Source organism: Alphaproteobacteria bacterium (assembly GCA_024244705.1).
GTDB lineage: Bacteria > Pseudomonadota > Alphaproteobacteria > JAAEOK01 > JAAEOK01 > JAAEOK01.
Window position 1 is genome coordinate 1 of sequence record JAAEOK010000080.1, and the last position, 57167, is coordinate 57167.

At 63.2% G+C, this 57167-nt stretch carries 57 protein-coding genes and 1 pseudogene (1 of these 58 running past the window's edge); 43 read left to right on the forward strand and 15 right to left on the reverse strand.

Features of this window, described 5'->3' with window-relative positions:
* A partial coding sequence (locus tag GY791_14430) for an IS630 family transposase (protein ID MCP4329620.1) occupies positions 1–121 on the forward strand: 121 nt, incomplete at its 5' end.
* 327 nt (positions 122–448) lie between these two features.
* Here the strand turns inward: GY791_14430 and GY791_14435 are convergent.
* Positions 449–2002: a trimethylamine methyltransferase family protein gene (locus GY791_14435; GenBank protein ID MCP4329621.1), complete on the reverse strand. Its 1554-nt coding sequence runs from the start codon at positions 2000–2002 to the stop codon at positions 449–451.
* Positions 2003–2266: 264 nt separating this feature from the next.
* Here GY791_14435 and GY791_14440 point away from each other — a divergent pair, with 264 nt between their 5' ends.
* Positions 2267–3526 (forward strand): serine hydroxymethyltransferase, encoded by a 1260-nt coding sequence (locus tag GY791_14440; protein ID MCP4329622.1) that lies wholly within the window; start codon positions 2267–2269, stop codon positions 3524–3526.
* 88 nt (positions 3527–3614) lie between these two features.
* On the opposite strand, the gene GY791_14445 is transcribed toward GY791_14440, so the two are convergent.
* On the reverse strand, positions 3615–4526 hold the full coding sequence (locus tag GY791_14445; protein MCP4329623.1) for a LysR family transcriptional regulator: 912 nt from the start codon (positions 4524–4526) through the stop codon (positions 3615–3617).
* A gap of 158 nt (positions 4527–4684) precedes the next feature.
* Between GY791_14445 and GY791_14450 the strand changes: the two genes are divergently transcribed.
* The 16 genes and pseudogenes from GY791_14450 (at position 4685) to GY791_14525 (ending at position 21592) form a co-directional block, all read left to right on the forward strand.
* Positions 4685–5149 carry a nuclear transport factor 2 family protein gene (locus GY791_14450; protein MCP4329624.1) on the forward strand — a complete coding sequence of 155 codons (465 nt, stop codon included), beginning with the start codon at positions 4685–4687 and terminating at the stop codon, positions 5147–5149.
* A 64-nt stretch (positions 5150–5213) separates the two neighbouring features.
* On the forward strand, positions 5214–5624 hold the full coding sequence (locus tag GY791_14455; protein ID MCP4329625.1) for a VOC family protein: 411 nt from the start codon (positions 5214–5216) through the stop codon (positions 5622–5624).
* A gap of 121 nt (positions 5625–5745) precedes the next feature.
* A complete protein-coding gene (locus tag GY791_14460) occupies positions 5746–7845 on the forward strand; it encodes a 2Fe-2S iron-sulfur cluster binding domain-containing protein (GenBank protein ID MCP4329626.1) in 2100 nt (699 codons plus the stop codon).
* Between the two features lie 126 nt (positions 7846–7971).
* Positions 7972–9316, forward strand: a pseudogene (locus tag GY791_14465) (NAD(P)/FAD-dependent oxidoreductase).
* 82 nt (positions 9317–9398) lie between these two features.
* On the forward strand, positions 9399–10439 hold the full coding sequence (locus tag GY791_14470) for a patatin-like phospholipase family protein (protein ID MCP4329627.1): 1041 nt from the start codon (positions 9399–9401) through the stop codon (positions 10437–10439).
* A 243-nt stretch (positions 10440–10682) separates the two neighbouring features.
* Entirely contained in the window at positions 10683–11696 is a 1014-nt protein-coding gene (locus GY791_14475; GenBank protein ID MCP4329628.1) for a TRAP transporter substrate-binding protein, read from the forward strand.
* Positions 11697–11813: 117 nt separating this feature from the next.
* The gene (locus tag GY791_14480; GenBank protein MCP4329629.1) at positions 11814–12377 is read left to right on the forward strand and encodes a TRAP transporter small permease; all 564 of its coding nucleotides are present in this window, start codon (positions 11814–11816) and stop codon (positions 12375–12377) included.
* 61 nt (positions 12378–12438) lie between these two features.
* Positions 12439–13779 carry a TRAP transporter large permease gene (locus tag GY791_14485; GenBank protein ID MCP4329630.1) on the forward strand — a complete coding sequence of 447 codons (1341 nt, stop codon included), beginning with the start codon at positions 12439–12441 and terminating at the stop codon, positions 13777–13779.
* A gap of 30 nt (positions 13780–13809) precedes the next feature.
* Positions 13810–14304, forward strand: a complete 495-nt coding sequence (locus GY791_14490; GenBank protein ID MCP4329631.1) for a universal stress protein — start codon at positions 13810–13812, stop codon at positions 14302–14304.
* Positions 14305–14330: 26 nt separating this feature from the next.
* Complete coding sequence (locus GY791_14495) at positions 14331–15317, forward strand: ABC transporter substrate-binding protein (protein MCP4329632.1); 987 nt, start codon at positions 14331–14333, stop codon at positions 15315–15317.
* A gap of 326 nt (positions 15318–15643) precedes the next feature.
* The gene (locus GY791_14500; protein ID MCP4329633.1) at positions 15644–16030 is read left to right on the forward strand and encodes a nuclear transport factor 2 family protein; all 387 of its coding nucleotides are present in this window, start codon (positions 15644–15646) and stop codon (positions 16028–16030) included.
* 43 nt (positions 16031–16073) lie between these two features.
* Positions 16074–17474 (forward strand): FAD-binding oxidoreductase, encoded by a 1401-nt coding sequence (locus GY791_14505; protein ID MCP4329634.1) that lies wholly within the window; start codon positions 16074–16076, stop codon positions 17472–17474.
* 38 nt (positions 17475–17512) lie between these two features.
* Positions 17513–19291: a sulfoacetaldehyde acetyltransferase gene (gene xsc / locus GY791_14510; protein MCP4329635.1), complete on the forward strand. Its 1779-nt coding sequence runs from the start codon at positions 17513–17515 to the stop codon at positions 19289–19291.
* 239 nt (positions 19292–19530) lie between these two features.
* Positions 19531–19902 (forward strand): cupin domain-containing protein, encoded by a 372-nt coding sequence (locus tag GY791_14515; protein MCP4329636.1) that lies wholly within the window; start codon positions 19531–19533, stop codon positions 19900–19902.
* 16 nt (positions 19903–19918) lie between these two features.
* Entirely contained in the window at positions 19919–20914 is a 996-nt protein-coding gene (gene pta, locus GY791_14520; protein MCP4329637.1) for a phosphate acetyltransferase, read from the forward strand.
* 123 nt (positions 20915–21037) lie between these two features.
* A complete protein-coding gene (locus GY791_14525; GenBank protein ID MCP4329638.1) occupies positions 21038–21592 on the forward strand; it encodes an NAD(P)H-dependent oxidoreductase in 555 nt (184 codons plus the stop codon).
* Positions 21593–21638: 46 nt separating this feature from the next.
* On the opposite strand, the gene GY791_14530 is transcribed toward GY791_14525, so the two are convergent.
* The 5 genes from GY791_14530 to hemA form a co-directional block, all read right to left on the reverse strand.
* Positions 21639–22562, reverse strand: a complete 924-nt coding sequence (locus GY791_14530; protein MCP4329639.1) for a 2-dehydropantoate 2-reductase — start codon at positions 22560–22562, stop codon at positions 21639–21641.
* 119 nt (positions 22563–22681) lie between these two features.
* On the reverse strand, positions 22682–23185 hold the full coding sequence (locus GY791_14535; GenBank protein MCP4329640.1) for a hemerythrin domain-containing protein: 504 nt from the start codon (positions 23183–23185) through the stop codon (positions 22682–22684).
* A 65-nt stretch (positions 23186–23250) separates the two neighbouring features.
* Positions 23251–24546 (reverse strand): hypothetical protein, encoded by a 1296-nt coding sequence (locus GY791_14540; GenBank protein MCP4329641.1) that lies wholly within the window; start codon positions 24544–24546, stop codon positions 23251–23253.
* Positions 24543–24797 carry a DUF2249 domain-containing protein gene (locus GY791_14545; GenBank protein MCP4329642.1) on the reverse strand — a complete coding sequence of 85 codons (255 nt, stop codon included), beginning with the start codon at positions 24795–24797 and terminating at the stop codon, positions 24543–24545. Before GY791_14545 ends, GY791_14540 begins: the two co-directional genes overlap by 4 nt.
* 85 nt (positions 24798–24882) lie before the next feature.
* Positions 24883–26094, reverse strand: a complete 1212-nt coding sequence (gene hemA, locus GY791_14550) for a 5-aminolevulinate synthase (protein ID MCP4329643.1) — start codon at positions 26092–26094, stop codon at positions 24883–24885.
* Positions 26095–26288: 194 nt separating this feature from the next.
* On the opposite strand from hemA, the gene GY791_14555 reads away from it, so the two are divergent.
* The 8 genes from GY791_14555 to GY791_14590 all read left to right on the forward strand — a co-directional run bounded on the left by GY791_14555 (position 26289) and on the right by GY791_14590 (position 33341).
* The gene (locus GY791_14555) at positions 26289–26471 is read left to right on the forward strand and encodes a hypothetical protein (GenBank protein ID MCP4329644.1); all 183 of its coding nucleotides are present in this window, start codon (positions 26289–26291) and stop codon (positions 26469–26471) included.
* Positions 26472–26800: 329 nt separating this feature from the next.
* Positions 26801–27340: a cytochrome c oxidase subunit II gene (locus GY791_14560; GenBank protein ID MCP4329645.1), complete on the forward strand. Its 540-nt coding sequence runs from the start codon at positions 26801–26803 to the stop codon at positions 27338–27340.
* 13 nt (positions 27341–27353) lie between these two features.
* Entirely contained in the window at positions 27354–29039 is a 1686-nt protein-coding gene (locus GY791_14565) for a cytochrome c oxidase subunit I (GenBank protein MCP4329646.1), read from the forward strand.
* Between the two features lie 12 nt (positions 29040–29051).
* A complete protein-coding gene (gene cyoE, locus GY791_14570) occupies positions 29052–29918 on the forward strand; it encodes a protoheme IX farnesyltransferase (protein ID MCP4329647.1) in 867 nt (288 codons plus the stop codon).
* A gap of 18 nt (positions 29919–29936) precedes the next feature.
* Positions 29937–30764 (forward strand): SCO family protein, encoded by an 828-nt coding sequence (locus GY791_14575; protein MCP4329648.1) that lies wholly within the window; start codon positions 29937–29939, stop codon positions 30762–30764.
* Between the two features lie 53 nt (positions 30765–30817).
* Positions 30818–32395, forward strand: coding sequence for a hydrogenase iron-sulfur subunit (locus GY791_14580; protein ID MCP4329649.1), 1578 nt, complete (start codon positions 30818–30820; stop codon positions 32393–32395).
* Positions 32388–32891 (forward strand): hypothetical protein, encoded by a 504-nt coding sequence (locus tag GY791_14585; GenBank protein MCP4329650.1) that lies wholly within the window; start codon positions 32388–32390, stop codon positions 32889–32891. The genes GY791_14580 and GY791_14585 overlap by 8 nt, the downstream gene beginning before the upstream one ends.
* A 39-nt stretch (positions 32892–32930) precedes the next feature.
* Positions 32931–33341 carry a bacteriohemerythrin gene (locus GY791_14590; GenBank protein ID MCP4329651.1) on the forward strand — a complete coding sequence of 137 codons (411 nt, stop codon included), beginning with the start codon at positions 32931–32933 and terminating at the stop codon, positions 33339–33341.
* A gap of 18 nt (positions 33342–33359) precedes the next feature.
* On the opposite strand, the gene GY791_14595 is transcribed toward GY791_14590, so the two are convergent.
* Positions 33360–35495 carry a regulatory protein NosR gene (locus tag GY791_14595; protein MCP4329652.1) on the reverse strand — a complete coding sequence of 712 codons (2136 nt, stop codon included), beginning with the start codon at positions 35493–35495 and terminating at the stop codon, positions 33360–33362.
* Positions 35496–35704: 209 nt separating this feature from the next.
* Between GY791_14595 and GY791_14600 the strand changes: the two genes are divergently transcribed.
* The 11 genes from GY791_14600 to GY791_14650 all read left to right on the forward strand — a co-directional run bounded on the left by GY791_14600 (position 35705) and on the right by GY791_14650 (position 45302).
* Positions 35705–37441, forward strand: a complete 1737-nt coding sequence (locus GY791_14600) for a nitrite reductase (protein MCP4329653.1) — start codon at positions 35705–35707, stop codon at positions 37439–37441.
* Between the two features lie 80 nt (positions 37442–37521).
* A complete protein-coding gene (cobA, locus tag GY791_14605; protein MCP4329654.1) occupies positions 37522–38322 on the forward strand; it encodes a uroporphyrinogen-III C-methyltransferase in 801 nt (266 codons plus the stop codon).
* Entirely contained in the window at positions 38315–38644 is a 330-nt protein-coding gene (locus GY791_14610; GenBank protein MCP4329655.1) for a cytochrome c, read from the forward strand. Before cobA ends, GY791_14610 begins: the two co-directional genes overlap by 8 nt.
* Positions 38634–39833 carry a protein nirF gene (locus GY791_14615; protein MCP4329656.1) on the forward strand — a complete coding sequence of 400 codons (1200 nt, stop codon included), beginning with the start codon at positions 38634–38636 and terminating at the stop codon, positions 39831–39833. The genes GY791_14610 and GY791_14615 overlap by 11 nt, the downstream gene beginning before the upstream one ends.
* Before the next feature lie 10 nt (positions 39834–39843).
* Positions 39844–40350 carry an Lrp/AsnC family transcriptional regulator gene (locus GY791_14620; GenBank protein MCP4329657.1) on the forward strand — a complete coding sequence of 169 codons (507 nt, stop codon included), beginning with the start codon at positions 39844–39846 and terminating at the stop codon, positions 40348–40350.
* Complete coding sequence (locus GY791_14625) at positions 40341–40859, forward strand: Lrp/AsnC family transcriptional regulator (protein MCP4329658.1); 519 nt, start codon at positions 40341–40343, stop codon at positions 40857–40859. The genes GY791_14620 and GY791_14625 overlap by 10 nt, the downstream gene beginning before the upstream one ends.
* Positions 40859–41302, forward strand: coding sequence for an Lrp/AsnC family transcriptional regulator (locus tag GY791_14630; GenBank protein ID MCP4329659.1), 444 nt, complete (start codon positions 40859–40861; stop codon positions 41300–41302). Before GY791_14625 ends, GY791_14630 begins: the two co-directional genes overlap by 1 nt.
* A complete protein-coding gene (locus tag GY791_14635) occupies positions 41299–41805 on the forward strand; it encodes an Lrp/AsnC family transcriptional regulator (protein ID MCP4329660.1) in 507 nt (168 codons plus the stop codon). The genes GY791_14630 and GY791_14635 overlap by 4 nt, the downstream gene beginning before the upstream one ends.
* Before the next feature lie 15 nt (positions 41806–41820).
* Positions 41821–43017 (forward strand): heme d1 biosynthesis radical SAM protein NirJ, encoded by a 1197-nt coding sequence (nirJ, locus tag GY791_14640; GenBank protein MCP4329661.1) that lies wholly within the window; start codon positions 41821–41823, stop codon positions 43015–43017.
* Complete coding sequence (locus tag GY791_14645) at positions 43001–44578, forward strand: cytochrome C oxidase Cbb3 (protein MCP4329662.1); 1578 nt, start codon at positions 43001–43003, stop codon at positions 44576–44578. Before nirJ ends, GY791_14645 begins: the two co-directional genes overlap by 17 nt.
* Positions 44535–45302: a hypothetical protein gene (locus tag GY791_14650; GenBank protein MCP4329663.1), complete on the forward strand. Its 768-nt coding sequence runs from the start codon at positions 44535–44537 to the stop codon at positions 45300–45302. The genes GY791_14645 and GY791_14650 overlap by 44 nt, the downstream gene beginning before the upstream one ends.
* Positions 45303–45327: 25 nt before the next feature.
* Here the strand turns inward: GY791_14650 and GY791_14655 are convergent, their stop codons facing one another.
* A complete protein-coding gene (locus GY791_14655; protein ID MCP4329664.1) occupies positions 45328–46263 on the reverse strand; it encodes an AraC family transcriptional regulator in 936 nt (311 codons plus the stop codon).
* A gap of 100 nt (positions 46264–46363) precedes the next feature.
* Here GY791_14655 and GY791_14660 point away from each other — a divergent pair, with 100 nt between their 5' ends.
* A complete protein-coding gene (locus GY791_14660; GenBank protein MCP4329665.1) occupies positions 46364–46969 on the forward strand; it encodes a LysE family translocator in 606 nt (201 codons plus the stop codon).
* Positions 46970–47048: 79 nt separating this feature from the next.
* Here the strand turns inward: GY791_14660 and GY791_14665 are convergent, their stop codons facing one another.
* Together GY791_14665 and GY791_14670 are read right to left on the reverse strand one after the other, a co-directional pair.
* Positions 47049–47408, reverse strand: a complete 360-nt coding sequence (locus tag GY791_14665; protein MCP4329666.1) for a VOC family protein — start codon at positions 47406–47408, stop codon at positions 47049–47051.
* A 112-nt stretch (positions 47409–47520) separates the two neighbouring features.
* The gene (locus tag GY791_14670; protein MCP4329667.1) at positions 47521–48588 is read right to left on the reverse strand and encodes a glycosyl transferase family protein; all 1068 of its coding nucleotides are present in this window, start codon (positions 48586–48588) and stop codon (positions 47521–47523) included.
* A gap of 178 nt (positions 48589–48766) precedes the next feature.
* On the opposite strand from GY791_14670, the gene GY791_14675 reads away from it, so the two are divergent.
* Entirely contained in the window at positions 48767–49153 is a 387-nt protein-coding gene (locus GY791_14675) for a cytochrome c family protein (GenBank protein MCP4329668.1), read from the forward strand.
* A 39-nt stretch (positions 49154–49192) separates the two neighbouring features.
* Here the strand turns inward: GY791_14675 and GY791_14680 are convergent, their stop codons facing one another.
* Genes GY791_14680 through GY791_14695 form a run of 4 tightly spaced genes read right to left on the reverse strand, consistent with a single transcriptional unit; the run spans position 49193 to position 52696 of the window.
* Positions 49193–49591, reverse strand: a complete 399-nt coding sequence (locus GY791_14680; protein MCP4329669.1) for a RidA family protein — start codon at positions 49589–49591, stop codon at positions 49193–49195.
* 9 nt (positions 49592–49600) lie between these two features.
* Complete coding sequence (locus GY791_14685) at positions 49601–50131, reverse strand: ferritin family protein (GenBank protein ID MCP4329670.1); 531 nt, start codon at positions 50129–50131, stop codon at positions 49601–49603.
* Positions 50128–50964, reverse strand: coding sequence for a 2-oxoacid:ferredoxin oxidoreductase subunit beta (locus GY791_14690; GenBank protein ID MCP4329671.1), 837 nt, complete (start codon positions 50962–50964; stop codon positions 50128–50130). The genes GY791_14685 and GY791_14690 overlap by 4 nt, the downstream gene beginning before the upstream one ends.
* A gap of 1 nt (position 50965) precedes the next feature.
* A complete protein-coding gene (locus GY791_14695; protein ID MCP4329672.1) occupies positions 50966–52696 on the reverse strand; it encodes a 2-oxoacid:acceptor oxidoreductase subunit alpha in 1731 nt (576 codons plus the stop codon).
* Positions 52697–53005: 309 nt separating this feature from the next.
* On the opposite strand from GY791_14695, the gene had reads away from it, so the two are divergent.
* The 4 genes in view from had to bcrC are tightly spaced (at most 36 nt apart) and all read left to right on the forward strand, a layout consistent with a single transcriptional unit that may run on beyond the window.
* Positions 53006–54082: a 6-hydroxycyclohex-1-ene-1-carbonyl-CoA dehydrogenase gene (gene had / locus GY791_14700; protein ID MCP4329673.1), complete on the forward strand. Its 1077-nt coding sequence runs from the start codon at positions 53006–53008 to the stop codon at positions 54080–54082.
* A gap of 36 nt (positions 54083–54118) precedes the next feature.
* Positions 54119–55264, forward strand: coding sequence for a 6-oxocyclohex-1-ene-1-carbonyl-CoA hydratase (gene oah, locus GY791_14705; protein MCP4329674.1), 1146 nt, complete (start codon positions 54119–54121; stop codon positions 55262–55264).
* Complete coding sequence (locus GY791_14710) at positions 55261–56028, forward strand: cyclohexa-1,5-dienecarbonyl-CoA hydratase (GenBank protein MCP4329675.1); 768 nt, start codon at positions 55261–55263, stop codon at positions 56026–56028. Before oah ends, GY791_14710 begins: the two co-directional genes overlap by 4 nt.
* A gap of 2 nt (positions 56029–56030) precedes the next feature.
* Positions 56031–57167, forward strand: the 5' portion of a protein-coding gene (gene bcrC, locus GY791_14715) for a benzoyl-CoA reductase subunit C (GenBank protein ID MCP4329676.1). 33 nt of this gene lie beyond the right edge of the window; the window shows 1137 of its 1170 coding nt (coding positions 1–1137); it begins with the start codon at positions 56031–56033; the stop codon falls past the right edge of the window.

Below are 57167 nucleotides of genomic sequence, written 5' to 3' on the forward strand. Positions count from 1 at the left end.
CCGCGTCTTCAACTCATACGACGACATCGTCGACCACTGCTGTGACGCCTGGAACAAGCTCATCGATCAGCCCTGGAAAATCATGTCGATCGGACACAGGCAATGGGCACATAGGTCATGATCAACGGGATTTGGTATTATATGTAGCCGGGACGAAAGAATGGCGAGATAAGCAGAATCAGATAAGCCGATATTAACAAGCATGTTGTCCGGTAGCACTGAGATGTCGAGAAACTGGAAGAAACGATGCTTTGAAGTTTCTACAGTTGAAATGAACCGCGGCAATCCCGCGATTGCCTTACGCAGTTCACTTCTTGGTTTTCCGTGAAGCCACCATTTATCCGCGTATTCTGTAGCGTCGCGTGTCTTGTCGCGTCTTGCCTCACGTTGGGGTCTTACGCGTTCGACCAAGTATTGGTAGATCGACGGGAAACGATCGCGAACGTCTTTAATGCCAGATATCCGGCATGGTTTCCTTCTTCTTCGCCATATAGGCACCAAGGTGTTCGTCAATCGATGGGTCGAGCGGCGGCGCTTCATACGCCGCCAGCATTTGCTTCCATTTCGCATTCGCGCGCATAACCGAGTCGTGCCCGCCGCCATCGCGCCAGTTCTCAAATGACTGGGTATCGGAAAGGTCGCTTTCGTAGAACGCGCGCTCGTAGTTCGCCAACGTATGGGCGCAGCCGAAGAAATGATTGCCGGGCCCGACCTCGTGAAACGCATCCATGGCGAAAGCGTTCTCATCCATCGCCAGACCCTTGAGGAATATGTGGAGACCGCCGAGATAGTCGGCGTCGAGAACGAGTTTCTCATAGCTCAGGGTCAACGCTCCCTCGAGCCAACCGGCCGCGTGAAGCACGAAGTTGGCACCGCAAAGTACGGCGGTATTGAGGGAGTTCACCGTTTCCTGCATGGCCTGGGCGTCGGGCAGCTTGGAGCTTGTGAAGCCGCCGCTACAACGGATCGGCAGTCCGATACGACGCGCGAGTTGTGCCGCCATGTACGATCCGAGGGCCGGCTCCGGCGTGCCGAATGTTGGCGACCCGGAGCGCAGGTCGACGGAGGTCACGAAATTGCCGAAGATCGCCGGTGAGCCGGGGCGCTCGAGTTGGCCGAGGGCGCAGCCGACCAGGACTTCGGCATAGGCCTGCGCGACGGCCGCGGTCATGGTGACCGGCGCCGTCGCGCCGCCGAGCACGAACGGGACAATGACCGGACACTGGTTTGCGCGCGCATAGGCCCGGAGGGAGCCCGACATCGCCTGGTCGTATATGAGCGGCGAGTTCATATTGATATTGCCCATGATCACGCAGTCGCGGTCGACGACATCGTCTCCGAATACGATGCGGGCCATGTCTATCGAATCCTCGGCCCGCTCGGGGGCGGTTACCGATCCCATGAACGGCTTGTCGGACCAGCGAAGGTGGGCATAGACCATGTCGAGATGGCGCTTGTTGACCGGCAAGTCGACCGGTTCGCAAACGGTGCCGCCCGAATGATGGAGCCACGGCGAGACATAGGCCAGCTTGACGATGTTTTCGAAGTCCGCGATCGAGCCGTAGCGGCGTCCGCGGTCAAGATCACGAACGAACGGCATGCCGTAGGCGGGGGCGAAGACGACATTGTTGTCGCCGATCAAGACCGAACGGGACGGATTGCGGGCGTGTTGAATAAAGTGCTTGGGTGCGGTCGCCAAGATGATCTCACGCACCATCCCCTTGTCGAACCGGACCCTCTCTCCGCGCACGTCGGCGCCGGCGTTTCGCCACAGTGCCAGGGCATCTCGATCGCCGCGAAACTCGACCCCGATCTCCTGGAGAATTTCGTTAGACTTTTCTTCGACGCGTTCGAGACCCTCATCGCTGGTCAGGACATAAGGTGGAATTTCCCGGCACACGCCGGCGACGATCTGTGGCGCCTGAACATCGGTACGCTCGCCGCGCCGCGATATGCGACCGCGACGGGCCGATTTTACTCCCTTCGCCTGAACGCTCGGCATATGAACCGCTCCGTTGAGACCACTCCGTCCGAGGTCAACTCCGCGCCCTATTGATCATACTTCGGTTCGATTTCTTGTCCGGTCAATCGAAAAGCGAGCCGGCCCGGTTCAAGACTCGAACGGCAAATCTGATTTGCCAATCACAGACCCTTCTGGTTCTTTGATTTGTCGCCGGAGAGGGATTCGAATACAGAACGTGAATCGCTGCCGATCCGACATCGATGGCCCGGTGCGACACCCATGACCGCAACAGGAGACAAGACAATGTCCGCGCAGTTCGAGGTACGTTTGGCGGAATCCGACCCTCTGATCGCGGGTGCGCTGGCCGACGAGAAATCACGTCAACAGACGCAGATCGAGCTGATCGCTTCAGAGAACATCGTCAGCAAGGCGGTGCTGGAGGCGCTCGGCCACGAAATGACGAATAAGACGCTTGAAGGCTATCCGGGTAAGCGATTTCATGGCGGCGGCCAATTCGTCGACATCGTCGAACAAGCGGCCATCGACCGGGCCAAAGAGCTTTTCGGTGCCGTCTACGCCAATGTCCAGCCCCATTCGGGCGTGCAAGCCAATCAGGCGGTATTCTTTACCTTGGTCCGCCCGGGTGACCGGATCCTGAGCCTTGATTTGGCCGCCGGAGGACACCTGAGCCACGGCGCCAAGCCAAATCTATCGGGTCGCTGGTTTGAAGCCCACCACTACACGGTCGATCGCTCGACGGGTTTGATGGACTACGACCAGATCGCAGCCCAAGCCGAGGATGTGAAGCCACACTTGCTCATTGCCGGTGGGTCGGCCTATCCGCGTGAGATCGACTTCGCCAGGATGGCCGATATTGCCGAAAAGGTCGGTGCACGTTTCTTGGTGGACATGGCTCATGTCGCGGGACTGGTTGCCGCCGGCGTCTACCCGTCGCCAATCCCCCACGCCGATATCGTGACCTGCACGACGACCAAGACCCTTCGCGGGCCGCGCGGCGGGGTCATTCTTTCGCGTTCCGATGAGTTCGCCAAGAAGCTCCAATCGGCGATCTTCCCCGGTGTTCAAGGGAGCCTCCACTCCAACGTTCTCGCGGCGAAGGCAGTTTGCCTCGGCGAGGCCCTGCAGCCGGCGTTCAAGGATTACGGCCGGCAGGTGGTCGCGAATGCCCGAACGTTGGCCGACGTGCTTGGCGGAAGAGGGATTAGAATTGTCGGTGGGGGTACGGATACGCACATGGTTCTCTTGGATCTATCGTCGGTTGGGATCAGGGGGCAGGAGGCGGAAAACGCCCTGGCCGCGGCGAACATTACGTCCAACAAAAACCCGGTCCCCTTCGATGTGCCACGGCCATCCGATTGGGTCGGCCTAAGGCTTGGCGTTTCGGCTGCCACCACTCGCGGTCTCGGCGAGATGGAGATGATCGAATTGGGGACTAGTGTCGCCGACCTCATCATTGCCGCTTCGGAGGGACGCCTCGATCACGCTGCGCCAAATGCGAGGACGATTGTCGCAAGGCTTTGCGTAGCGTTTCCGGTCGTCTGAATAGCGCGGACATTGATCGGAACCCAATTTGCGCAGTACGGGCGCCGCAACCGATTCGGATCGAATTTGCGGTTTCGCACGCGGTCGGTCAATCGGCGCGGGGTTGCAGCGCCGGATTTCTCTTGAGGCGCTCAACCAAATGATCGACCACGGCGCGGACGCGCGCCGACGTATGCCCGGGTTCCTTGTGGACGACATGCACTGGCACGGCCGGCGGTTCGTAGTCTGCGAGCACGATTTCGAGCGCGCCCCGTTTGACGTCGGCGTCGATCATATATGAAAGCACGCGGGTGATGCCGCGATCGGCACGCGCGGCATCGATTGCGGAGTCGGCCATGTTCACTTTCATGTTTGACGAGGGTCTGAAGCCGCGGGGCTTGCCGTTTTTCTGTAACGCCCATTCGCCACCCGGCGTCATATTGACGAAGTCGACAATGTCGTGGTCCGACAGGTCGGCTGGCGTACGAGGCAGCCCACGGGACGCAAGGTAGCGAGGTGATGCACACAAGACGCGTCTGACGGCGCCGACGCGTGTCGCGGTCAGCGACGAATCGGGCAGTTCCGCGATGCGAACGGCGACATCGATCCCCTCGTCAATGAGGTGAACGACGCGATCGATGAACAATGCCGAGACCGATATCTCAGGGTAGCGGTCCAGAAGGTCGAGCAGGATCGGTGTCAGCACAGTACGACCAAACATGACCGATCCCGACACCGAGACCATACCGCGCGGCGCGGCATGAATTCCGGCGGCATGCCTGTCCGCCTCCTCGATCTCCAAAAGAATGCGACGACAATCAGCGAGGTAACGTTGCCCGGCATCGGTCAAGCGGACCGAGCGCGTTGTTCGGTGCAGTAGCCTACAGCCGAGCCGGGTCTCGATCTCGGACACCGCCCGCGTAATTGATGGGGGCGACAAGTTGAGGCGCCGAGCGGCGGCGGCAAAGCCGCCTTCGTCCGCGACACGGACGAAAACGGCCATGGACTGAAGCCTATCCATAATTATTCCACATTCTAAAATAATCCATTCCAAATTATCCCTATTCTCTCTTTGAACGGAAGGGCGCAAATTGCCGGTCATGGAAACGGTTGCAGGTCCGCACGACGAAAACCCGTACCATCGCGACCGAGACCATACCGAAACAAGGGAGTTCGCCGATGACCCGCCCGCCGTTGCCACCCTTTACCGCCGAGACCGCAGCAGAAAAAGCGCGGCTCGCCGAGGACGCTTGGAATAGCCGAGACCCGGCCCGCGTCGCGCAGGCCTACACGGTGGACAGCACTTGGCGAAATCGCGCCGAATTCATCCTCGGCCGCGAGCAAATCGAAGCCTTCCTCGCCCGCAAATGGGCGCGCGAACTGGACTATCGGCTGATCAAGGAGGTGTGGACCTATCGCGACAATCGTATCGCCGTCCGCTTCGCCTATGAGTCCCGCGACGACAGCGGACATTGGTTTCGGTCCTATGGGAACGAAAACTGGGAGTTCGACGAGCACGGCCTGATGCGCCGCCGCATTGCCAGTATCAACGATCTTCCGATCGGAACGGACGACCGCAAGTTCCACTGGCCCTTGGGCCGACGGCCCGACGATCATCCTGGGCTGTCCGACCTGGGATTATAGGGCCGATGTGATTGGATTTGCGAAAACCCCCAGATTGAAATCGATTTATCAAAGGAGCGAGGCAATGTCAGAGAATGCAGTGACCCAAGGCGCCCATCACATAGGCTTGACGGTCCCCGACTTGGCCAGCACGCGTGCGTTTTTCGTCGACACCCTGGGCTATGAGCAATTGGGCGAGGTGCCGGACTATCCCGCCGTTTTCCTCAGCGACGGCACGACCATGATCACCCTGTGGCAGGCTGTCGATCCGGCGACCGCCGTACCCTTCGACCGCAAGAATATCATCGGAATGCATCACTTTGCGCTGAAGGTCGAGAACGCGGACGTCCTCGAAACGTTGCACGACAAGCTAGCCAAGACCGATGGCGTCGAGATCGAATTTGCGCCGGAGTCGCTGGGTGGTGGGGCGACGCAGCACATGATGTGCTTCATCCCCGGCGGTATCCGCATGGAATTTATCGCACCCGCCGCATGAGGCGATCCGTAAGCCGTCGTCTGCAGCCGGCGAAGGCAACGACACCGATTTCCCGAAGAGTCGCCGCCGGCCATCGCCGCAACCAAAAGTGGGCGCCGGCGGTTAGTGAGGAGTGAGATCAATGCCTGATGGCTGGCCTTACGGCGATTCCCCTTTCCATAAGGGGGAGCAGCAAGTCCAGGAACGGCTCGGCGTCCGCGACCGGATAGAATCTTTCGCCCGACGCGTGGTCCGCGACGCGATGCCGGACCAGCACAGGCAGTTCTACGCCGAGCTGCCCTTCGTGATGCTCGGTACGGTCGATGACCGAGGACGGCCTTGGGCCTCCCTGGTTCCGGGCCGGCCGGGCTTCATGACCAGCCCGGACGCGGGCGCGCTTGAAGTCGCCGCCGGCCCCCTGTTCGGCGACCCGCTTCATGGGACGTTGAAGCCGGGCGCCGATGTCGGTGTCCTTGGGATTCAGTTCGAGACCCGGCGGAGAAACCGAATGGTCGGGACGATCAGCTCCGTCGAGCCCGGCCGCTTCGCCATCACGGTCGCCCAGGCTTTCGGCAACTGCCCGCAATACATCCAAACCCGAGCGCTGGAGATGCTGCCGGAAATTGACGAGGGCGCGCGAAAGCGCCCGGTCGGCCGTGCGGATCGATTCGACCGGCGGACCCGCGCCCTGATCGAGCGCGCCGATACCCTGTTCATCGCGACCGCCTATTCGAAACACAGCGATACCGCCTCGCAAGGCGCCGACGTCTCGCACCGCGGCGGCAGCCCCGGTTTCGTCCGCGTAGAAGACGACCGCACCTTTGTTTTTCCCGACTTCTCGGGCAACAACCACTTCAACACGGTCGGAAACATCGTGGTCAATCCCAAGGCCGGCTTCCTGTTCGTCGACTTTGAGGCCGGAGATCTCGTCTACATGACCGGTGAGGCCGAGATCGTCTGGGAAGGGGAGGAAGTCGATGCCTTCGCAGGGGCCGAGCGGTTGATTCGCTTTCGCGCCGAAGAGGTGGTCCGGGTCGAAGACAGCCTGCCGCTGCGCTTCGACTTCGGTGAATATTCGCCCATGCTGGAGCACACCGGGAGTTGGGCGCAGGCGGCCCAGACGATCGCCGCCGAAAACGAGCGTAACGTCTACCTGCCCTACGAGATCTGCGACATCCAGCCAGAGAGCGAGGTGATTACCTCTTTCTATCTGCGCCGCGCCGACGGCAAGACGCCGGCCCGACACGAACCCGGGCAGTTCCTCCCCATACGACTGACCATCCCGGGACAAGACGATCCGCTGATCCGCACCTACACGCTGTCGGACGCATCCAATGCGAACCACTACCGTCTATCGATCAAACGCGAAGGCGGCGATGCGTTGGTTTCGAACCATTTCCACGATCACCTGAAGAAAGGCGATCGTCTCGAGGCCATGGCGCCGCGGGGGAAATTCGTCCTCGACGGGTCGAGCAACCGCCCGGTGGTCTTGGTATCGGCCGGGGTCGGCCTCACGCCAATGATCGCGATGACCAACCATCTCATCAACGAGGGCCTGCGGACGCGGAATTTTCGCCGCACCTACTTCATCCATGGCGCCCGGAACGGCCGGGCGCTCGCATTCGGCGACCATGTTCGCGGTCTCGCCGCCGAACATGACAGCCTGACCGTACATCTCCGTCTCAGCCGACCGGAGGAAACCGATCGGCTCGGTGAGACGTACCATAGCGAAGGCCACGTCGACGTCGAATTGATGAAATCGCTGTTGCCTTTCGACGATTATGATTTCTATCTCTGCGGCCCGCAGCCTTTCATGCAGGAGCTGTATGACGGGTTGACCGCACTCGGGGTCCGCGACGACCGAATCCACTATGAATCTTTCGGGCCGGCCACTGTCCTCAAACATGACGGCGGGCCGAAGCGGGCCTCGCCATTGGGCACGCCCGTCGAAGGTCCCGTCTCGGTTTGCTTTGCCGATTCTGACGTTGAGGCCAAATGGTCGCCCGACAAAGGCACGCTTCTGGAACTGGCGGAAGCCGCCGGGCTCAATCCCGCCTTCTCCTGCCGTTCTGGTGTATGCGGCACCTGTGTCACTCGGCTCAGGTGCGGCAAAGTCGATTATATAGAGGAACCGGTCGCACCGCATGGCGACCATGACGTGCTGATCTGTTGCGCGACGCCCAGGTCGAGTGCCGGTGACGCGACCTGCGGTGAGGACCAGGGCGTCGTGCTTGAACTCTAGGGGGGCGTAACCCGTAGCATGCATTGCCGTTTGCTTTCCGGCGACAGCACGGCGATGACGGCACCTACGCGAATCGAGAACGCGGTATCAATTCACGCCGGAGCTTGATCTGAAGGAACGAGGAAAATGACCAATCGATACGACATCGTGATAATCGGCGGCGGCAATGCGGGATTCGGCGTCTCTTCAGTTGCGGCTGAAGCCGGCCGGCGGATCGCCTTCGTCGAGGAGTGGGATTTCGGCGGTACCTGCCCGAACCGTGGCTGTACGCAAAGAAGGTTCTGGTCGCTGCGGCTCACGCCCTGCACGAAATCGAGATCGCCAAGATTCATGGCATCGACGTCGGCGAACCAGACTGGACTGGGCCAGGTTGATCGATCGGGAAAAAGCGATGGTCGCGTCGGTGCCCGAGGGGATGGCCAACCTGGCCCAAAAGCGAGGCGATGTCTTTCGCGGCCATGCCCGCTTCGTCGGGACGAACGCCGTCGCCGTCGATGACACAATCCTCGAGGCCGACCACATCGTGATTGCCACCGGTTCGAAGCCGCGGCCCTTGCCGATTCCGGGCGCGGAGCACCTGATCACCTCGGACGACGTCTTAAGCGAGCGCGAGCTGCCGCGAGAGGTGGTGTTCATCGGTGGCGGCGTGATCGCCATGGAGTTCAGTCACGTCTACGCCCGGGCCGGCGCCGACGTGACGATCCTGGAGGCCTTGCCACGGCTGCTCCCGCGGCAGGACGCCGATGCGGTCGCCGAGATTCAGAAAGAGAGCGAGATGATCGGCGTCACGGTGAAGACCGGTGTCGAGGTGAACGAGGTCGCGTCGGTAAACGACAGGTTTCGTGTGCGCCATGTCCACGATGGCCGCGAAGCGGAGATCGACGCCGACCGCGTGGTCAACGGCACCGGCCGTGTCGCCAATGTCGATACTCTCGAACTCGAAGCCGGCGACATCCGTCATGACGGCATCCGAATCGAGGTGGATGCTTCCCTGCGGTCGACCTCGAACCCATCGGTATGGGTCTGCGGCGATGCCCTGGTATCGTCCGCTCAACTCTCGCCCCTCGCGACCTATGAGGGTCAAGTCGTGGGTCGAAACATCGTCACCGGCGCCAGCGAGGCGCCCGACTATCGGGCCGTGCCGAATTGCGTCTATACGGTGCCGGCGCTGGCCAGCGTCGGCCTTACGGAAACGGAGGCCGAGGACAAGGAGTTGAAGGTTACCGCGACGACATCCGATATGAGAGATTGGTTCTCGGGCAAGACCTACGGCGAAACCGTCGCCTGGGCCAAGGTGCTGGTCGAGGAAGGGAGTGGTAATATCGTGGGCGCGCAAATTGTCGGCCACAGCGGTGAAGAATTGATCCATCTCTTCGCGCTCGCGATGAAACACGGAATCACGGCGGCTCAGATCAAGAGCGATGTCTTCAGCTTCCCGACGTTCTCGTCCGACGTAAAGAATTTGGTATAGCGTTTGCGATGACACCTGAGTCTTGGATGGCGGCCTCTATTGTCGGGGCCATTTTGTCAATCGACGCCGGACGGACATCACAATGAACGCCAAAGAAGCCACGGGAAGATCGCCCAAGATGGTCAATGCCGCCCTGCAGGGTGGTGGTGCGCATGGCGCCTTTACCTGGGGCGTGCTCGACCGCCTTCTGGAAGACGGCCGAACCGGGTTTGAAGCCATCAGCGGGACGAGCGCCGGGGCCATGAACGCGGTCGTCGTGGCCGACGGCATCATGAAAGGCGGGCCAGTCGGTGCGCGCCAGGCGTTGGAGGACTTCTGGCAAGCCGTCAGTCGGGAGGCCGCCAAGAGCCCGATCCAGCGGTCGCTCGTCAACATGTTCATGGGCGACTGGAGCCTCGACACCTCGCCTGGCTACCTGTTCTTCGATCACCTGACGCGGCTGGTATCTCCCTACCAATTGAATCCGCTCAACCACAACCCGCTCAGGGACCTCCTCGAGGCCCAGATCGATTTCGATCGGGTCGCTGCCTGTGACAGGATGAAACTGTTCGTCTCCGCGACCAACGTTCACACCGGCCGCGTAAGGGTCTTCACTTGTAATGAGATTACGGTGGACGTGATCATGGCCTCGGCCTGCCTGCCATTGATGTTTCAGGCCGTTGAAATCGACGGCGTACCGTATTGGGACGGCGGCTATATGGGAAATCCGGCTCTGTTCCCCTTCTTCGACTCCTGCGCTTCCAACGATGTGATTCTGGTGCAGATCAATCCGATCGAGCGAAAAACAACGCCGCGGACCGCGCGCGAGATTCTCAACCGCATGAACGAGATTGCATTCAACAGTTCGCTCCTAAAGGAACTGCGCGCGATCGAGTTCGTCACCCGGCTAATCGATGAAGGCAAGTTGGATCGGTCGCACTACAAGGAAGTCCTTTTGCACCGAGTAGACGGCGGCGAGGAAATGTCGGCGCTCTCCGCCTCCAGCAAACTCAACGCCGAATGGACATTTCTAGTCCATTTGCGCGACCTTGGCCGCGGAGCCGCGACCCGTTGGCTCGACGAGAGCTTCGACCGGGTCGGCAAGGAGTCCAGTACGGATATCCGAACACTCTTCGAGGGATAATCGATCGTGGTGCCACCCCGATTGCCGCCGACAGGTGGGCCCGGTTCCGTCCAACTGAGTCTGCGCGAACTTTGGTTTAATTTGTTAAAATATGGTAGTTTTTTTTCGCCCCGTCGCGGCGGCGCGTGCTATTGGCGCTATAGGTCGTCGAAAGCTGGACCTATGTGGTGAAGGGCGCTCGACGCTATAAGCCAAGGTCACGCGAAGCAATTTCCAATGCACAGAAATGAACAGGAGGCATTGATGAGACTCGGAAATAATGTTGCGAAGCTGGTCGGCTTTGCGGCCGTGTTGCTGCTTTGGGCCAGCCCGGACGCTTACGCCAAGTCCTTCAAGATGGCCGTCGGCGACTCCGCCGGCAGCGCCCAACATGAGCTTGGTAAGAAGTTCGTCGAGGAATTGGAGGCAAAGACGAACGGCGAACACACCGCCGATCTATTCATGAACGGGCAGTTGGGCAGCGAGCAGGATACCGTCAACGAGGCGGCGATGGGCACGCTCGACTTCTCAATCCTGGCGATCAACAACGTGACCCCGTTTTCGCCGACCGTGGGCGTCTTTTCCTTGCCCTACGTCATTTTGAGCCTGGATGACGCGGTCACGCTGACCCAGGGCGAGGTCGGTCAGGAACTCATCGAGAACACGATCCGCGATGCCGGCGTCCGCATCATCGGCTGGACCTATACCGGTTTCCGCGTGTTGACCAACTCCAAGAAGCCGGTCAAGACGCTCGAGGACTTGGACGGCTTGGTGATCCGCGTGCCCAAGAACGAGATCATGATCGACTCGTACAATTCCTGGGGCATCAACCCGACGCCGATGGCGTGGTCCGAGACCTTCACCGCGCTCCAGCAGAAGGTGGTCGACGGTCAGGACAATCCGTATCTGACGGTTCACTCGATGAAGTTCTACGAGGTCCAGAAGTACATCACCGAGATCCGTTACATCTTCTCGATCGAGCCCCTGATCATCAGCGAAGCGGTATTCCAGGAGCAGTCTCCGGAAGTCCAGCAGGCGATCCTCGATGCGGGCAAGGCGGCGACTTTACATTCGGCCGAGCACCTGCGGACCAGCGAGGCGGCGATCAAGGAAGACCTGGTCGCCAAGGGTATGCAGATCGACTTGCCGGAAAATGAGGAGAAGGAGTGGATCGAGGCCGCGACGACCGCGGTGTGGCCGAAGTTCTACGACAGCATCGGCGGCAAGGAAAAACTCAACAACGTGATGCGCATCCTTGGCCGTCCGGAAGTGCAATAGCCCGTCCAGACGCTGAACGATCGTTTATCAGGACGGAACTTACCGCGCCATGAGGGATAAGCTCGCTCTTGCCGTTGCTTGAGCGCGCTTATCCCGGGCGTGAGGGAGGCGGGGGCCATGGCACTGGCCATCTTTAGATTTCTGAACAGTATCGAAAGCTATATTTGCCGGACATTGCTGGCGGTCTTTGTCTGCCTGCTGTTCGCCCAGATTATATCGCGCGAAGTTTTCGGTTACTCGATCGCCTGGAGCGAGGAGCTGGCGACTTACATGTTCGTGTGGTTCGCCTATTTCGGCGCCAGCTATGCGGCCAAGCTTTCGGCTCACAATCGGGTCACTTTCCAGTTCGGGAAATTGCCGCGCCGGGTGGTCAACTACATCGAGGGCATCGCCGACCTCTTTTGGATCTTCTTCAATTGCTACTTCATCTACCTGAGCATCGACTTCGTGTTCTTCAAGATGAACCTGTTCTGGAAGTCCCAGACCCTGGGCGTTCCCATGAAGTACATCTACATGGTTCTGCCGGTCGCCTTTGCGCTGATGACCTTCCGGGTGATCCAGGCCAACTACCTGCGCATCGTCAAGGGTATCGACGTGCGCGATCCGGAGCAGATGGAAGTCGAAAAAATGATGAAAGAGGGCGACGGGGAGAACCCCGAGGGCGCCAAGACGGGCCAATAACGGACTACCGATTCCAGGGCACAAGGCCGCGGACAAGGCCTGCAGCTGGGGGAGCATTTAAATGGAAGCCACAATCGTTCTGATTCTATTCGGCTCCTTCCTGGGCCTCTTGGCCTTGGGGGCGCCGATCACCGTGTCGCTCGGCGTGGCAGGCCTGGTGTCCTTCCTCTATCTCGGGGAAAACCCCATCAAATTCGTGCAGATCGCCTTCACGTCGGTGGGCTCGTTCCCGCTGATGGCGTTGCCGGCCTTTATCCTCGCCGGTGCCCTAATGGAGGCGGCGGGTATTTCGCGGCGGCTGGTTAACGTCGCGGAAAGCTTTGCCGGACCCTTCACCGGCGGCATCTCGGCGGCGACGGTTTTCGGCTGCCTGTTCTTCGGCGCCATTTCCGGCTCCGGCCCGGCGACGACGGCCGCGGTCGGCATGCTGATGATCCCGGCGATGATCGATCGCGGCTACGACAGGGGCGTCGCCTCGGCGATCACCGCCTCCTCGGGCAGTCTCGGCATCATCATCCCGCCTTCGATCCCGATGGTGATCTTCGGTATCGCCGCGCTCGGCCTGCAGCCGCCGCCCGACGCGGTTGAGAAATTCGGCGTCTTCCAGACCGTCTCGATCCCCAAGCTCTTCATTGCCGGCGTGATCCCCGGGCTGGTGATTTCGCTCAGCCTGCTGATCATGAACTACATCATCTGCAAGCGGCGCGGCTACCGGGGCACCTCCGAGGGCTTCTCGGCCCGCAACATCCTCTGCTCGCTCTACAAGGCCTTCTGGGCGCTGATGGCGCCGTTGGTCATCCTGGGCGGTATCTATTCGGGCTTCTTCACGCCGACCGAGGCGGCGATCATCGCGATTTTCTATACCCTGGTGGTCGGTTTCTTCATTTACCGGGAGCTCGATTGGCGGGCTGTCATGCGCTCGCTCGAGACCACCACCTGGCTGACCGGGCGCGTGCTCCTGATCCTGTTCACGGCGACGGTGTTCGGCCGGCTGCTGGTGGAAAATCAGATCCCGGCGATCATCGCCGACGCGATGCTGAGCGCGACCGACAACATCTACCTGATCTGGGCCATGCTGATCGTATTCCTATTGTTCGTCGGCATGTTCATGGAGACGCTCGCCACGATCCTGATTCTGACGCCGGTGCTGTTGCCGATCGCCTACAACCTGGGCATCGACCCGATTCACTTCGGCGTCGTCCTGGTCTGCGCCCTGGGCATCGGCTTCCAGACTCCGCCGCTCGGCGACAACCTCTTCATCGCCTCGGGCATCGCCAAGATCTCGATCGAAGAAATTTCGATCAAGGCTCTGCCCTTCGCCGCGATCAACACGGTGGCGATCTTCATTATCGCCTTTTTCCCGGAAATCGTGCTCTGGCTGCCCCGTGTATTCGGCTATTGATCGCCGGATCCGCCGACGAGGATCAAAGGAATGCAACACGACATCAAGAACCTGCTCTACGCCACGGACCTGTCGCAGAACTCCCTCTACGCGTTCAGCTATGCGGCCTATCTGGCCAGATTGACCGGCGCCGATATCCACCTGCTGCATGTTCTCGAGCCGCTATCCGAGGATGCCACCTTTGCCGTCCAGGTCTATATCCAGGACGACACCAAACGGCACGACATGCTCGAACTCAGGGTCGAGCGGGCGCGCAAGGCTTTGGAGGACAGGCAGGAAAAGTTTTGGGCGGCCCAGACCGGCGACGATCGCAAGATTCGTGCTCAGATCAAGTCGGTCACAGTCTGCGAGTCTTTCCCCGCCGAGGAGATCCTCAAATCCGCCAAGGAGCACAATTGCGACCTGATCGTCATGGGCTCCCACGAGCGGGGAATGCTTCACACCTTTCTCGGTTCGGTGGCGAAGAGCGTGCTGCGCCGCGCCCAGGTCCCGACTCTGGTCGTGCCCCTGGGGGCTCTCGATTGACGAATTGTTCGCGCGGAGGACTGGAGATGATGAGATTAATCGCCGCGATACTGCTTTTGGCCGGTAGCCTTGCCGCGGAATCGGCCCTCGCGGCGATGCCCGACAAGGTCACCGTCGCCTACTTCCGCGAATGGCCGACCGCGAATCAGGTGGCTCAAGCCGAGAAGTGGTACGACGAGGAACTCGGGGTGGAGGTCGAATGGCGCGCCTTCCCGACCGGGGTGGCGATGGCCGAGGCCATGGTCGCCGGCGAAGTCGACATCTCCTACTCCATGGGTGTGGTGCCGTTCGCCCTCGCGGTGACCGCCGGCGCTCCGATCAGGGCGGTCGGCGTCGCGGTTTCCTATGCCGCCAACGACAACTGCGTCATCTACAAGAAGGAGGCCATCGACCGGGCCAATGCGCACGAACTCGAAGGCCGCAAGGTCGGCGTACCGCTCAACACGGTGACCCACTACAAGATGCTGCGCACTTTTGACATTCTCGGTGTGGACGTCGACAAGGTCGACGTAATCGATATGTCGCCGCAGGAAATCGGCGCCGCCTTCATTCGCGGCGACTTGGCGATGGGCTGCTCCTGGGGCGGGCCGCTGCGGCGGATGAAGGGCCACGGTTGGGAACTGCTGTCCGCCTACGAACAGGAACGCCTCGGCATCCGATCCTTCGACATCATCGCCGTTACCGACGACTTCGCCACCAACTATCCAGAGCTAGTGACGAAATTTCTGGCGGTGACCGACCGGTCGACCGAATACCTCGACGACAACCCGGAGGAGGCCCAGCCCTTGATCGCCGGAGCCGCCGGGCTGGACCTGAAGGAGTCGAACATCGTTCTGTCCTTGTTCGACTTTTTTCCGCGATCCGATCAGTTGACCGAGGTCTGGATGCTGGGCGGCGTGCAGACCTTCGTCAAAGAGGTTGCGGACTTCTTCCGGCAACAGGGCAAGATCGACAACGCACTCGACGATTACAACGCCAGCGTGGACGCCAGCTTTTACGAAAAGGTCCAGTAATCGGAACGCGATTGGTGTCCCGTTAGCTGGTTGCGACGGGATGAGATTCTCAGATGCGCCGTATTCCGGGCGAATTATGCTTGGCAAGCGGTTGTGGCTCACCAAACCAAGATCCCGCTCCACGCGCCTATTAGTCCGGGGCGGGCGGTGGGCCGAGGTCCGCGGACCTCTAGGGTACTGATGGTAGATTTGGTCTTGCGTATCGCCCCGGCCGGTTTGGCCGGGAGGGGCCTGGATACCGAATTGCTTCGGTTCGGCCACCGTTCGCGACCGATATTTTGAATGCCGATTGACGGCGCCGCCGCATCGGAGAAACGGAGAACGAAATGTCCAACACGCTGACCGCCGAGGATCTTGCCGCGACGTTCGATGCGTTCAATCGTCACGACGTTCAGGGTGTTATGAAGTGCTTCGCCGACGATTGCGTGTTCTACACCGTCGGCGGCCCCGAGGTTTGCGGCAATAGGATCGAGGGCGCGGCGGCGGTCGCCGAGGCGTTTGCCGCGGTGTGGACGGCAATGGCCGATGCCCATTGGGACCATCACAGCCATTACGTATGCGGCGACCGTGCAGTCTCAGAGTGGACCTTCATCGGCACCAATTCGGACGGCAAGCGGATCGAGACCGAGGGCGCCGATCTCTTCACCGTTCGGGACGGCCGCATCGTCGTGAAGCAGGCATTCCGCAAGGGCAGGCCTTTGCAAGGTTCTTGACCCGACATTGGTCGCGTCCGCTGGCGCGCATGAGGAATGGAAGATGCCTGATCAACTCAGACCGAAAAACTGGCCCAGGGCTAGCTACGATCCCCGTTACGATCCGCTGGTCGATGCCGGCCCGGGTCACAACCGGGACTACGCGCCGACCTACTGGATCGGCACCGCAGGCCCGGTGCCGGACGATGACGGCCCGATCCCCGGCGACGTCGATGTCGACGTGGTCGTCGTGGGCTCGGGCTATACCGGCCTATCCTGCGCCATTCATCTGGCCAAGGAACACGGCATCAAGGCCACCGTTCTTGAGGCCAATACCGTCGCTTGGGGCTGCTCCACGCGGAACGGGGGCCAGGCGCAAATATCGTCGGGACGGCTGAAGCGGTCGCAGTGGATCCAACGCTGGGGTGTCGACGTCGCCAAGAGGATGCACGCCGAGGTATGCGATGCGTTTGACCTATTCCGCGATTTGATCGGGTCCGGAGAGTTCGACTGTGATCCGCAGCCGGGGGGACATTACTACATCGCGCACAAACCGGGCGTGATGCCGAAGCTGGAGAAGGAATCGAAACTCCTCAACGAGGTGTTCGGCTATGGCTCGCGAATCATGGGCCGCGACGAGTTGCACGAGCATCACGTCAAGGACCAGGAGGCGGCCGGCGCCATGCACGAACCGGACGGCACCTGCATTCATGCCGCAAAACTCGCCTTCGGGTACCAGAACCTGGCCCGCAAGCTGGGCGCGAAGGTTCACCCCGCGAGCCCGGTCATGGGCTGGCAAATCAAGGACGGCGTTCATCATTTGACCACGCCCGGCGGTACGGTGCGGGCGCGCGCGGTCGCACTGGCGACCGCCGGTTATACGCCCCCGGGGCTGAGCAACAGGACCAAGAACCGTTTGATGCCGATCCTCTCGAATTCGATCGTCACCCGTCCGCTGAGCGACGAGGAGAAGGAGGTCTGCGGGTTCAAGACCTGTTCGCCGCTGACCGACACCCGCACGCTGCGCCATTACTATCGATTCCTGCCGGACGGCCGCGTGCAGATCGGCAGCCGCAGCGCGATCACCGGGCAAGACGCCGAAAACCCTAAGCATCTCGAACTGCTGCAGAAGGGGCTCTACCGCAAATTCCCGGCGCTGCAAGGGATCGACCTCGACTTTTCCTGGTGGGGCTGGGTCGATGTCAGCCATGACATGATGCCGCGCATCTTCCAGCCCGATCCCGACCAGTCGATCTACTACGCCATGGGATACGGCGGTAACGGCGTGATGTACTCGGCTCAGGCGGGCCGGCGCATGGCGCAGATGGTGGCCGGCAAAGGCCACGGGCTCGACCTGCCGATCTTTACTTCGCCGCTCCCGAGCCACGGCATCCTCACACCGTTCCGACGGCTGGGTCAGCGGGTCATGTACCACTGGTACTACCTCAACGACGAACTGTTTTGACCCGATCAAACCCAATTCTAGAATTAGGAGACGCAGACATGAAAATGACCACCGAAGAGGCCTTCATCAAAGTCCTCCAGATGCACGGGATCGAGCACGCCTTTGGCATTATCGGTTCGGCGATGATGCCGATCTCGGATCTGTTTCCAGCCGCCGGAATCACGTTTTGGGACTGCGCCCACGAGTGCAACGCCGGCATGAGCGCCGACGGCTACACCCGGGCGACTGGCAAGATGTGCATGGCGATCGCGCAGAACGGTCCCGGCATCACGAACTTCGTGACGCCGATCAAGACCGCTTACTGGAACCACACGCCGATGCTTCTGGTGACGCCCCAGGCGGCGAACAAGACCATCGGGCAGGGCGGCTTCCAGGAGATCAAGCAGATGGCGCTGTTCGAGGAAATGGTTTGCTATCAGGAGGAGGTGCGCGACCCCGCTCGCATCGCCGAGGTGCTGAACCGGGTGATCGAGAAAGCCTGGCGTGGTTGCGGTCCGGCTCAGATCAACGTGCCGCGCGACTACTGGACCCAGGTGATCGATATCGATTTGCCGCAGATCGTTCGCCTCGAGCGTCCGCGCGGCGGCGAGGAGGCGATTGCGGCGGCGGCCAGGCTCTTGTCGGAGGCGAAGTTCCCGGTGATCCTCAACGGTGCCGGTGTCGTCATCAGCGGTGCCATCGAGGCGTCCAAAAATCTGGCGGAACGGCTCGACGCGCCGGTCTGTTGCAACTACCAGCACAATGATGCCTTTCCGGGTTCGCATCCGCTGTCGGTTGGGCCGCTCGGCTATAACGGCTCGAAGGCGGCGATGGAGCTGATCTCCAAGGCCGACGTCGTGCTGGCCTTGGGCACACGGCTCAATCCGTTCTCGACCTTGCCGGGATACGGAATCAATTACTGGCCGACGGACGCCAAACTGATCCAGGTCGAAATCAATGCCGACCGGATCGGATTGACCAAGAAGGTCACCGAAGCCATCCAGGGCGACGCCAAGCGTGTCGCCGAGCAAATTCTCGAGCAGCTCTCGCCAACCGCAGGTGAAACCGACCGGCAGAAACGCAAGGATCTTGTCGCGGAAACCAAGTCGCGTTGGCTGCAAGAACTCTCGTCGATGGACCACGAGGGGGACGACCCGGGCATCACTTGGAACGAGCGAGCCCGCGAACGCGATCCCGACCGCATGAGCCCGCGTCAGGCGTGGCGTGCGATCCAGGCAGCGCTGCCCAAGGAAGCGATCATTTCGACCGATATCGGCAACAATTGCGCCATCGGCAACGCCTATCCGACCTTCGAAGAGGGACGCAAATACATGTCGCCGGGCCTGTTCGGGCCATGCGGCTATGGTTTTCCCGCGATCCTGGGCGCAAAGATCGGCTGCCCGGACGTGCCGTGCGTCGGCTTTGCCGGTGACGGCGCCTTCGGCATTTCGATGAACGAGATGACTGCCTGCGGGCGCAATGACTGGCCGCCAATCACCATGGTGATCTTCCGCAACTACCAGTGGGGTGCGGAGAAGCGCAACACGACCCTGTGGTACGACGATAATTTCGTCGGCACCGAGCTGAATGTCGGCGTCGAATACGCCAAGATTGCCGATGCTTGCGGGGTCAAGGGCGTGAAAGCCGACACCATGGATGGGCTGACCGAGGCGCTCAGGACGGCGATCAAGGAGCAAATGGAGGACGGCGTCACGACCTTCATCGAGGCCGTGCTCAACCAGGAGTTGGGCGATCCCTTCCGCCGCGACGCGATGAAGGCGCCGGTCCAGGTCGCCGGCATCGACCTCAGCGACATGAGGCCGCAACAGCCGAATTGAGCGACCGGTGCCATGGATGTGGAAGCGGGCGCAAGCGCCCGCCGTTCCATGGTCTCACGTGCCGAGCGCGGTTGAAGGTGATTGCGGCGGTCGGTACGGAGACTTCGCTGCCATGCCCTCGACGAGGCCCGACGGCGATTACCCCAACCTTCGCCGAAATGCTTTTTCATGGCCGTTTTCATCCTGGCTCGCGTCAGGGACCTCGGTCGATCGCAGAACCGCAACGGAGAACCCGTGCCATGTCAGACACCGCCGTCGTCGACTTTTCCGCCGAACCACTCGGCGTCACCGAACGCCGGCTCAGCGATCTGCCCGAGCGGGTGATCGCCGGCGACCCGCGCCACGTCACGCAGACCAGGTTCGAAAGCCCCGATGGCAATGTGATCGCGGGAACCTGGACCAGCACGCCTGGAAAATGGCGCGCGTTTACTGACCGCGATGAATTCTGCGTTATCCTCTCCGGTCACGCGCGTCTGATCGACGAGGCGGGTAGGGAGCAAAGTTTCAAGACCGGCGACGCCTTCCTTATCCCGAACGGATTCCGTGGCTATTGGGACGTGATCGAGACCACGACCAAGCATTTCGTCATCCGCCAGCACGCGCCGGCTTGACTGTGAGGGGAACCGGATGAAGCCGCTCGAAGACATCCTGGCCGCCGCGCGCGCGGCTCCGAAACGCATCGTCCTGGCGGAAGGCGAGGACCCGCGGATCGCCGAGGGGGCGGTGCGTGCGGTGCAGGACGGAATCGCCCACCCCGTTCTCATCGGCAGACCGTCGGTCGTCGGCGACAGGTTGTCGGCGATCGGCGCCAACCCGGCCGATTTCGAGATTGTCGATCCGGCGGCGGCGCCGGCGGTCGAGAACTACGCCGCCGCCTATCACGCGTTGCGCCGCCACAAGGGGGTCGATATCGATGCGGCGCGGGAGGCGGTTCGCAACCCGCTTGTCTTCGCCAATTTGATGGTGCGCGAGGGCGATGCCGACGGCAGCATCGGCGGCGCCGTCGCAACCACCTCCGAAACCGTGCGCGCCGCGCTTCAGATCATTGGCCGCGCGCCGGGCGTGACGACGGTCTCCAGCTTCTTTCTGATGATACTTTGCGAAGACCACCACCCCAAGAAAGGGGTTCTGGTGTTCGCGGATTGCGGGCTGATCGTCGAGCCCACGGTTGAAGAACTGGCACAGATCGCGATCTCCTCGGCCCACTCCTTCGACGCGCTGGTGCGCCAAACACCGCGCGTCGCCATGCTGTCCTTCTCGACCGGCGGGAGCGCGCAGCACGACCGTGTCTCGCGCGTGGTCGACGCCACGGCGATCGTCAAATCGACGCGGCCCGACCTCATCGTCGACGGCGAGATCCAATTCGACGCTGCCTTCGTGCATGCGGTCGGCGCCGCCAAGGCGCCGAACTCGACCCTCAAGGGTGACGCGAACGTGATGGTGTTCCCCACCCTCGACGCCGCCAATATCGGCTACAAAATCGCCCAGCGGATCGGCGGGGCGCAGGCGATCGGGCCCATCCTCCAGGGCCTTACCCATCCCGCCAACGACCTGTCGCGGGGCTGCAGTGTCGAGGACGTCTATCACCTGATCGCGGTCACCGGCGTCCAGGCGGCGGCTTGATGAAGGACCACGGAAGCCTACTTTAGTCGACGAGCGTTGGAGCCGACCGGCCGCGCCGTTGCGGCCCCGCCCAGCGGTGCGTTTTCAGGCCGTTTCCCGGTCATTATCAAGACGGAGCCCGCAATGAAGATCGTCGCCATTTCCGGAAGCCTGCGCGAGGCATCGTTCAACACTTCGTTGTTGAAGGCCGCCCAGCAACTGGCGCCAGACGATATGGATATCGACATCGAGGATATTTCCCAAATTCCGCCCTACAACGCCGACCTCCACGCCGACGGCTTCCCGGCACCGGTCCTGCGCCTGGCCGAGCGAATCCGCGAGGCGGATGCGGTGCTGATCGCGACGCCCGAGTACAATTATTCCATTCCCGGCGTGCTCAAGAATGCCATCGATTGGGTCAGCCGGACCGAGAACCAACCCTTCGACGGCAAGGCGATCGCGATCATGGGGGCGAGCATGGGCAATCTCGGCACCGCTCGGGCGCAGTACCATCTGCGCCAGGTCTTCGTGTTCTTGAACGGGTTGGTCATGAACCGGCCCGAGGTCTTCGTCGGTGCCGCCCATGACAAGCATGACGGCGACGGCAATCTCGTACACGAAGATACCCGGGCGTTCCTTGTCGGCTATTTGGAAGCGGTGAGGGATTGGGTGGAAAAGGTCCGCCGTCTGCACGGTTAGCCCGGATCGAATTCGGTCGATCGGGTCATCGGTATCGGATGTCCGCTCACGGCCGGCGCTCATCGGTCTCTGACCCTTCTGCATGGTGTTTCAGCGCGGTTCTGATAAAGCCGTTGACCGGCGTCGGGACGTCGAGTTCCCGGCCCATTCTTACGACCGCGCCGGCAAGCCATTCCAGCTCGAGGCGATTGCCGCGGATCAAATCCTGGGCCATCGATGAGGTCATGTCGTCGGGGAACCCGTCGACGACGGCGACCAGCCGTTCGACGATCCCGGCGCCGAGATCGGTGCCGCGCGCCGCTGCGACCGCCGCATTTTCCCGCATCAACTCGGTCAGCAGGGTGCGCGTATCGGGGTCCGACCGGAGCGATCCGATGGGCAGGCGGGTGAGGCTGGTAAGCGCGCTGAAGGCCGCCAGCAGCACGAACTTCTGCCAGATGGCCTTGACGATGTCGTCGGCCAGGGTGCTATCCACCCCGGCGCCTACCAACGCATCGAGAAGCCGCTCGGCGCGCGCCGTGCGGGCGTTGTCGAGTTCGCCGAAATCGACCCCCGCCATCTCGCCGGTGTGTCGAATGACGCCCGGCGCCGCGATGACCGCGGCGATCCGCGCCACCCCTCCCATGACGTGGTCGGGGCCGAGGATCGCACACAGCGTCTCCTCCGGGTCGATGCCGTTCTGCAGCGAAATGACGGCCGTTTCGGGGCCGATCAAGGGCCTGATCGCTTCGCCGGCACGTTCCGTGTCCCACAGCTTGACGCTGAACAGAACATAGTCGACGGGGCCGATCTCGGCGGGGTCTTCGGTCGCCTTGGCAGGGTGAATGTGGAGGTCGCCAAGCCGGCTCTCGACCTTGAGGCCGCCGCCGCGGATCGCCTCCAGATGCAATCCTCGGGCGATGAACGTGACGTCTTCACCATTGGCGGCGAGTCGGGCGCCAAAATAGCCGCCGACGCCGCCGGACCCCATAATCGCAATCTTCACCTAGCCGCCTCCGCCGTCCTTGGGGCCGATGATAGCCGCCGGCGGGGCCGAACGGTAGCGCGCTGCCCGATGATTTCGAACCTCAGGCGGCAGACGGCTGCTTGTCAGCGCCCGGCCAGGTAGGTCATGGCGAGGTCGCGGTCGGTGTCGTCGTCGAGCATGTCGTCGATCGCCGGCAACAGGCCCATCTCCTCTTTTTGGATGTGCGACATCAGGCGTTCGACGAGTTCCCCGCCGAGGCGGTGGAACTCCTGCCAGCCGTCCGGCGTGAAGCCGTCCTTGGTGGCGGCCGCGGCCAACTCGGCCACGCGCTCGCCGAGCGGCAGGATGGTGCGATGCTCGTCGGTCAGGAAATCGCCGATATCGCCATCGCCGAATTCGGCGAGGCGGGGAAACATCTCTGCCTCCTCGAATGCGAAATGATGGGAGACCTCGCTGCCGATGGCGGCCGAGAGCTCGTTCAGCGTCGGCCCGATGCCCGCCTCGTCGCGCGACGGCGCCTTGCGCGGCCCGCTTCGCGCCAACAGATCGTCGAGTTTGTTGAGCAGGGTCAAGCTGGCGACGTGCTCGTCGTGGAGTATGCGGGTGATCTGATGGGTCGGTTCCATGGGCCGTATCCGTAGTCGTTCGGCCCGAGCTTAGGTCCCGCAGTGGACCCCGTATTTGACCGCCATCAAGATCCGGCCTCGCGGACCGCGTTTCGGGTGCCGCCGCGCAACCGCATGAAGAGGAGCAGCGCGAACAGGGCGAACGCGAGGGCGCCGCACAGTCCGAGCAGGGCGCCGGCGAGGACCAGCGTGACGCTGTCGATGGCAATGCCCGCGGTGACCAGAACCAGCGCCCCGAGGTGGCAGGCGGCGTGAACCTTCAACGGAATTTCCGCCGTCAATTCGGATACCAGGGGTGCCTTGCCGCCGCGCCGCGACCCATGCATCGATGCGAGAAAGGGAAGGATTCTCTGCAGTACGCCGAGCAGAAAGGTCAGCAACCAGCCGAAGATCAAGACGAAGCCGAACAAGGCGGGCCCGCGCGGTCCGGCCGAATCGAGCACATTTGCGGCACCGAGCAGGAGGCTCAACGGCAGCAGGGCCCAGGCGACGCGGATCAGAAAGAACGAGAGCCCGAGCCGCTTGCGCATGCGCGTCGCCAGAACTTGGCTCATGGTCAGGAGATGGAGGACGACCGCCGCCAACGCGACGGCCGAAGCGATCAGGACGAGGTTCTCGAAGCCGAAGACCAACCCGCCAGTGGCCAGCAGCAAGGCCAATACGGCGGCGCAAAATCCCGACCAGCTCAAGCGCGGGGAGGGCGCCGGGGAGAGGGCGAACATCGGCATCAGAACATGGCTGAAGCCAAGCGCCAGCATGCCCATGAAGCCGTAAGCGGCGACCACCACATGGGCGTGGGCGAGGGCCAGCCGGTCGCCGAGGAAACCCCGGTCGGAATCCAAGATCAGAACCATGCCGAGCACGGCCGCAACGATCAGCGATACCGCCGCGGCCCAGCCATAACCGGTGACAACGGGAAGCGACTTCGCCCGCCGCAGGTTATCGGCGAACACGACCACGAACACCGCCAGGGCGAGCACGATAGCCGTGCCGCCAATGACGAGCGGCGTCGGTGCGGCGGCCGCCATGCCGTGGCTCATCAAAGCGACCCCCGGCACCATCAGCCAAAAAATCAGCCGTGGCGGCCACAGCGCCGGCAGCGATTGGCGTGTGGCGACGGGCAGCAGCTGCAGCGCGGCGCCGGTCGCCGTCATGACTAGGACGCCCAGGGTGATCAGGTGCAACGACGACAGCGGCGCGCCCAATCCGCCGACGAAACCAGCCACGTCGGGCGCCGCCGCGACCAGCGCGGCCCAGCCGGCGACGTGGAAGACGACGGCGGCAGCGAAGAAGCTGAACGGGATCGAGGCCGGCAGCAACCGGCTCCGTGCGCCGCCGAGAAAAGTCGCCGCCAGGGTCATGCAGTGGCCCGCGACAGGCGGAGGCGCACCTCGCCGGACGGGGCGGCCAGATGTTCATGATCCCAACCGCGCTCGGCGAGTTCGGGGTAGAGCATGATTGGATCGCGGTCGTGGTGGACGATGACCGGGCCGCCGGTCTCAGGCTCCTCGATCAATTCGATAATCGCGAGCAAGGGTTGCGGCGGGTCGAGCCCACGAACGTCGATGTGAACGGTGCCTTCCGCTTCCCAGACCCGTGCGCCGTGTCCCATTGGCCCCTCCGCGTCGCGGTCTCCCGACCTTTTTCGCGTCTTCGCGATGTCGGTGTCGGACCGCGCCTGGCGTCGTCGCGGTGCCCTAGGCGGCTAATTTCTGGCCCATATCGCGCCAGATCGTCGTCAGCGCCGCGAGCAGCCGCTCCATGTCGTCGTCGCCGTGCAAGGGTGAGGGCGTGAGGCGAAGCCGTTCGGTCCCCCGCGGCACCGTCGGATAGTTGATCGGCTGGACATAGATGCGCCAGTCCGCCAGCAGGCGGTCGGTGATCGCCTTGCACAGCACGGGATCGCCGACGAGGACCGGCACGATATGACTCGCCGATTCCATGACCGGCAGGCCGGCCCGCTTGAGGCGCCGTTTCAGCGTCGCGGCGCGTTCCTGATGCGCCCGCCGTTCGGCGGTGCTGGATTTCAGGTGGCGAACGCTGGCCAGCGCACCGGCCGCTACCGCAGGCGGCAGGGCGGTGGTGAAGATGAACCCCGAGGCGAAGCTGCGAACGAAATCGACGACGGCGGCGGATGCCGCGATGTAGCCGCCGAGGACCCCGAACGCCTTGGCGAGTGTCCCCTCGACGACCGTCAGCCGGCCAGTCAGCCCGTCGCGTTCGGCGATGCCGCCGCCGCGCGGCCCGTAGAGGCCGACCGCGTGGACCTCGTCGAGATAGGTCATCGCGTTGTGGGCGTCCGCGACATCGCAGATTTCCGCGATCGGGGCCACATCGCCATCCATGGAATAGACCGATTCGAAGGCGACGATCTTCGCCCGATCACGGTCGATTCTCGCCAGCCGGCGGTCGAGATCATCGGGGTCGCTATGCTTGAAAATTTGTTTCTCGGCGCGACTGTGGCGAATTCCTTCGATCATCGAAGCGTGGTTGAGTTCATCGGAAAGCACGACACAATCGGGAAGCCCGGAAGCCAAAGTGGCCAACGACGCCATGTTGGAGACATAGCCCGAGGTGAACAGCAGCGCTGCCTCGGTGCGGTGCAGGTCGGCCAATTCGCGTTCGAGCAGGACGTGGTAATGATTGGTGCCGGAGATGTTTCGCGTTCCACCGGCGCCGGCGCCGCAGCGGTCGAGCGCTTCGTGCATCGCGGCCAGGACGGCGGCGTGCTGGCCCATGCCGAGATAGTCGTTGGAGCACCACACCGTCACGTCGCCGGCCTCGCCGGGACCACGGCAGGCGGCCTTGGGAAAGGCCCCCGCGCACCGTTCGAGATCGGCGAATACGCGGTAGCGGCCTTCGTCACGGAGGCCCTCGATGCGCGTCGTAAAGAAATCCTGGTAATCCATCGCGTGTTCTCTCTGCCGCTGCCAACACGGCTGCTGTCGGGCCGTGGAATGGGCCAAATGCTATGGGCCGCACCGATGGCGAACATTGATCTCCGTCAATCCGATGAAGAGAGTATCTTGGTCATACTGGTCTCGGATCAACGGTATCGGTCCGGCGACCGTCCGACCCGCTCCAATATTAGGCAGTCGAGACTATGGAATTTCTATTCTTCATCGTCGTCGCCATCGGGCTCTATTTCCTTTCCGATTGGGTCCTGCGCCGAATCGAAACCTATATCGGACGGCAGTTCGAATATCGAACGATCTATTTCTTTGTCATCCTCTTCGTCTCCGCGCTGATCGCCTTCGACGTCATCAGCCGTCTGCTTGCCGATTGAAAATCGTCCGGTCGACGGAAGTTGGCCATGGATTGACCCAGATCAAGGACGGCGATCCCACCCGCCCCTTTACTTGTCGGCACGATGCGGTGCGCCGTCCGCGGCGCATGATTTTCCGCACACCGGAAGCGACAAAGGGGAATTCCCGATGAGCGACACCGATAACACGACGGACGGGGACGACGGTCCGGTGCCGATGATGCAGCGGATTCTCGACAATCCCTTTCTCCTGCTTTTCCTCGGCGTGACCATCCCGACGGTGTTCTATATCATTTGGGGGGTGATGGAGGTCGCCAACATCCCCCTGGCCAAGTAACGGAGGGCGCGAAATGGCGATTAGCCCTCCGGAAAGACGGCTTTGGTGGAAAGAGCCGATCGGCCGCGCCGAGGTGATCTGGATTGCGGTCGCCTTCGTCTGGGGCCTGGTGATGTTCTCGGCGATGATCTATTGGCACATCGTCGGCGAGCAGAATCTATCGAACGAGGCCTACCGCGTGGACCCCGAGGTCTTCGCCGCCAGGGCCGAGGAATTGGCGGACAAATACAAAGTCCGCGAGGACGAGGTCACCGGTTACCCGATCGTTCACCCGCCGCCCGGCAGCGACATCTATTTGATCGCTCGGCTGTGGGAGTGGTGGCCGATCTTCGAGCTCGAAGAGGGACAGAACTACCGTCTTCACCTGTCATCCCTGGACTGGCAGCACGGCTTCTCCCTGCAGCCCGAGAACATCAACATCCAGGTCCATCCGAACTACGATCTGGTGCTCACCGTGACGCCGTCCGAGGCGGGCGAATACAGCATCGTGTGCAACGAATTTTGCGGCATCGGCCACCACATCATGGTCGGCAAGCTGCTTGTCGTCGAATAGAGCGAGCGGGAAAATGGCCAAAGCACCGACCTTTCGTACCTGTCCCGATACCGGCCTCAAGATCCATTCGCAAGCCGAGGCACTGATCAAGGCCAATGCGGTTGTGGCCGTGGTTTACCTGCTTGTCGGCGGGTTGCTCGGTCTCGGTGTCGCGTTGACCCGGTGGCCGGCGGTCCATCTTCTGGATGCGGAGACGTTCTATGCCGTCTTGACCGCGCACGGCATCGACGTGCTGCTGTTCTGGATCATCTTCTTCGAGATGGCGATCCTCTACTTCGCGTCGGCCATACTGCTGAACAGCCGGCTCGCCGCGCCGTGGTTGGCCTGGGTCGGCTTCGCGATGATGCTGGTCGGCTCCGTGATCGTCAATTATGCGGTCCTGCAGGGCGAATCGAGCGTCATGTTCACGTCCTATGTGCCGATGCAGGCGGCTCCCGAATTCTATCTCGGCATCATCCTGTTCGCGGTCGGGGCGCTGATCGGCTGCATGGTATTCTTCGCAACGCTGGTCGTGGCGAAGGAAGAGAAGACCTATGAGGGTTCAGTCCCTCTGGTCACGTTCGGCGCGGTGGTGGCCGCGATCATCGCCGTCTTCACCATTGCCTCGGGTGCGATCATCCTCATCCCAACGTTCCTGTGGTCGGTCGGCATCATCAGCGAGATCGATTCCGTCGTCTATAAGATCGTGTGGTGGGGAATGGGGCATGCTTCGCAGCAGATCAATGTCTCCGCCCATGTCGCCGTATGGTACCTGATCGCCGCCATCGTCCTGGGCGCACGGCCGATCTCGGAGAAGGTCAGCCGATTCGCGTTCCTACTGTACATCCTGTTTCTGCAACTGGCCTCGGCGCACCACCTTCTCGCCGAGCCGGGCATCAGCTCGGAGTACAAGGTGTTCAACACCAGCTACGCGCTCTACCTGGCGGTGCTGGGCAGCATGATCCACGGCATGAGCATCCCCGGCGCGGTCGAGGCGGCGCAGCGCGCCAAGGGCTTCACCCACGGTATCTTCCAGTGGTTGCGGCGGGCGCCGTGGGGTAATCCGGCGTTCTCCGGCATGGCCCTGTCGCTTGTCATGTTCGGGTTCCTCGGCGGCATTTCCGGGGTCATCCTTGGCACCGAGCAGATCAATCTCATCATGCACAACACGCTCTATGTGCCGGGGCATTTCCATGCCACGGTAGTGGCCGGGACGACGCTCGCCTTCATGGCGGTCACCTACCTGGTGGTGCCGCTGATCTTCCGCCGCGAGCTGATTTGGCCCGGCTTGCTCAAATGGCAGCCCTACATCTTCGCCGTCGGCGTCGCCGGGATCTCGGTGTTCATGATGGGGGCCGGGACCCTCGGCGTGGCGCGGCGCCACTGGGACATCACCTTCAGCGACTCGATATTCAGCTTCGACTATCCGCCGGCGGCGTTCCTGATGATGGGTCTGAACGGGATTTCCGCGATTCTGGCCGCCCTCGGCGGGGTGATATTCATCCTCGTCGTCGTCGGCTCGATCCTGTTCGGCAAACGCCGCGAAGAAGCGGCGGCGCGCGAGGCGCCGATGCTGACCCCGGCGGCGATGACCTATGGCACGGCGGGCACCTGGCACCTGCCGGGGACCTATATCCTGGTCGGCGTCTTCTTCACCGCCTTCGTCCTCTACTACTTCATCAATTGGAAGTTCCTTTCCGAAGTGTGGCCTCTGAGCTAGCTGGGAACCAGGATGGGAAGCCTATTGAGAGAGGTGGGGTCGGTCTTCAAACTGCGGATCGGCCTCGCCATCACTTTCAGCGCGATGGCCGGGCTCGCCGTGACACCGGGCGATCTGCCGCCGGCCTGGAAGATCGCCGTGCTCGCACTCGCCGTCCTGCTGTCGTCGGCTGCCGCGGGAGCCTTCAACCAGTATGTCGAGCGCGACCTCGACGCGCGCATGGAACGGACCCGCAGGCGCCCCTTTGTCACCGGCGCCTTCCGTGTCGGTGCCTTATGGCCGACGATCATTCTCTTGGTGCTCGCGGTCGCCGTCGCGATGGCGGTTTGGGCGCTGAATGTCTTCGTCGCCCTCTATTTATTCCTCGGCGCCTTCTTCTACGGTGTCGTCTATACGGTCTGGCTCAAACAACGCAGCAGCCTCAATATCGTACTCGGCGGGCTGTCGGGAAGCTTTGCGGTGCTTGCCGGCGCGGCCGCGGTGAACCCCGATTTGGCGCCGGCGCCGGTCATTCTCGCGATTGTCCTGTTCCTGTGGACACCACCCCATTTCTGGAGCCTGGCCACGGTTCTCCATCGGCAATATGCGGAAGCCGGGGTGCCGATGCTGCCGGTGGTGATCGGCGATGCCGCGGCGGCACGGGTGACGCTCTATCACACTGTCGCATTGGTCACGCTGTCGTTGGTTCCGTTCTATTTCGGGCTCGGTTGGATCTATTTGGCCGGCGCCGTTCTTGGCGGCGTCTATTTCGTGACCAAAAGCATAGCCTTGGTCCGCGATCCTGGCCCCGCCGCGGCGGCCTCGAATTTCCGCGCCTCGCTCATCCAGCTGTCGTTGCTGCAACTCGGCGCCGTCGTGGACCGGCTCGCTCTCGGCTAGGCGGCTGGGACCCCGGCGATGCGCATTGTAGCGGCCGCGGCCCTGATCGTGGCGTCGTGGATCACCGCCGCGGTCGCCGATGCCAGGGATCAAGCACCTTCAATCTTCGATCGCGATGCCGCGATCTCCTACAGCCAAGCGGCCATCGGCCGATCCTTGAGCGACTATGCCTTTCTCGATCGGGACCGCAAGCCGAGAAGGCTAGCCGACTTTCGCGGTAAGCCCCTGGTCGTCAACATGGTCTATACCGGGTGTATCTATTCGTGCCCCGTCGTCGTCCAGTCGCTCTATGATGCCATCGATGTCGCCGGCGAGGCGATCGGCAACGACGCGTTCCGAGTCGTCACCATCGGGTTCGATGCTCAGACGGACACGCCGGAACGGATGCGGGCCTATGCCGACAGCCACGGAATCGATGCAGCGAACTGGGAGTTTCTCAGCACCGATGCCGATACCGCGCGGCAGTTGGCGGACGAGTTGGGATTCGTGTTCGCGGAATCGCCGGTCGGATTCGAGCATATCGCGCAGACTTCCGTGGTCGACACCGACGGCCGCGTCTACCAGCACGTCTATGGCGCGAATTTCGAACCGCCGGCGCTTGTCGAACCACTCAAGGCCCTGTTTCTATCCCAGCCGACCGCGCGACCGTCCATCGAAAGCCTGGTTGAGCGGATCCGCCTATTCTGCACCAACTATGACCCGTCAAGCGGCCGTTATCAGTTTGACTACTCGATCTTTTTCATGCTGGTAATCGGTGGCGCGAGCCTACTTGGCATGCTCGCCGTCGCGGCGCGGGCCGGTTGGCGAACGTATCGGGCTCCGCTGCCGCCCCATCGAAAGGCATAAACGATGGCTGCAGGTCGCACATCCCGGTCGTTCAGACAGGCTGGATGGAGTCGGTGATTCTTGTCCAGACACCGCTCCGCGCCGGATTTGAGGTTGCGGAACGACTGCTCGACCGTTTCTTCGGGGCGGCGTGGAACCCGTTATACAACTTGGGGGCGCTGGGCTTTTTCTATTTCTGGATCGTCGTGGTCAGCGGCATTTACGTCTATATCTTCTTCGACACCGGCACCACCCGGGCCTACGATTCGCTCGAGTACCTGACCCGCGACCAATGGTATCTCGGCGGGGTCATGCGCAGCCTCCACCGATACGCGTCCGACGGCCTGATTTTGATGATGGCCGTACATATGTTGCGCGAATTCTCATTGGACCGCTATCGAGGGACACGCTGGTTTACCTGGTTTACCGGCGTGCCGATCTTCTGGCTCGTCGTTATCTCGGGTATCACCGGCTATTGGCTGGTGTGGGACAAACTCGCCCAGTACGTCGCCATCGCGACGACCGAGCTGTTCGACGTGCTACCGATCTTCGGCGAGCCAATCGCCCGCAACTTTCTCACTCCGCTTAGCCTCGACAGCCGGTTCTTCACGCTGATGATGTTCATGCACATCGCGGTGCCGCTGACATTGCTGCTCATTCTCTGGATACATCTGCAACGCGTGAGCCGCCCGAGAATAAACCCGCCACGCGGGCTCGCCGTCGGAACCTTCGCGATGTTACTCGTGTTGTCGTTCGTCCACCCGGCGGTGAGCCAAGCGCCGGCCGATCTCTCCGTGATTCCGGCGACGATCGGGCTAGATTGGTTCTACCTTTTCGGCTATCCGCTGATCGACATGTGGTCGGGGTGGGCGGTCTGGGCGTTCGCCATTACGGTGTCGTTGATGTTGGCAATATTGCCGTGGATGCCGCCGATGCGGCGCGCCTCGGCCGCGGTCGTGCATCTAGAGAGTTGCAACGGTTGCAGCCGGTGCGAGGCCGATTGTCCGTTCAATGCCATCACCATGGTGCCGCGCTCGGATGGTCTCGCGTTTGAGGAAGAAGCCGTCGTCAACCCGGCGCTTTGCGTCGGCTGCGGCATCTGTGCCGGCGCCTGTCCAACCGCCATGCCCTTCCGTCGCCGAGGCGAGCTGATCCCTGGAATCGAGCTCGCGGAACGTCCAGTCGCCGGACTTCGGCGCGAAGTGGAAGCCGCTGCCGAAGGATTGAGCGGCGATCACCGCGTTCTGGTGGTCGGCTGCGACCACGGCGTCGCGATCGGTGGCCTCAGGCTGGCAAACGTCGCCGCCGTCCGCCTGCCGTGCATCGGGGCGCTGCCGCCGTCCTTCATCGATTTCGTGCTCACCCGCGATCTGTTCGATGGCGTTCTGTTGGCCGGCTGCGCAGATGGCGAATGCTACAACCGCTTCGGAATAAGTTGGACCAAGCAGCGAATCGCCCGCCAGCGGGACCCCTATCTTCGCGGCCGGGTCGCGCGTGACCGGATCGGGTTCTGCTGGGCGGCGCCGAGGGAGGAGAAGAAATTGGCGCGTGAAGCCAAGAACTTCGCGGATAACCTGCCGACGGAATCCGGACCGCTGAACAAACCGGGGACCACGAGCCCGCCGCCGCGAGAGGCGACCATCGATGCCTAAGATCCTTCGATATGCCGGTCAGGCCGCCGTCTATCTGCTGATCGCCGTTTTGTTTGGCTATTTTTCATCGGCGCCGTCTTATGTCCATTTCGATCCCGAGGCGGCGATGGTGAAGATCAGCTTCGCCCATGGCGCGAAGACGAAGGGCGAATGCCACCGCCGCACCGCCGACGAAATCGCCGAGCTTGCACCGAACATGCGCCGACCCTTCGACTGCCCGCGCGAACGCCTGCCTGTGGTCATCGAGATCGAGCTCGATGGCGAATTGATGCTGAGCGAGACATTGCCGCCGACCGGACTGTCCGGCGACGGGCCGTCGCGGTTGTATCGAACGCTTGCCGTCGCGCCCGGCGCGCATCATGTGGTCGCCAGGTTGCGCGACAGCGACCGGGCCGACGGGTTCGACTACGAGCGCGAAGTGACAATAGAACTCGACCCGCGGCAAATTTTCGTGATCGATTTCAAGTCCAGTGCCGGCGGGTTCGTCTTCATATGAAAGATGGCGTACGAGGCGGAATGAAAGCGGCGTATTTGAATGGCAATTGATGCGATGGTGCTGATCGAGTGGAGGGATGAGTTCAAGACGGGGATCGCCGCCGTCGACTATGAGCACGAATCCATGATCGGGCTGCTCAACGACCTCTACGCGGGCCTCGGGACGGAGGCATCAGCCGAGGAAATCGAAGACTTTCTCGGCGAGGTTTATGCGCGGATTCAGGCCCACTTCGCGCTCGAGGAAAAGATGATGCGCGCAGCGGGCTATGACCAGTACGCCGATCACAAATCCGACCACGACCACCTTCTCGATGAGATTCGCGACATCATGGACCGCCACCACGATGGCGGCTACGAGAACTACGACGAAGATCTGGCGAGCCAGCTAAAGAGCTGGTTTGTCGATCATTTCCGCTACCGCGACTCCCGGCTCCACAAGGTCCTCGGCTAAGTCGGCAAATCCACGACGTCAATCGCCGGCGGCGGCCAGGCGCTGGCTGAGTTTGCGTTGGCGGAGCAGGGGTGGGCATACCTCTTCGTCGTAGTAGTAGGCTTGGCAGTGCAGGCAGTGGATGCATTCGGCGGGATTGATCGCGCCGCGCGGCTGGATCGCCTGAACCGGGCAGGTCACCGCGCATTGCTGACATGGATTGCCGCATTCGGAACGGCGCCGGAGCCAACGGAACATATGCAGGCGGGCGGGAAGCGCCAGCGCGGCGCCGAGCGGGCATAGGTAACGGCAGAAGACCCGCGGGACGAATAGGCCGGCGCCGAGGATCGTCACCGCATACAGCACGAACGGCCAGTTCCGGTCGAATTTGAGGATGATCGCCGTCTTGAAGGGCTCGATCTCGGCGGCGCTTTGGGCCAGCGGAGTGGCACCCAGCGATAAGCCGAAGATGACCAGGAAGATCACGTATTTGAGCGCGACCAGCCGTTCGTGAACCGCCGCCGGAATTTGCAATTGAGGAACCTTGAGCCAAGCCGCCAGCCGGTTGGTCAACTCTTGTAGGGCTCCAAACGGGCACAGCCAGCCGCAGAACACGCCGCGCGCCCAGAACAACATGGTCACGGCGACAAGACCCCACAGGATAAATATCAGCGGTTCGAGCAGGAAGGTATCCCAGGTAAAGCCGGTCCGCACCGCTTCGAGAAAGGTCAGGACGTTGAGCACCGACAATTGCGCGCCCATGATCCAACCGAGCCAGACCAGGGTGAAAACGAGAAACCCGACGCGAAACCAAGTGTACAACCGCTGCCTACGGACGACCCAGTCCTGGAACAGCAGCGCCAGCAACAATACGGTCAGGGCGACCGCCAGGACCGCGATCTCGGTCTGCCGGCCCGACCACAAGACCTGCCACAGCGGAGCGCTGTCAGCAAAGTCCGGCGGCACGTCCGACCGCCGGTAGCGGTCGGGAAGCGAATACGCGCCGGCAAAGACCGCACGGATATCGGTTTCACTGGGTTCGCCGGCGGGAACCAAGAGCTCCAGGCGCCACGGCATTCCGGGGTCGAACCCGCGCCCGCCCTCGACACGGAACAGAGCGAGGTCACGAAGTACGGGCGCGCCTCCGACAGCGAGATCGGCGATGCGCCGGTAGTCCTCGCGGTGCAGGGGGAAGCTGCGGTCGCCCTGGACGATCTGGACCCGGTCGAAGACCCCGCTGCGGATGTAAGCCGTTCCCTTGAACGACATCGCGCCGCTGCCGCCGACAAATATCAGGTGGTCGCCGGCGGCGAGATCCGCCGTTTCGCGGTTGTACGCCTTTTGGCCGAGCAGGTTTTGACCGACGCGGGCCGGTGTGGCGAGGCCGAACGCGATTTCGATGAGCGCCGTTTCCGCCGGCGGGGCCGTCACCCCCTCAGGGAATAGGCGGCCGCCCTGCTCGGCGAGCCGCTTCTGCGCCTCGCCAACGGAAACCCGGAGTGGGACCAGGGAACCGTCCGCGAAGAGGGCGTCCCAGTCCGCGGCACTGTACTCTTCGAGCACCAGGCCTTGCGCGCCCAAGAGGCCGCGGCTCATCGCGACAGCGCGCGCGGCGCGGAGGATCGTGTCGTTGATGACGATCGAGGAAACGGTGGCGCCGGTGACGGCGTCGATGGCAGGTGCCGTCGCCCCACTTACCTCGATCACCGACACCGGCGATCGAATGTCGAGGCCGATATATTGCTCGACGAAGGCGGTGAGATCGGCGTCGGAAACGCCGATTACCAGGATCGGCTCGTGGTGTTCCAGGATGCGAACGCCGCGGATGATGCCGTCGGTATCGACTGCGACGAGGATGTCCATCGGTTTGCCCGAAAACCCCTTCGACCGAACGACGTTCTGCGTCGACAGAATATACCCGGCAACCTCGCCGTCCGGCCGGGTGACCTTGCGGGTCGGCGGGCTGCCGTCGCTGGGCCCGACCCATGCGGCCCCGGGGAACGCGCTCTCGAGCCAGGCGGCGTCGATTTCCGCATCGGCCGCCGCGCGCCCCGGTGCGATGTCGACGACGAGCAGAATCACGGCGACGAAAAGACCGCGCAATAGGGTCATCCCCCACTGACCGAAATCGGGGCCGGCCTTCGCCCATTTCGCCGCCAAATTACGCAATGCCAACCACACATCTTTACTGCCTCGACGGCGGGCATTCTGACGATCGGTTCAGGCGCGCACTTTGACATAGCTCAAGCGTCCGGCCCGAGTCCATCGGCCGGGGATCAGCGCCAGCGGCCGGGCGATTGACGCAGATCAAGGACGTTTCGAGGGCCGCATCATAGGGTCCTGCGACCTAGCTTGGAGGGAGTACGATGAGAAAGCAGTTGTGGATGCGTGCTGCGCCATTGGCCGGCGTTGTCGCGATGGCGATGGTGATTGCGGATCCGAGTTTGGCGCAAGCGCCAAAACCGGAGGACATCGAGAAACACGACACCTCGCCGGGTGGGCAGTACCAGCCCTCGCTCGATGTGCTTGAAGGCGAAGCGATGGAGCAGGCCGGCGCCAAGCCGGGCGTTCCGACCCTGACCGACGAAGAATTCAATATCGCCAAGACGATCTACTTCCAGCGTTGCGCCGGCTGTCATGGCGTGTTGCGCAACGGCGCCACTGGCAAGGCGCTGACCACCGATATCACTCGGGAACTCGGCGACGAATACCTCAAGGCTTACATCACCTATGGCTCTCCGGCCGGCATGCCGAACTGGGGAACGTCGGGCGACATGACCGAGGAAGAGATCGACATCATGACGCGGTATCTCCTCAACGAGCCGCCGCAGCCGCCGGAATTCGGCCTGCCCGAGGTCACGGCGTCTTGGGTCGTTCATGTGCCCGTCGACCAGCGTCCGACGAAAAAAATGAACGATCTCGATATCGACAACATTTTCTCCGTGACCCTGCGCGACAGCGGTGAGGTGGCGTTGATCGACGGCGGCAGCAAGGAGATCGTCGAGATCCTACCATCGGGTTACGCGGTCCATATCTCGCGGATGTCCGCCTCCGGGCGTTACATCTATACGATCGGCCGCGACGCCAAGATCACCATGGTCGACATGTGGATGGATCCGCCGACGACGGTCGCCGAAATCAAGGTCGGCCTCGAAGCGCGGTCCGTCGAGACCTCGAAATACAAGGGCTTCGAAGATAAGTACGCGATCGCCGGGTCCTACTGGCCGCCGCAATACGTAATCATGGACGGCCTCACCCTCGAACCGCTCAAGATCGTCTCGACCCGAGGCATGATTTACGATACCCAAGAATTCCATCCCGAGCCACGTGTCGCCGCCATCGTCGCCTCACATTTCCACCCGGAATTCATCGTCAATATTAAGGAGACCGGCCACATCCTGATGGTCAACTACGAGGACATCAAGAACCTCAAGGTGACCGCGATCGAGGCCGAGCGCTTCCTTCACGACGGCGGTTTCGATTCGACCGGACGGTATTTCATCGTCGCCGCCAACGCGCGCGGCAAGGTCGCGGTGGTCGACACCAAAGAGAACAAGCTGGTCGCCTTGATCGAGACCCAGGGCGGCACGCCCCATCCCGGTCGCGGCGCCAACTTCGTGGTTCCCGGAATCGGGCCGGTGTGGGCGACCAGCCACCTTGGCGACGAGGTCATTTCTTTGATCGGCACCGATCCCGAGGGCCATCCCGACCAGGCTTGGAAAGTGGCGAAGATGCTCGAGGGCCAAGGCGGCGGTTCGTTGTTCATCAAGACCCATCCGAACTCGAAAAACCTGTGGGTCGATACGCCGCTGAATCCGGAGCCCGAGATCGCGTCCTCCGTCGCCGTCTTCGACATCGAGAATCTGGATGCCGGCTATGAGGTAATCCCCGTCGCCGAGTGGTCCGGTATCGCCGAAGGCGTGCGCCGCGTCGTCCAGGGCGAATACAACAAGGACGGCTCGGAGATCTGGTTCTCGGTGTGGAACAGCAAGGATGAACCCTCCGCGATCGTCGTCATCGATGACAAGACGCGCAAGCTCAAGAAGGTCATCGACGACCCACGGATCATCACGCCGACCGGAAAGTTCAACGTCTACAACACCAGGAAAGACGTCTACTAGAGAATCGGGGCGGGCCTTCGGGCCTGCCCCTCTTCCCCGGTACTGCTGTTGACGGGCCAGCTCGGCAGGAGGGTAAGGAGATGCCAAAGTCCGACCGTCCGGTCGTCTATCTGGTAGGCGCAGGTCCCGGCGACCCCGACCTGCTTACGGTCAAAGCTCAGCGACTACTGCAATCGGCACAGGTTGTCATTTACGACCGGCTGGTCGCCGTTGAAATCCTTGACCTCGTTCCCGCCGGTGCGATCCGAATCTTCGCCGGCAAGGCGCAGGGCCGCCATTCCATGTGTCAGGAAGACATCAACGCGACGTTGGCGCGCCTCGCCCGCCACGACCGCATCGTCGTCCGACTCAAGGGCGGCGACCCGCTGATCTTCGGCCGCGGTAGCGAGGAGGCCGAGTATCTGGTCCGCCGCGGCATCGCGGTCGAAGTTGTCCCCGGTATCACGGCCGCCTCGGGGTGCGCCGCCGGTGTCGGCATTCCGCTCACCCACCGCGGTTATGCGACCGGCGTGCGATTCGTCACCGGCCACTGCCGCGACGACCGCGACCTCGACCTGAACTGGCGGAGCCTGGCCGACCCCGAGACGACATTGGTCGTCTATATGGGACTCTCCAATGCCAAGCAAATCTCGGGCGGGCTGATCGCGGAAGGCATGCCGGGCGATATTCCGGCGGCGGCGATCGCCAATGGAACAACCCCGCAGGAGCAGGTCGTCGTATCCACCCTGGAGCACCTGGCCGCCGATATCGAGAGCGCGGGAATCGCGGCACCGGCATTGCTGGTCATCGGCCACGTCGTCGCCTTCGCCCGAAATTCGGACCTTGCCGCCACATGGCTGCCGTTGCCCGACATGCTGATGGCCGAGGCCGGCCGTGCTTAGAGCGGTCGCCGCGGTTGCGCTCGGTCTGGTGTCCGTCGCCGCCAGCCTGGCGCTGGCCGATCCCGGCTCCGAACGCAAAGTCGAGCTGCTCTATCGGCTCCGCCACGATTGCGGATCGTGCCACGGCATGACCCTGAAGGGCGGCCTCGGCCCGCCGTTGCTGCCGGCAGCGCTGGCCGGGCGGCCCGACGACGCGCTGATCGATGTGATTCTTCACGGCATCCCGGACAGTCCGATGCCGCCTTGGGCGTTTGAAATCGATCGCGACGAGGTCGCCTGGCTTGTCACCAACCTCAAAAAAGGACTCCCCGATGCAGAGTGACTACGTACGCCGATTGGCGGTCATTTCTCTTGCCGTGCTGGGATGGCTCCTTCTGGGCGCGGCCGATCTCGCGGCTCCGCTGCGCGGTACCGGCGACCTCGGCGTCGTCGTCGAGCGTGGGGCGGGCCGTATCCAAATCATCGAGACGACGACCGGGACTTCGCTCAGTACCGTCGAGGGCCTGGGTGATCTGTCCCACGCTTCGGTCGTCTATTCCCGCGACGGCCGATACGCGTTCGTCTTCGGCCGCGACGGCGGCCTGAGCAAGGTCGATCTGTTGACCGGCACCGTCGCCAAACGGGTCGTGCAGGCCGGCAACAGTATCGGTGGGGCGATTTCCCAAGACGGACGCTTGGTCGCGGTATCCAACTATGAGCCCGGCGGGGTCCGGGTCTTCGATTCCGAGACCCTCGATCTCGTCGCCGACATTCCCGCCACCCATGGCGATAACGGCGCGACCTCGAAGGTGGTCGGCCTGGTCGATGCGCCCGGTCAACGCTTCGTCTTCAGCCTATTCGACGGTGGTGAAATCTGGACCGTCGATTTTTCCGATCCGGGAGATCCGAAGGTCGACAAGTATCCGAACATTGGCCGCCAGCCCTATGATGGGCTGATCACTCCCGACGGGCGCTATTACTTGGCCGGGCTGTTTGGCGAGGACGGAATCGCCTTGTTGGATCTGTGGCACCCGGAACGGGGTGTGAGCCGGATTCTGGACGGTTATGGCCGCGGCGAGGAGAAGCTCCCGGTTTACAAGATGCCCCACCTCGAGGGCTGGGCGAGTGCCGGCGACCGCATCTTCCTGCCGGCCGTCGGGCGCCACGAGCTGCTCGTGGTCGATCCCCGAACCTGGGCCGAGATCGGCCGGGTCGCCGTTCACGGCCAACCGATCTTCGCCGTCGCCAGACCCGATGGCCGCCAGGTCTGGGTCAATTTCGCCCATCCCCTGAACGATGTGGTGCAGGTCATCGATACCGAGACCCTCGAAATCATCGACACGCTCGAGCCCGGCAAGGCGGCGCTCCATCTCGAGTTCACGCCCCGCGGCGAGAAGGTCTGGATATCGGTGCGCGACGAGGATCGGGTCGATGTCTATGACACCGCGACGCGGGCGCGCATCGGCCACCTGAAGATGGACAAGCCGAGCGGGATTTTTCTCGCTGCGCGGGCCCATCGGACCGGCCTTTAGGAGGCGGCGGATGGGCGATATCGACGATCGCGGCGGCGTCGTCTCCGGCGAATCCAGGGCGCTCGAACTCGACCGCTTCGGGCGTGACCTGCTCGACGGGTTCCAGCGCGATTTACCACTGACACCGCGTCCGTTCGCCGAAATCGCGGATCGGCTCGGCGTGGCCGAAGACGATGTCTTGGATGGGCTCCGGCGGCTGACCGAGGCGGGCGCGGTTTCGCGGGTCGGCGCCGTGGTCGCGCCGCACAGCGTCGGGTGGAGTACCCTCGCGGCGATGGCGGTTCCGGCCGAGCGCCTCGAAGACGTCGCCGCCTCGGTGTCGGCAATCCCCGAGGTCAATCACAATTACCAGCGCGAGCATCGGTTCAATCTGTGGTTCGTCGTGACCGGGTGCGATCGTGACCATGTCGCCGCCGTATTGGACGGCATCGAGGCGCGCAGCGGCTGCCAGGTTCTCGATTTGCCGCTGCTCGAGTCCTACCACATCGATTTGGGGTTCGATCTGCGATGGAACTGACCGACCGGGATCGCGACCTGCTCGCGGCTCTCCAAGAGGGCCTGCCGCTCGTCGAACGTCCCTATAGAGAGATCGCAGACCGGCTCGGATGTCGGGAGGACGAGGTCATTGCCCGCCTCGCCGGCTTGATCGACACCGGGATCATCAAGCGCCTCGGTGTCGTCGTGCGGCACCACGAGCTCGGCTATCGCGCCAACGCCATGGTCGTGTGGGATGTCCCCGACCGGGATGTCGAGGATGCCGGCCGGCGTCTCGCGGCGCTGCCCTATGTCACCTTGTGCTATCGCCGTCCGCGACGCCTGCCAGAGTGGCCCTACAACTTGTTCTGCATGATCCATGGCCGGAACCGGGAGGCGGTGGAAGGGCTGATCGCCGAAGCCGCCAGCGCATGCCGGCTCGGCGCGATACCGCGGGAAACGCTTTTCAGCACGCGGCGGTTCAAGCAACGGGGCGCCCGCTACGATGCGGCCGAGCCGGGCGCCGCCGCGGTCGCCGCGGAGATGGCCTGATGGACGCGCTCGACCGCCGTATCATCAACAATCTGCAGGGCGGGTTCCCGATTGCGGAGCGGCCCTTTGCCGCGGCGGCCGGGGCCCTGTCGATCGATGAAGATGAGCTCCTCGGTCGGCTGGACAAGCTCGTCGCCGATGGGACGCTGAGTCGCTTCGGCCCGCTCTACAACGCCGAGGCCATGGGCGGTGGCCTGACGCTGGCCGCCATGGCGGTCCCCGCCGGCCGGTTCGAGGAGGTCGCCGAGATCGTCAATGGCTTCCCCGAGGTCGCCCACAATTACGAACGCGATCACCCGCTGAACATGTGGTTCGTGGTCGCCACCGAGCATACTGCCCGGGTCCAGGACGTGCTCGCGGAAATCGCGGCGGCGACGGGGATCGAGGTTCTCGACATGCCGAAGCTGGAAGAATTCTTTCTCGAATTGAGGTTGGTCCTATGACCGCGGCGGCGCTCAAGGTGGCCGCCGGGATCGACCCGGTCGACCGCCGCATCATTGCCGCCACCCAGGGCGGCCTGCCGCTCTGCCCGCGCCCGTTCCATGCCGTCGCCGCGCAACTGGGTCTCGACCCATCGGAGGTGATGCGCCGGTTCGACGCGATGATAGCCGCCGGCATCATCCGCCGCGTCGGCGCCGTGCCCAACCACTATGCGCTCGGCTTCACCGCCAACGCGATGTCGGTGTGGGACGTCGACGACACCGAGGTCGGGCGCATTGGCCACCGCGCCGGCGAACTCGATTTCGTTACCCACTGCTACCGCAGACCGCGTCATCCGCCCCTCTGGCCCTATAACCTTTTCGCCATGGTGCACGGTCGAGACCGTGAGGAAGTGGACGAAAAGGTGGGGCGGATCGCAGCCCTCATGGGCGCGGCTTGCCGCGCCCATGAGGTGCTCTATAGCAAGCGAATCCTGAAGAAAACCGGCCTGCGACTGGCCGGATAGGGGGAGGACGCCACCATGTTTCGCCTCAGCCAATTCATGCGTGAGCTCTATGCGCCGACACCGGTCATCCGCCACCGCCCGTCGGGGCCGGTGGTCATCTGGAACCTGATTCGCCGCTGCAACCTCAACTGCAAGCACTGCTACGCGCTGTCGGCCGACGTCGATTTCCCCGGCGAGTTGGCAACCGCGGAGGTGTTCGGCGTGATGGACGACCTCCGCGCGTTTGGCGTGCCGGTGCTAATCCTGTCCGGCGGCGAGCCGCTGCTGCGCCCGGACATTTTCGATATCGCCGCGCGGGCCAAGGACATGGGCTTCTATATCGGGCTGTCGACCAACGGCGCGTTGATCGACCGTCCGATGGCGGCGCGGATCGGCGAGATCGATTTCAACTATGTCGGCGTCAGCCTCGACGGTATCGGCCCGGTCCACGACGCTTTTCGGCGCCAGGAGGGCGCTTACCAGGCCTCGTTGGGCGGCATCCGGTTGTGCCGGGAGATCGGCGTCAAGGTCGGCATCCGCTACACCATGACCGAGCAGAACATCGAATCTCTGGAGCCCTTGCTCGACCTCATGGAGACCGAGGATATCGACAAGTTCTACCTCTCCCATCTGGTCTATGCCGGGCGCGGCAATCGTTACCGCGAAGGCGACGCCCGTCATCGCACCACGCGCGACGCCCTCGACGTCGTTTTTGAGCGCTGCCTCGATCATGCGCGTCGCGGGGTCGACAAGGAGTTCGTCACCGGCAACAACGACGCCGACGGGGTTTACTTCCTGTTCTGGGTGCGCGAGCGATTTCCGGACATGGCCGACCACATCGAGGCCAAGCTCGAGGCCTGGGGCGGCAACGCGTCCGGCGTCAACGTCGCCAATATCGATAATCTCGGCAACGTCCATCCGGACACGTTCTGGTGGCACTACGCGCTCGGCAATGTCAAGGAACGGCCGTTTTCGGAGATCTGGACCGACCTCAGCGATCCCATCCTCGCCGGGCTGAAAGCCAGCCCGCGGCGGATCAAGGGCCGCTGCGGCGCCTGCCGTCATTTCGCCATATGCGGCGGCAACACGCGGGTCCGTGCCTTTCAGCTCAGCGGCGATCCGTGGCAGGAAGACCCGGCCTGCTATCTCACCAACCGGGAGATCGGCGTCGCGGGCGACCCGCGCCTGGCCCTGACACCCTATCGGAGCCGACGGCATGCCGCGACTGCGTAACGCAGCGGTCGGCGCCGCCGTCGCTATCGTCGCGGCGCTTGCTTGGGCCACGCCGGCCCCGGCCGACGATGGCGCCGCGCTCTACGCCGGCCATTGCGCCAGTTGCCACGGCGCCGACCGATTGGGGTCGATCGGCCCCGCGTTATTGCCCGAGAACCTCAAACGCCTGCGCAAGGCCAAGGCGATCGAGGTCGTCAAGCACGGGCAGGCCGCGACCCAAATGCCGGCCTTTGGCGACACGCTCTCCGGGATCCAGATCGACGACTTGGTCGAGCTGATCTATACGCCGTTGGACGCGGTGCCGACCTGGGGCATGGCGGAAATCGTGGCCAGCCGCGAAATCCACCATCCCCTCGCCGACCTGCCCGCCACGCCGCTCCATGACGCCGACCCGCTCAACCTCTTCGTCGTCGTCGAAAGCGGCGATCATCATGTCACCGTGCTCGACGGCGATCGCTTCGAGCCCATCGTGCGCTTTCCCAGCCGCTTTGCCTTGCACGGCGGCCCCAAATTCTCGCCCGATGGCCGCTACGTCTATTTCGCCTCGCGCGACGGTTGGGTGACCAAGTACGACCTTTATGGGCTCCGCGTGGTGGCCGAGGTACGGGCCGGGATCAACACACGGAATTTGGCCCTCTCCCATGACGGCAAGGTCGTCGCGGTCGCCAACTATTTGCCGCACACGCTGGTCCTGCTCGACGCCGCCGAGCTTGCCCCGCTCGAAGTCGTCGCAGTGACCGACTATCGCGGCGAGACATCCTCCCGTGTCAGCGCCGTCTACCAGGCGGCGCCACGGAACAGCTTCGTCGTCGCGCTCAAGGATGTGCCCGAATTGTGGGAAGTGTCGTACGCCGCGGATCCGCCGCCGGTTTTCACCGGCCTCGTCCACAGCTACGAGAAAGGCATGGTCGAGGCCATCGCCGCCCAAACCGGACGATTCCCCGTCCGCCGGATCCAGCTCAGCGAACCCCTCGACGATTTTTTCTTCGCCCAGAACTACCGCACCCTGGTCGGCTCGGCGCGCGACGGCGGCCGCGGAGTCGTCGTCCATCTCGACGTCGGCCGCGAGATCGCCGAACTGCCGCTGCCCGGCCTGCCCCATCTCGGCTCGGGCATCAGCTGGAACCGCGATGGGCACCGGGTAATGGCCACCCCCCATCTCAAGGAAGGGCGGGTCAGCTTCATCGATATGGCGGACTGGAAAGTGCTCGGCACCGTGGACACCCTCGGCCCCGGATTCTTCATGCGTAGCCACGAGAACACGCCTTACGCCTGGGTCGATGTCTTTTTCGGACCCAACAAGGACGCCATCCATATCATCGACAAGGAACGCCTCGAAATCGCCGCCACGCTGCGGCCGGAACCGGGCAGCACCGCAGCTCATGTCGAGTTTACCCGCGACGGCCGGTACGCGCTGGTCAGCATTTGGGAAATGGACGGCGCGATCGTCGTCTACGACGCGGAAACGCTTCAGGAGGTGAAACGCCTACCCATGGTCAAACCGTCGGGAAAGTATAATGTTTTCAACAAGATCACGCTCTCGGAAGGGACCAGCCACTAATCCCGAATGGCGCCGGTCGGCGCTCGTCCTCTGCGCCCACGGCGTTGACGGGCGGGTCGGATCTGCCGCCGCGCACGCGGCGCGGCTTCGCGTCCGCAACCTCTTCGCCTCTGTCGATGCCTGTTGTCTCATCGGCACGCCGTCGCTGGCCAAGGTCGTCGCGACCGTGGCCGCCCGGCGGATCTATGTAGTGCCGTTTTTGATGAGCGAAGGCTACACGGCGCGGGTCGTTCTACCGGGGCAGATCGCGGGTCTCGATCTCGGTGGCCGCGACGTTGTCCTGTGCCGCCCGGTGGGTACCAGCGCGAAGCTCGCCCAGGTGGTCGAGAATCGGGTCCGGGCGGCGTGCCGCGAATCGGGGTGGTCGTTGCGGGACTCGGTGCTGGCGATCGCCGGTCACGGCACGCCGCGGCATCCGGCTTCCGGCGATACCGCCAATCAGATGGCCAAGCGTTTGCTCCGCCGGGATATTTTCAGGGGCGTGGAGGCCGGCTTTCTGGAGCAGGAGCCGAGCGTGTCCTCGGTCATCGACCGCCACCGAGAGCAGCGCGTCGTCGCCGTCGGCCTGTTCGCCGACGAAGGCCCGCACGGCCGCGCCGACATGGAACGGCTCCTCGCCCCGGGCGGAGCGAATGTCATCTATGGCGGCCCGATCGGACCGGCACCGGAAATGGACGCCGTCATTCTGGATCGTGTGCGCCATGGCGAAAGCCCGGAAGCGTAGTACCCGTGGCATCGCATCGCCGAAGTTACTTAGGCCCGCGCCGGAAGGCGCCCGGCCCTTGTCCGAACTCGGCCTTGAATCGCCTGGTGAAAGACGGCAGCGACCGGTAGCCGCAGCGCAGGGCGATTTCGTCGATTGGCAGGTTGGTGTCGGACAGCAAGGTGCGCGCGCGCGAAAGCCGCCAGTTCGCGACATATTTCATTGGGGTGTCGCCGACGAGTTGGGAAAACTTCGCCGCGAATTGGGTTCGTGACATACCGGCCTCGCGGGCGAGAGCGGTCGAGGTCCACGGCGACTCCGGGTGACGGTGGATGGCGCGCAGCGCTCTCGACAGATTCTTGTCGGCGAGAGCGGGCAGGAAGCGGATCTGGGTGGCGTCGTTCGCCGCGTCGGTCCGCCGGACGGCTTGCACGAACACGATCTCGAGCAACCGGCAGACAATGGCGTTCATCCCTTGCCCGCCACGGTTGGCCTCACTGTCGAGGAGTGAAATCGCCAGACGGATTCCCGGGTGAGTATCGAGTTCGGCGTCCTTCAGCACGATCCGGTCGGGCAGGTTGGCGATCAGCGGATGGCGAATGCCCTCATCGAACGAACAGAATCCACACAACAGATCCAATCGTTCACCGTCGCCGCCATAGCGCAGAAGGCCGGCCGCCTCGAGTGCGCCCGACCGCAAAATCTCCGCGAGTGTCACCACCTCGGTGTCCTGCCGGTCGGCGAGGATGTGGGACCTGCCGTTGGGCAGAATCACCAAATCGCCTTCGGCCAAGGAGACACCGGGTCCGGCGCCGCGGTCACCGAGCCAACACCGCCCATGGCGCACCAAATGAAACCGGACGACACGATTTTCATGTGGAATTTCAATGGCATACGGCGCGGTCAGCGAGGCCGCGAAATAGAGCTCGGTGCGCAGCCGCATGGTCTGGAATACGTCGCTGAGAATATCCGGTGGCGACATCCAACTTACCGATCGGGACAGACTGATAAGAAATCGAGACGAAGCGTCAAATACATCCCGCGCCGGATTTGTCAAATTGCGCCAGGCACGAGGGCGGGAAATGACATTTCAAACACTATTGGCACTGGTCGGTTTCGCCTTTGTCATGTCGATTACGCCGGGACCCGGGAACTTCCTCCTGTTGGCCTCCGGCGCCAATTTCGGGATTCTGCGCACCGTTCCGCTGATCCTTGGAATCAGCTTCGGCTTCCTGTCGATGGTCCTTGCCGTCGGCTTGGGGTTGGGTCAGATCCTACGGCAATACGAGATCGTCTATGCGCTCTTGCGCTTCGTGTGTCTAGCCTATGTGATCTGGCTGGCGTGGAAGATTGCCCATATCCGTTCCGTCGGGGTCGATGATACGGGGGCCGGTTCCAACCCCATTTCCTTCCTCCAGGCAGCCGCCTTCCAGTTGGTCAATCCCAAGGCCTGGGCCGTCGCGCTGATCGTTACGGTTTCCTATACGAGCGCCGAAGATTACTACCTCAGCCTGGTCTCGATGATCGCGGTGTTCGCGATCGTCAACCTTCCAGCGATCTCCGCCTGGGCCATTTTCGGCGTCGGGCTGCGCAGGCTTCTGAGCGACGAACGCCGATTGCGGGCGTTCAACATCGGCATGGCCAGCCTCCTCGTGGTGTCGATGGTTCCGGTGGTCTTGGGCGCGTAGGGGCCGTTGGGGGTTGCCCCCGGACTTGGAACGCCAACGGCCTCGGTCTGCGCAACCCCCCACGGGGCCCCAACGTCGTTTAGCTCTCGGTCCACACCGCGAGCTCGTAGCCGTCGGGGTCGGTGAAATGGAAGCGGCGGCCGCCGGGAAACTCGAAGATCGGCTTGACGATCTCGCCGCCGGCGGCTTCGACACGGCCCGCGAGTTCGGCCAAATCGGAGCCGTAGAGAACCACCAACGGCCCGCCGAGCGTCACCGGGCCGCTGGCGTCGAACCCGCCCTTCATGTGGCCGTCCGAAAATTCGCAATAGGTCGGGCCATAGTCGGTGAAGGTCCAGCCGAATGCCGAGCCGTAGAAGTCTTTCGATCGCGCGATATCCGCGACATTGAGCTCGATGTAGTCGATACAGCGATCGTGATGCGTGTCTTGAGCGGTCATGGGCGTTCCTTGTTCGAATGTAGGGCGGCAACCTATCTGGTTACGCCAGGTTTCGTGGCAGTGACACAAGGTAGTCGCCGCCTGTCGCTTTTGAAGACCTCTTGTCGGCGCGTTATCGGCCGGCCGGTTGGCCGTACTTGGTCTTGGGCCGGTCGCGCCACAGCATTTCCGCTTTCGCCAGCGCCGACTGCTGATCGCACGCTGGATCGAGCAAACGGAGCGCGATTGCCGCGGTGCCGATGATGGCCGCCTCGGGCCCCGCGCTGTGCCGGGTGCCGCGCCACAGCTCGACGACGGCGCCGGGGTCCAAATCCTCGTCGCGCCAGCGATGGGGCCGATCCGCGGTCATCGCCGGCCATTCCTCCTCGCCCAGGATGTCGCCGTCGACCCGTCCGACGCGGCAGGTCTTCTCCGGGTTGCGTTGCGCTTCGCCGCCGCCGCCCTTGAAGATCGCCGCCCGCGGCTGGCCGAGCAGCCGCACGGTGTCCTGGTGGGTCGGGATATAGGTGGGATGGAAGACGCCCTGGATCTGGGCTGCCGCGGCCAGCGGATTGAGGTCGCGGGCAAAGGTGTTGGCGGGCGAGCGCACGCCGAGCACCGGGCGCAACGTAAACAGGCCGGCCAGCGGCGGATGAAGGTGCTCGATCGGAAGATAGGCGAAGCAATCCCGGTCGAGGGCTCGGGCGGCATCGGTCAGGTTCGCCGACGGCGCGATACCGAGCGCCGACAAGACCGCCGGTGTGGTCGCCGTGCCGACGCTCGCGATCCCGTGCATGGCGACGCGGACGCCAGATTCGGCGAGCAGCAAAGCCGCCAGCACGAAATAGGGGAGCTGTTTGTGGCGGTCGGCATAGGACGGCCAATCGAGGTCGGCGGTAAGGCCGGCCCGGTCGGGCAGCGTGCTGCGGGCGGCGCGGACGAACCCGGCGAGTTCGGCAGGGGTTTCGGCGCGGAACCGCAACAGCAGGAATAGGGCACCGATTTGCGCCGGCTCGACGGCACCGGCGAGTATCAGCGCCATGGCCTGCTCGGCCTCGTCTTCGGTCAGCGGCCGCGAGAGCTTCGGCCCGCGACCGATCGTGCGCAGGAAACCCGCGAAGGGGTGATCGGTGGTTGCGGTAGCCTCGGTGGTAATGACCGCATTTTCATTCGCTATCGCCGCAATGCCGCCCTTGGTCATGCCCGTTTTGTCCATTGACGCTTACATTACACGGGAATGTCAGCATTGAACCGGAAATCCGGGCATTGATGGCCGTCAATTGACAGCTTGATCCATGTCAAGGCAAGGCGCTAGGGTCGCAGGATAATCGATGCCGCACCGAAGGCCGCCATAACGGCGCCGAACAGGGAGTCCCATAATGCGATTTAGAAATCTCGTATCTTTGGCCATCGCCGCCGCTTTCACCGTCACCGCTGGCCAGGCGCTGGCCGAAGGCGATGCGGTAAAGGGCAAGAAGGTCTTCAACAAGTGCAAGACGTGCCACGGCTTCGACCCGACGAAAAAGAAGCTGGGTCCCCATATGCAGGGCATCATCGACCGCACCGCGGGCACGGTCGAGGGCTTCAAGTATTCGGATGCGATGAAGGATTCCGGGATCGTCTGGACCGAAGAGACAATCGACGCCTACATCGCCGACCCCAAGGACTATGTTCCCGGCAACAAGATGGCGCTGGCTAAGATCAAGAAGCCAGAGGACCGCGCCAACGTCATCGCCTATATCATCGAGCAGCAGACCGCCGAATAAGGGGCTGCCCCGCGCGGACGCGCATATTGCGCGACGCGCCTAGAACGGCACCACGGCGGTCGCCTCGAGCTCGATGAGGCCGGGACTGTCGAGCAGATCGGCAACGAAGATCATGCTCATCGCCGGATAGTGCCGGCCCATATGCTTGGCCCAAATGGGGCCGAGTTCGGGTCGGGCGGCGAGGTAGGCCGGCTTGTCGATGCAGAACGCAGTCATGCGGCAGATATGTTCGGGTCCGCCGCCGGCCTCCCGCAGGATGGTCAGCACATTGGCGAGCGCCTGGTCGAATTGCGGCGCCAGCGCCTGGCTTTCGAATATCTGATCGGCGTTCCAGCCGACTTGGCCGGCGATGAAGACCATGCGTCCGGCCGGCGCGGCAATCCCGTTGGCATAGCCGATCGGTGCCTTCCAGCCTTCGGGCATCAGCACATCCATCACGTTTCCCTCCTATTCCTGCAGCACCGGGGGGTCCATATCCTCGTCCCAGTCGGAATCAGGCTCCGGGTGCCGGGCCAGAAGCTCGCGAACGAGATTGACATGGGCGCGCTCCTCTTCGGCGAATTCCGCGGCCAGGTTCTTGACGTCCTCGTTGTCGGCGGTTTCGACCAGCCGCTCGAAGAACCGGGCGGCGCGCTCCTCGGCGGCGAGCGCCATGCGGAGCGCGTGATGGGGCGTCATCAGATAATGAAGCGACGTCATGTCGATCGATTCGGGGCTGTCGGCGTCGTCCCATCGATAGTCCCAGGGCGCGATCTCCGGCAGGTCGAGGCCCGCTGCCCGCTGTTCGATCTGGCGCGCGTGCCGTCCCTCGATTTCCGAAAGCTTGCGGAACAAAGTGGCCAATTGGGGATTGTTGTGGACCTCCATCTGGTCGGCGAGGAGGGCGTATCTTTCCTCGGCCTCGACCTCGATCGCCAGCGCATGGGCGAGCAGTTCCGGCAGGGTTGCGATGCCGGTCGCCGTTGCGGTCGCGTTCACAGCGCGAACTCCCGCTCGAGCGCGTCCGTGTCGACCGGTTGCCGGGTCGTCTCGGCGGTATAGGGCCGGCGATTGCCGCGATAGAGGATGCCGACATTATAGCCGTCATCGGTCATGATTCGCCGCGCCGCCCGCGCCGGGTCGTCGGTCGGTTCGACCACCGCCGGATGAACCTGGTCCTTCCACTCCCGTTCATCGGGACGGAAGGTCACGCACGGGCTGAGCACCTGGAGAAAGGAAAAGCCCGGATGCCGTATCGCCTCGGCCAGCAGATAGGACGTCGTGTTGGGGTCGCCGGAGAATCCGCGGGCGACGAAATTGGCGCCGGAGGCGAGGGCGATGACCAGGGGGTGGAAGGGGCTCAGCCCGGACCCGCCGGGCGTGAAGGCGCTGTCCCAGTCGGGTTCGGTGGTTGGCGAGGGCTGGCCCTTGGTCATGCCGTAGACGCGGTTGTCCATGACCAGATAGGTGATGTCGATGTTGCGGCGGCAGGCGTGGAGGAAATGATTGCCGCCGATCGAAAAGCCGTCGCCATCGCCGCCGGCGACCAGCACGGTCAGGTCCGGCCGCGCGACCTTGAGGCCGGTGGCCAGCGCCAGCGAGCGGCCGTGAACACCATGGAAGCCGTAGCAGTTGGTATAGGCCGGGATTCGCGAAGAGCAACCGATGCCGGAGATGACCGCGACGTTTTCCGGCGCCAGGCCAAGGGTGGCGAAGGTCTTGGTCACCGACAACAGGACGTGGTAGTCGCCGCAGCCGGGGCACCAAACCGGTTTGAGCGCCGATTTATAGTCGCTCGATTTCGGCTTCGTAGCCGGTGACGGGACTGCCATGTCAGCTCTCCTTCACAATACGATCGACAATCTCGCCGGGCCGGATCGGCAGCGGGCCGGGGCGGTGAAATAGGTCGACCGTGCCGGGCAGGTCGTAATGGGCGCGGAGATAGCGGTGGAACTGACCGGAATAGGTCTGCTCGACGATCAGCACCCGTGAAACACCGTCGAGCGCCGCGGCGAGGCGATCGGGCTGTGCCGGCGCCAGCAGGCGGAGCGCGATAAGGCGGGCGTCAAGGCCATGGTCGCGGGCGCGGGCCAGCGCTTCGCGGACCGGACCGGTGCTCGATCCCCAGGTGATGACGGCAACATCGCCCGAGCCTTCGATATCCGCCCAGTGGTCGCCGTAATCGAAGGCCGCAACTTTGCGCTCGCGTTTGGCGAGCTGGTCGGCATGGTCCTCGGCACGGGTCGACGGCGTTCCGCGCGGCGCGTGTTCGAGGCCGTCGGCGGTGTACTGGCCGCCCGCGGTGCCCGGCACGACCATTGGCGACACGCCGGATGCGGTGATCGCATAACGCTGGTAGGTCTCGGCCGGCGCGGCCACCGTATCGCGCCGGGCGATGAAGGCGAGGTCGGCGGGACGGTCGATCACCGCCCGGGCTTGGCCGATGAATTGGTCGCTGAGGACGATCGCCGGGACCTGCATCGCCTCGGCCAGATGCACCGCCCATTGGGTCGTGAACAGGCAATCGCCGACCGAGGTCGGCGCGACGACCAGATGCGGCGCATCGCCGTGAAGGCCGTAGACCGCGATGTTGAGGTCCGATTGCTCGGACTTGGTCGGAATGCCGGTCGACGGCCCGCCGCGCATCACATCGATGACGACGATCGGAACCTCGGCGGCGATGGCGAGGCCGATCGATTCGGTCATCAATGCGAGGCCGGGGCCCGAGGTGGCGGTCAGCGCCGGGACGCCGCCATAGGACGCGCCGATGATCATGTTGATCGATGCCAGCTCGTCCTCGGCCTGGAACAGGGTTCCGCCGACCTTGGTCAAAGCGGGCGCCAGCCACTCGAGAATCTCGGTTGCCGGTGTGATCGGATAGGCGGCGACGAATCGGACACCGCCGCGCGTGGCGCCGAGTCCGGCCGCCTCGTTGCCGCTGATGATCCAGCGCCCATCGGCCGCCGGCGCCGGCGCGTCGAGATGCCAGCCGGTGCGAATATCGGTGACGGCGCTCCGTCCCGCCCGACACGCCGCGATGCTAGCCAGCACCGCATCGCCGCCCTTGCGGGCGAGGGCCGCTTCGATGACCGGGTCGAGCGCGGTATCCGGCAGGCCGACCAGCGCGGCGACGGCGCCGAGGGCAAGCATGTTGGCCCGTCCGCCGGGGATCGCTTCGAGCAGAGCGGCGTTCTCGATCCGGTGCGAAGCGGCACCGCTTTCGGCAAGCGCGGCGGGAACGTCGCCGGCGCCCGCGTCGCTCAGGATCAAGCTGTCCGGGCGAAGGGGAATTTCGGCCGCGAAGCGTTCGATGTTCAGCCAGTCGAGGGCGAAGAGGAGGTCGAACGAATCGTCGACCGCGGCAACCGGCCGCGTCGACAGACGCACCAAGGCCGCGGCCTCACCGCCACGGATCTGGGGGCCGACGGCGCGGGTCAGGATGCCGTACCACCCGGCCCGGGCGGCGGCCTGGAGGAGGAGGCCGCCGGCGGTGATGGATCCGGCGCCGCCGCTGCCGGTTATGGCGACCGACAGGCTGTCCTTTGCTGGTAAACCGGTGGCCATTTCGCTCTCCTAACCTTGCCGCCCATGTGGGCCGCGCTGTGCTGCCGTGGACGTGGGATGTCTGCCGCCAGGGCCTGGCGAGTTGACCATTAAGCCATTGGTATTAAAAAAGCTTCGATAAACGGTTGCATTGGAAACTTTCGCTTGACGCTAAATAAGTATTGTAGTACCTATTTGCGATAATAACAATTCCGGCCGATCTGTCAATAGGCGTTTGCACCGGATCGAAGAACAGGACGGAAAAGGTGGAAGGCATAGACAAGATGACGAATCGAGCGACCCGAAACGACCACGACAGGGAGGCCGACGATGTCGAATGATACTTATCGCTGGGTCATGACGGCACCGGGCGCGCCGCTCGAGCGGCGCACTTTCGATCCCGGCCCCCTCAACCCCGACGAGGTCGTCGTCGAGATCGCCGGCTGCGGCGTTTGCCACACGGATCTTGGCTACTACTATGACGGCGTTCGGCTCAACCACGAGCTGCCGCTCGCGCTCGGCCACGAGATCAGCGGCCGGGTCGTGGCCGCCGGCGGCGATGCGGAATCATGGACCGATCGCGCGGTGATCATACCCGCTGTGATTCCGTGCGGGTCGTGCGAAACCTGCCGTCGCGGGCATGGTACGATTTGCCCCAACCAGAAGATGCCCGGCAACGATATCCAGGGCGGCTTCGCCAGTCACATTCGCGTCCCCTCTCATGGTCTGTGCGCCGTCGACGAAAAGCGTCTCGCCGCCGCCGGGTTGGAACTGGCCGACGTTTCGGTCATCGCCGACGCCGTCACCACCCCCTATCAGGCGGTTCGTCAGGCCGAGGTCCATCCGGGCGCCCTGGCCATCGTCGTCGGCGTCGGCGGCGTTGGCGGCTACACGGCCCAAGTAGCCAAAGCTTTTGGCGCCACGGTGGTCGCCGTCGATGTCGACGGCGCCAAGCTCGATGCGCTCTTAAATGAGGGGGTCGCGACGTTCACCGTCAATGCGAGTGAGCTCGACGGTCGCGCGATCAAGAAGGCGATTCAAGCCTTCGCGGCGGAGAACAATTTGCCGGCGACCGAGTGGATCATTTTCGAATGTTCGGGATCCGGGGCCGGTCAGCTCACCGCCTATGGCCTTCTCAACAGGGGCGCCACGCTGGCCGTCGTTGGTTTCACCATGGACAAGATCGAGATCCGGCTGTCGAACCTGATGGCCTTCCACGCCCGCGCGCTCGGCAACTGGGGTTGCGCGACCGAGCTCTACCCCGACGCGCTCGACCTTGTTCTCGACGGCCGGGTCAAGCTCACCCCCTTCATCGAGCGGCGCCCGCTCGCCGACATCAACCAAGTCTTTCAATCCGTCCACAACGGTGAAATCGCGCGCCGTGTGGTGCTCGTCCCCGAAGCCTGAGCAAACCCGGCCATCTGCAATGGGAGCTGAAGAAAAATGACCGCCACACTCTCCGAAGTCATCGGCAATACCGCCCCCGACAACTTGGCTGATCATCGCCTGGTCGGTGATCGCATCGGCGATAATGTTCTGTTTGAGAAACGCGCCGCGAAGACGCCCGATGGACGGGTTGCCGAGGGCCTGTTCAATGCCTGGATCACGCTCGACAATCCGACCCAGTTCAATTCTTACACGACCGAGATGGTCAAGGCCGTGATCCTCGCCTTCCGCGAGGCGTCGGTGTCGCGCGACGTCAACGCCGTCGTCTTCACCGGCAGCGGCCACCAGGCCTTCTGCAGCGGCGGCAACACCAAGGAATACGCCGAATACTATGCCGGCAACCCGCAGGAATACCGGCAATATATGCGGCTTTTCAACGACATGGTGTCGGCCATACTCGGCTGCGACAAGCCGGTCATCTGCCGCGTCAACGGCATGCGCATCGGCGGCGGCCAGGAAATCGGCATGGCCTGCGATTTCTCGATCGCCCAGGATTTGGCCCGCTTCGGCCAAGCCGGACCGAAGCACGGGTCGGCGGCGATCGGCGGCGCGACCGATTTTCTGCCGCTGATGATCGGGTGCGAGCAGGCGATGGTATCCGGCGTTTTGTGCGAGCCGTTCTCGGCCCACCAGGCCTACCGCCTCGGCATCATCATGGACCTCGTTCCCGCGCTCAAGATCGACGGGCAGTTCGTCGCCAATCCGACCGTGGTCAGCGACCGCATGGTCGACGATTTCGGCCGCTTCGTCTTCGGTTTGCCGAAGACCGGTGACGCCCTGGCCGAGGGCAAGGCGCTCCTCAAATCCGGCGACGTCGACCTGTCGCTGCTCGACGACAGGATCGAGGAGCTTTGCGGCAAATTGCTGCTCACGTTCCCGGAATGCATGACCAAGTCCCTGGAAGAATTGCGCAAGCCCAAGCTCGATGCGTGGAACCGCAACAAGGAGAACTCCCGCGCCTGGCTTGCGCTCAACATGATGAACGAGGCGCGCACCGGGTTTCGCGCCTTCAACGAGGGTACCAAGGAAAGCGGGCGCGAGATCGATTTCGTCGCGCTTCGTCAGGCGCTGGCCCGCGGGACGCCGTGGACGCCGGAGCTGATCGAAAGCCTGATGCCGCGCACCCGAGAGGCCGCCGAATGACGGCCCCGCTCAAGGTCTGGCTCGACCGGGACGGCCGATTGCTGCGGCTGCGCCTCGATCGGCCGCCGGCCAATATCATCGATGCCGCCATGATCGGCGCCCTCGCCGGCGCCCTCGATGAACATCTCGGCAATGACGGTTTGGCGGCCGTGGTGCTCGATGCCGAAGGCCCGCATTTCAGCTTCGGCGCCAGCATCGAAGAACATTTGCCGGCGGACTGCGCCGCCATGCTGCATGCGTTGCATGGCTTGGTTCTAAATATGTCCGCGAGCCCGATCCCGATCCTGGTCGCGGTTCAGGGCCAATGTCTCGGCGGCGGGCTCGAGGTCGCGCTCGCCGGCCACCTCATGTTCGTCGCCCCCGATGCCAAGCTCGGTCAGCCCGAGATCCGCGTCGGCGTCTTCGCGCCGGCGGCGTCCTGTCTGTTGCCCGAGCGGGCGCCGCGGGTCGTCGCCGAGGCGATGCTGCTCTCCGGGCAAAGCATCGACGGCGATGCCGCCGTACGGCACGGGATCGCCAACGAAGTTGCGGCGGCCCCGTCCGATGCCGCATTGAAGTGGTTCGACGACAACCTGGCGCCGCTCAGCGCGAGCTCGCTGCGTCACGCCGTTCGTGCCGCGCGCGTCGGCTATACGGAGCGGCTGGCCGAAAATATCGCCCGGGTCGAAACCCTCTACCTCGACAGTCTTATGGCGACCCGCGACGCGGTCGCCGGCCTCGAAGCGTTTCTCGATAAACGCCCGGCCAATTGGGAGCACCGCTAACCATGTCCAGCACCGAAAGCATCATCGCCCGTTGTCAGGCCCTGTTCGACGATCTCGATTTCACGTCGGCGCGCGAGTGGAAGGCGGCCGAGGCGGGCCGCAGAGTGGTCGGCTACATGCCGATCTACGTGCCGCGGGAAATCATCCACGCCGGCGGGATGCTGCCGCTCGGCATCGTCGGCGGCGGCGAGCAGCTCGAGGTCATCCACGGCGACGCCTATTACCAGAGCTATATCTGCCGTATCCCGCGGTCGACCATCGAACTGGGCGTCAGCGGCCGGCTCGATTTCGTCGACGGCATGCTGTTCCCCAGCATCTGCGACGTCATCCGCAACCTGTCGGGGATGTGGAAGCTGATGTTCCCGGAGATCTATGTCCGCTACTTCGACGTGCCGCAGAATTATACCGATTCGATCGGCGGCAACTATTACCGCAACGAGCTGCAGGAGCTGCGCGAAGGCCTCGAGGAGATGGCCGGCATCAAGATCACCGATGAAGCGCTGCGGCGCTCGATCGCGATCTACAACGAGAACCGGCGGCTGGTGCGGCAGGTCTATGAGTACCGGGCCAAGCAGCCGTGGAAGGCGCCGGCGGCGGAGGTCTACCTGCTGATGCGCGCCGGTCTGGTCCTGCCGGTCGAGGAGCACAGCCAGATGCTCCAGGACTGGCTCGCCGCGGTCGAGGCCGAGGACCGGCCGATGCGCGACAATTGCCGCGTCGTGCTGACCGGCCTGTTCTGCGAGCAGCCGCCGCTCAACTTGATCAAGTCGATCGAGCTGTCGGGCTGCTATGTCGTCGACGACGATCTGCAACTGGTGACCCGGTGGCTGACCGCCGACGTGCCTCAGGACGGCGATCCGCTGGAGAATTTGGCGCTGGCCTTCCTGCACCATTCCGAATCGACCTCGGCCAAGTACGAGCCGGACGAGAAGGAAAAGGGCCAATACCTGGTCCGGACCGTCCAACGCACCGGCGCCGAGGGCGTCATCTTCGCCTCGCCCAGCTTCTGCGATCCGGCGCTTCTCGACCGGCCGATGCTGCAGCATGTGCTGAAGGCCGCCAACATCCCCTACATCGCGTTCAAGTACGCCGAGAACTCGGGCCAGATGCAGCCGATCCGCGAGCAGGCTGGCACATTC

Coding starts and splice junctions, on each gene's coding strand:
- GY791_14445 (MCP4329623.1), bottom strand. CDS start 4,526: ATGGATAGGCTTCAGTCCATGGCCGTTTTCGTCCGTGTCGCGGACGAA.
- GY791_14585 (MCP4329650.1), top strand. CDS start 32,388: ATGCCTAAGATCCTTCGATATGCCGGTCAGGCCGCCGTCTATCTGCTG.
- GY791_14650 (MCP4329663.1), top strand. CDS start 44,535: ATGTTTTCAACAAGATCACGCTCTCGGAAGGGACCAGCCACTAATCCC.
- GY791_14620 (MCP4329657.1), top strand. CDS start 39,844: ATGGGCGATATCGACGATCGCGGCGGCGTCGTCTCCGGCGAATCCAGG.
- GY791_14500 (MCP4329633.1), top strand. CDS start 15,644: ATGTCCAACACGCTGACCGCCGAGGATCTTGCCGCGACGTTCGATGCG.
- GY791_14690 (MCP4329671.1), bottom strand. CDS start 50,964: ATGGCAGTCCCGTCACCGGCTACGAAGCCGAAATCGAGCGACTATAAA.
- GY791_14600 (MCP4329653.1), top strand. CDS start 35,705: ATGCGTGCTGCGCCATTGGCCGGCGTTGTCGCGATGGCGATGGTGATT.
- cobA (MCP4329654.1), top strand. CDS start 37,522: ATGCCAAAGTCCGACCGTCCGGTCGTCTATCTGGTAGGCGCAGGTCCC.
- GY791_14460 (MCP4329626.1), top strand. CDS start 5,746: ATGCCTGATGGCTGGCCTTACGGCGATTCCCCTTTCCATAAGGGGGAG.
- GY791_14660 (MCP4329665.1), top strand. CDS start 46,364: ATGACATTTCAAACACTATTGGCACTGGTCGGTTTCGCCTTTGTCATG.
- nirJ (MCP4329661.1), top strand. CDS start 41,821: ATGTTTCGCCTCAGCCAATTCATGCGTGAGCTCTATGCGCCGACACCG.
- GY791_14485 (MCP4329630.1), top strand. CDS start 12,439: ATGGAAGCCACAATCGTTCTGATTCTATTCGGCTCCTTCCTGGGCCTC.
- GY791_14710 (MCP4329675.1), top strand. CDS start 55,261: ATGACGGCCCCGCTCAAGGTCTGGCTCGACCGGGACGGCCGATTGCTG.
- GY791_14555 (MCP4329644.1), top strand. CDS start 26,289: ATGGAATTTCTATTCTTCATCGTCGTCGCCATCGGGCTCTATTTCCTT.
- had (MCP4329673.1), top strand. CDS start 53,006: ATGTCGAATGATACTTATCGCTGGGTCATGACGGCACCGGGCGCGCCG.
- GY791_14590 (MCP4329651.1), top strand. CDS start 32,931: ATGGCAATTGATGCGATGGTGCTGATCGAGTGGAGGGATGAGTTCAAG.
- GY791_14615 (MCP4329656.1), top strand. CDS start 38,634: ATGCAGAGTGACTACGTACGCCGATTGGCGGTCATTTCTCTTGCCGTG.
- hemA (MCP4329643.1), bottom strand. CDS start 26,094: ATGGATTACCAGGATTTCTTTACGACGCGCATCGAGGGCCTCCGTGAC.
- GY791_14675 (MCP4329668.1), top strand. CDS start 48,767: ATGCGATTTAGAAATCTCGTATCTTTGGCCATCGCCGCCGCTTTCACC.
- GY791_14670 (MCP4329667.1), bottom strand. CDS start 48,588: ATGACCAAGGGCGGCATTGCGGCGATAGCGAATGAAAATGCGGTCATT.
- GY791_14435 (MCP4329621.1), bottom strand. CDS start 2,002: ATGCCGAGCGTTCAGGCGAAGGGAGTAAAATCGGCCCGTCGCGGTCGC.
- GY791_14530 (MCP4329639.1), bottom strand. CDS start 22,562: ATGGGGTCCGGCGGCGTCGGCGGCTATTTTGGCGCCCGACTCGCCGCC.
- GY791_14540 (MCP4329641.1), bottom strand. CDS start 24,546: ATGACCCTGGCGGCGACTTTTCTCGGCGGCGCACGGAGCCGGTTGCTG.
- GY791_14565 (MCP4329646.1), top strand. CDS start 27,354: ATGGCCAAAGCACCGACCTTTCGTACCTGTCCCGATACCGGCCTCAAG.
- cyoE (MCP4329647.1), top strand. CDS start 29,052: ATGGGAAGCCTATTGAGAGAGGTGGGGTCGGTCTTCAAACTGCGGATC.
- GY791_14630 (MCP4329659.1), top strand. CDS start 40,859: ATGGACGCGCTCGACCGCCGTATCATCAACAATCTGCAGGGCGGGTTC.
- GY791_14560 (MCP4329645.1), top strand. CDS start 26,801: ATGGCGATTAGCCCTCCGGAAAGACGGCTTTGGTGGAAAGAGCCGATC.
- GY791_14490 (MCP4329631.1), top strand. CDS start 13,810: ATGCAACACGACATCAAGAACCTGCTCTACGCCACGGACCTGTCGCAG.
- GY791_14645 (MCP4329662.1), top strand. CDS start 43,001: ATGCCGCGACTGCGTAACGCAGCGGTCGGCGCCGCCGTCGCTATCGTC.
- GY791_14535 (MCP4329640.1), bottom strand. CDS start 23,185: ATGGAACCGACCCATCAGATCACCCGCATACTCCACGACGAGCACGTC.
- GY791_14515 (MCP4329636.1), top strand. CDS start 19,531: ATGTCAGACACCGCCGTCGTCGACTTTTCCGCCGAACCACTCGGCGTC.
- GY791_14665 (MCP4329666.1), bottom strand. CDS start 47,408: ATGACCGCTCAAGACACGCATCACGATCGCTGTATCGACTACATCGAG.
- xsc (MCP4329635.1), top strand. CDS start 17,513: ATGAAAATGACCACCGAAGAGGCCTTCATCAAAGTCCTCCAGATGCAC.
- GY791_14450 (MCP4329624.1), top strand. CDS start 4,685: ATGACCCGCCCGCCGTTGCCACCCTTTACCGCCGAGACCGCAGCAGAA.
- GY791_14495 (MCP4329632.1), top strand. CDS start 14,331: ATGATGAGATTAATCGCCGCGATACTGCTTTTGGCCGGTAGCCTTGCC.
- GY791_14545 (MCP4329642.1), bottom strand. CDS start 24,797: ATGGGACACGGCGCACGGGTCTGGGAAGCGGAAGGCACCGTTCACATC.
- GY791_14635 (MCP4329660.1), top strand. CDS start 41,299: ATGACCGCGGCGGCGCTCAAGGTGGCCGCCGGGATCGACCCGGTCGAC.
- GY791_14455 (MCP4329625.1), top strand. CDS start 5,214: ATGTCAGAGAATGCAGTGACCCAAGGCGCCCATCACATAGGCTTGACG.
- GY791_14470 (MCP4329627.1), top strand. CDS start 9,399: ATGAACGCCAAAGAAGCCACGGGAAGATCGCCCAAGATGGTCAATGCC.
- GY791_14655 (MCP4329664.1), bottom strand. CDS start 46,263: ATGTCGCCACCGGATATTCTCAGCGACGTATTCCAGACCATGCGGCTG.
- GY791_14625 (MCP4329658.1), top strand. CDS start 40,341: ATGGAACTGACCGACCGGGATCGCGACCTGCTCGCGGCTCTCCAAGAG.
- GY791_14525 (MCP4329638.1), top strand. CDS start 21,038: ATGAAGATCGTCGCCATTTCCGGAAGCCTGCGCGAGGCATCGTTCAAC.
- GY791_14695 (MCP4329672.1), bottom strand. CDS start 52,696: ATGGCCACCGGTTTACCAGCAAAGGACAGCCTGTCGGTCGCCATAACC.
- GY791_14480 (MCP4329629.1), top strand. CDS start 11,814: ATGGCACTGGCCATCTTTAGATTTCTGAACAGTATCGAAAGCTATATT.
- pta (MCP4329637.1), top strand. CDS start 19,919: ATGAAGCCGCTCGAAGACATCCTGGCCGCCGCGCGCGCGGCTCCGAAA.
- GY791_14575 (MCP4329648.1), top strand. CDS start 29,937: ATGCGCATTGTAGCGGCCGCGGCCCTGATCGTGGCGTCGTGGATCACC.
- oah (MCP4329674.1), top strand. CDS start 54,119: ATGACCGCCACACTCTCCGAAGTCATCGGCAATACCGCCCCCGACAAC.
- GY791_14505 (MCP4329634.1), top strand. CDS start 16,074: ATGCCTGATCAACTCAGACCGAAAAACTGGCCCAGGGCTAGCTACGAT.
- GY791_14475 (MCP4329628.1), top strand. CDS start 10,683: ATGAGACTCGGAAATAATGTTGCGAAGCTGGTCGGCTTTGCGGCCGTG.
- GY791_14440 (MCP4329622.1), top strand. CDS start 2,267: ATGTCCGCGCAGTTCGAGGTACGTTTGGCGGAATCCGACCCTCTGATC.